The organism is Variovorax sp. P4_B10 (assembly GCF_056402375.1).
Genome location: NZ_JBFUHN010000003.1, coordinates 1 through 55,869, shown reverse-complemented (window position 1 = coordinate 55,869; position 55,869 = coordinate 1). Strand labels below are relative to the sequence as shown.

Here is a 55,869-nt window from a genome sequence, read left to right as displayed (position 1 = left end):
CGCACCTGCGCCTGCACCTCGACCAGGGCGATGCCTCCCAGCGCATCGACCTGCACGCGCTGCTGGCCGAGCGCGCGCCGAACACGCACCTCTACGTCTGCGGCCCCGGTGGCTTCATGAAGGCGGTGCGCGACGCCGCCGCGCATTGGCCCGAAGACACGCTGCACGCCGAATACTTTGCCGCGCCGACCGACGCCCGCACGACCACCGGCCTGCCCTTCACCCTGAAGCTCGCGCAGCGCGGCATCACGGTGCCGGTGGCGGCCGACCAGACCGCCGTCGATGCGCTGCATGAATTCGGCATCGACATTCCGGTGTCGTGCCAACAGGGCCTGTGCGGCACCTGCGTGGTCGAGGGCGACGGCGAAGGCGCGGAGCACCGTGACTTCTGCCTCACCGGAACCGAGCGGCGCACGAGGGTGGCCCTGTGCTGCTCGCGCGCCAAGGGCCTGGAACTGGTGCTTCAGCTGTGAGCGTCGAAGAAAGCGACAGCGAGGCGCCCGCCACGCGCGGCCGTTCGCGCAAGTACACACAGGTGCTGGGCGTCATCTACCAGGCGGCCATCGAGGTGTTCGCGAGCGAGGGGCTGGCCGGCGCATCGACCCAGGCCATCGCCGACAAGGCCGGGCTCTCGAAGGCGCAGCTGCATTACTACATCGACAGCAAGGAAGCGCTCTACCGGCAGGTGCTGCAGGACATCCTGAACGACTGGATCGTGGTGTTCGGCTTCAGCGACGAGGCCTTCGGTCCCCGCAAGGTGCTGAGCGACCTGATCCACCGCAAGATGGTGTTCTCGTTCCAGCATCCGCTGCGCTCGCGCATCTTCACCGCGGAAATGATGCGCGGCGCCCCGGTGCTCAACACCATGATGGACACGAGCAAGGCGCGCACCGACCAGGCCGCCGCGGTGATCCAGAACTGGATGAACCAGGGCCTGATGGACAAGGCCGACCCGATGCTGGTGCTGTTCCACATCTGGGCGGTGACGCAGTTCTATGCCGACCACGCCACGCGGGCCGCCTATTTCCGCAACGTGGCGCAGGACGGCGACGACAAGGACCGGCGCTACCTGATCGAGCAGGTGACCGAATTCCTGCTCAAGGGCGCGGGGGTCAAGTAGTGCGCTGAGGGAGGTACATGGTGGCTTCCACTTCCACCAACACCTCGTCCCCCGGCAGGAAGCGCGACACCTCCACCACCGTGCTGACCGGCGGCTCGCCCGGATAGAAGATGCCGCGCACACGGTTGTAGAAGGCGTAGTGCGGCAGGTGGCGGAAGTACTGCACCAGCTTCACCACATCGTCCATCGTGCCGCCATGCTCGGCGGCGATCTGGCGGATGCGTTCGAGCACGAACCAGCTCTGCGCGACGATGGCGGCTTCGAACACATCGACCGACATCTGGCCGGTGGCATAGCCCACGCCCTGCAGGGCCGTACGGGCTTCCTCGGGAATGTCGTCGTAGCCGGCCACCGCGCGGCGCTTGGCCGGATCGACCGCCACCACGCCGCTCATGAAGACGAAATCGCCCACGCGCCTGGCGGCGGCGTAGTTGGCCATTGGCTTGCCCATGCTCGTCGTGCTTTTCATTGTGTTTTCTCCAGAATTCGGCCGGCACGGATCACGGTGCGTTGACGCCCGCGCGGGCCGACGAGCTCATGCTCGCCGGTGGCAGCGAGCAGCACCAGGTCCGCGGGGCAGCCCGGCGCGATGCGGCCGTCCCACGCGAGCCCCAGCGCCCTCGCGGGACTGACGGTGATCGCATCGAACCACCCGCCCGCGGGCGCCAGGTGCGCCATCTGCACGCCGAGGCCGAAGGTCTCCAGAAGGTCGTAGCTGCCGTAGGGATAGAAGGCGTCCTGCACATTGTCCGTTGCCAGGCTCACACGCAAGCCCCGTGCCGCCGCTTCGTGGATGCGCGTGATGCCGCGCGGCACCGGCGTGCGGTCCCAGGCGCCCTGCAGGTAGAGGTTGGTGGTCGGCAACGCGACGATATGGATGCCGGCCCCGGCGCAGAGCGCCAGCGTTTCGTTGGCGACGGCATCCTCCTGCACCGCGAGCGAACAGCAATGGCCGCAGACCACGCCATTCCGGAAGTCGCGCGCACGCGCCAGCTGGGCGATGCTGCGAAGGCCGCTGGCTTCGGCATCGAGCCCCTCGTCGACGTGGAAGTCGAGGCCAAGACCGTGCTGCTGCGCGAGATCGAACACGCGGCCCAACTTGTGGACGATGCCTTCGTTGCGATAAACGAACGCACCGAGCACGCCGCCCGCCCGCCGCACATCTCGCGCGATGCGCTCGCCGGCCGCGAGGTCGGCGAACACGTCGAGCGGCGTGAGCGAGACGAACTGCAGCTCGACGCGGCCACGCCACGCGTCGCGCAGCGCCTCGAACACGGCCAGCGCGGCCGGCGGCTCGGGCTGCCCCCAATCGAGGTGCGTGCGCAACGCGCGCGTGCCCGACTGCCAGGCGTCGTGCAACGCGCGTTCCATGCGCAGGCGCAGCGTCTCGCCGGTCCAACCGGCGCGGTGCTTCTCCATGCGCTCGATGGCCGCGAACAGGTTGCCCTGCACCGCGCCCACGTCCTGCACGGTGTAGTTCTTGTCGATGTGCGCATGCGCATCGACCAGCGTGCTCAACAGGGTGCCGCGCGCTTCTTGCGCCTGCGATGCGCTCGGCACGATGGCCTCGACCCTGTCGCCGGCCAGCGTGACGTCGAAGACCTGCGCATCGTCCGCCGCGAAGCCGCGCAGCGACAACGGAATGCGCAGCGCCTCGAGTTTCATGCGCGCTGCCGCAATGCGCGCAGCCAGCCCAGGCCGGCCGAGGTGCCGCCGGGTTCCGAACCGCGCTTCGGCCGGTACTCGCAGCCGACCCAGCCCTGCCAACCGCATTGCTTCGAGACCTCGTCGATCACGTCGAACAGGTAGGGGTAGTTCTGCTCGCCGATGTCGGGCTCGTGGCGCTCGGGCACGCCCGCGATCTGGAGGTGGCCGACGCGGCCGGTCGGCAGGTACTTGCGGATCTTCATCGCCACGTCGCCCTCGACGATCTGGCAGTGGTACAGGTCCATCTGCACCTTGAGGTTGGGCGCGCCGACGGTCTCGACGATCTCGTGCGCATGGTCCTGGCGGTTGAGGAAGAAGCCGGGGATGTCGCGCGTGTTGATCGGCTCGATCAGCACGTCGCGGCCCGCCTTGGCGGCCTCGGCCGCAGCCCAGCGCAGGTTGTCGATGTACACCGGCTGCACCGCGTCGCGCGCAAGGCCTTCGGGCACGAGGCCGGCCATGACGTGGATGCGCGGGCAGTCGAGCGCCACGGCGTAGTCGATGGCCTTGGCGAGGCCTTCGCGAAACTCGGCATCGCGGCCGGGCAGGCACGCGAGACCGCGCTCGCCGCCGTCCCAGTTGCCGGGCGGGCCGTTGAAGAGCACCTGCTGCAGGCCGTTGTGCTTCAGCCGCGCGACGATCTCGTCCTTCGCGAAGGCGTAGGGAAACAGGTATTCGACGGCTTTGAAGCCGTCTTTCGCGGCGGCGTCGAAGCGGTCGAGGAAATCGAGCTCCGGATAGAGCATCGAGAGGTTGGCGGCAAATTGGGGCATGGTCTGTTTTTACTACCAGCGCGCACCGAATGTGGTGCGCAGTTCATCGATCTGTTGGGCATCCAGGGGCGCGGGCCTTGCGGCGCCGGCGAGCATCTGGAGCCTGGCGGTTTCTTCGAGTTCCTCGAGCACGGCCATGGCGGCGGCCGGCGTTGCGTGCCAGACGTTGGGGCCGAGGCGTTCGAGCATCACGGCGCGGATGGGCGTGCCTGCGGCGCCGAAGCGCTCGATGGCCTGCGCAACCAGCTCTGCAGCTTCCGGCGCGCCGGGGCGGTGGTACGGAATGAGCGGCACATGGCCGACCTTCATCACGAAGTAGGGCGTGAGCGCGGGCAGCAGTTCATCACCGGATGCGTTCAGCGTGAGCGCGACGCAATGCGTGCTGTGCGTGTGGATCACGCAGGCCGTGTCTGCGTCGAAACGGCGTGCGGCCGCATAGATGCGCGTGTGCAGCGCGATGGTCTTGCTGGCGCGGTCGCCGCCGGTCTGCTTGCCATCCGCATCGAGCCGCGCGAGCCGCGCCGGATCGAGAAAGCCGAGGCAGGCATCGGTCGGCGTGATCAGGAAGCCGTCGTCCAGCCGCACGCTGATGTTGCCGGCGGTGGCGTGCACGTAGCCGCGCTCGAAGAGGCTGCGGCCTACTCGGCAGATTTCTTCGCGGGCTTCGGTTTCATTCATGTCAGTTTTTCACCGCTTGCGTTCGGGCGCTGATGTTCGGGCGCTGGTGTTCGGGGTGCGTGCACAGGACACCGGGTGCTCCCCTCCGCGAATGTCCCCCGCTTCGCTCCTCCTTTATTTCGCTGCGGGGAGCACCCGGTGCCCTGTGCACGAGGGCACGCTGCTGGTTTGCAGCCGATCGACCAGTGCTCTGAACGATCACACCGGCGGCGTGATCGCGCCCCGAAAGTGCGTGAACGCTGGGGGTGGATGTCATACGAGGACTGTAAAGGCCTTGGTGAAGAAATCGTCCCCACCGAAGTTGCCGGACTTGAGCGCGATGTGCACGCCAGCGCCCTGCGCGGCTTCGGCGCGCGCATGGCACCACGGCACGCCGGGGTCGATCTGCGGGCCGATCTGCATCTGTGCGATGCCGAGCGCCTGCACACAGGCGCCCGAGGTTTCGCCGCCTGCCACCACGAGCTGGCGCACGCCCCGGTCGACCAGCCCGCGCGCGATGGCGGCGATGGTGCGCTCGACCATCGCGCCGGCTTCCTCGACACCGAGCTTGCCCTGCACCGACTTGACGGCACCGGCTTCGGCAGTGGAATAGACCAGCACCGGTTGCTTGCCGATCAGCGGCGCGGCCCAGGCCAACGCCTCGGCTGCGACATCGACACCCGCCGCAATGCGCAGCGGGTCGACCGCCAGCGCCGCGCCGCCGCGCTGGATGAAATCCAGCACCTGCCGGTTGGTGGCGAGCGAGCAGCTGCCCGAGACCACGGCCCGCAGTCCGCCGGCCGCGGGCAACGCGCTGGCCTGCGACGAGGGCGAGAGCCCGAAGTTGGCCGGCAGCCCGATGGCCACTCCCGAGCCCGCGGTGACCAGCGGCATCTTCGCGAGCGCCGGCCCGAGGCGCAGCAGGTCGTCGTTCGACACCGCATCGACGATGGCGATCGAGACGCCCTCGCCCTTCAACTGCGCGATGCGCTCCGTGATGGCCGCATCCCCGCGCGCCACCACCGTGTGATCGATCAACCCCACCTTGCGCATGCACTGCGCCTGCAGCACCCGCACGAGGTTCGGATCGGTCATCGGCGTGAGCGGATGGTTCTGCATGCCGCTCTCGTTGAGCAGCACATCGCCCGCGAACAGGTAGCCCTTGAACACGGTGCGCTTGTTGTCGGGGAAGGCGGGCGTCGCGATGGTGAAGTCGCACTTCAGCGCGTCCATCAGCGCCTCGGTGACGGGGCCGATGTTGCCCTGCGGCGTGCTGTCGAAGGTGGAGCAGTACTTGAAGTAGATCTGCTGCGCGCCCTGCGCCTGCAGCCAGCGCAGCGCATCGAGCGATTGCGCGATGGCCTCGGCCGGCGCGACGGTGCGCGACTTGAGTGCGACCACTACGGCATCGACATCGGCATCGAGCGGCGTGGCCGGTACGCCAATGGCCTGCACCACGCGCATGCCGGCGCGTACGAGGTTGTTGGCGAGGTCCGTCGCGCCGGTGAAATCGTCTGCGATGCAGCCGAGCACTAACTTGGCCATGGCTCAGTCCTTCACGATGACAGGCAGCTTCACCGCCTGCGGGTTCTCGCGCACGTAGTCGCGCAGGATGGTGTCGAAGCTCGCGTCGGCCTTCAGGCCCAACGCCTCGGCACGCGCGGCGCGGATGCGGCTGGGCCAGCTGGTCACGATCTTCGCGACCTGCGCGTCGGGCGTCCAGTCGATCAGACCCGTGGCGTCCTTGCCCGCGATGCGTTCGAGCGCATCGGCCATCTCACGCACGGTGGTGGTCAGCGCGGGCAGGTTGATGGCGGTGCGCGCACCCCATTCGGCGGCGCTCGCAGTGGCTGCACGGACGATGCCCGCAACGGTGTTGCCGGGCGATGCCAGCGCAACCGGGGTGTCGGGCGCCACCGGGCAGCGCGCGCGCTCACCGGCCAGCGGCTCGCGCAGCATGCCGCTCAGGAAGCTGGAGGCCGCGCCGTTGGGCCGGCCCGGCCGCACCGAGACCGTCATGAGCCGCACGTTGCGGCCCTGCACGAAGCCCTTGCGCGTGAAGTCGGCCACCAGCTGCTCGCCGATGAACTTCTGGATGCCGTAGCTGTTCTGCGGCGTCGGCAGCGTGGTGTCCTCGATCACCGCGGGCAGGCGCTGCTCGGGCGAATCGCCGAAGACCGCGACCGAGCTGGAGAACACGAACACCGGCGCATGGCCGGCGCGGCGGCAGGCATCGAGCAGGGCGCGCGTGGTGTCGAGGTTGCTGCGCATGCCGAGGTCGAAGTCGGCCTCGCATTCGCCGCTCACGGCCGCGGCGAGGTGAAACACGGCATCGGTGTCGGCCAGCGGCAGCGCGCCGTTGCCGGCCTGTTCGTACAGGTCGCCCTGCACGAACTGCACGCGGGCATCGGCCTGCAGGTCGGCGGGCGGCGGCACGCGGTCGGCCAGCGTGATGCGCGAGACTTCCCTGGCCTGGCCGCCGGCCAGTGCCAGCGGGCCGCCTGCGAGCAGCGTGCGCGCGAGCCGCGCGCCGAGAAAGCCGCAGCCGCCGGTGATGAGGATGTTCATGGCGTTTTTTGTCTTCTTTCTTCAGGCTTCTTTGTTCGGGGCCGGCAGATCGATGCCGGGGAATATCTTGATGACCGCACTGTCGTCCTCCCGCGCAAAACCTGCCGTGGAGGCCTGCATGAACATCTGGTGCGCAGTGGACGACAGCGGCAGCGGAAACTTGCTCGCGCGCGCCACGTCGAGCACCAGCCCCAGGTCCTTCACGAAGATGTCGACGGCGGAGAGCGGCGTGTAGTCGCCGGCCAGCACATGGGCCATGCGGTTCTCGAACATCCAGCTGTTGCCAGCGCTGTGGGTGATGACCTCGTAGAGCGCGGCCGGGTCCACGCCTTCGCGCAGGCCCAGCGCCATCGCCTCGGCGGCCGCGGCGATGTGCACGCCGGCCAGCAACTGGTTGATGACCTTGACCTTGCTGCCCGCACCGGCCGAGTCGCCGAGGCGGTAGACCTTGGCGGCCATCGCGTCGAGCACCGCGCCGGCCTTGGCGTAGGCGGCGGGGGTGCCGGCGGTCATCATCGTCATCTGGCCGCTCGCGGCCTTCGCGGCGCCACCGGAGATCGGCGCATCGAGGTACAGGATGCCCTGCGCGGCCAGGCGCGCCTCGAGCGCGACCGACCAGTTCGGGTCGACGGTGGAGCACATCACGAACAGGCTGCCGGGCTTCATCGACGCCGCGCAGCCGGGCACGGTGCCGTCGCCGAACAGCACCGACTCGGTCTGCGCCGCATTGACGACGACGCTGACCACGATGTCGCACTGCGCGCCGAGCGCGGCCAGCGTGTCGCAGGCGGTGCCGCCGTCGCGCGCGAAGGCCTGGGCCACTTCGGGCCGCACGTCGAACACGTGCGGCGCGTGGCCTGCGCGGCGCAGCGATTGCGCCATGCCGCTGCCCATGGCGCCGAGGCCCACGAGGCCGACGATGGGGGTGTTGCTTGGGGTGTCTGTCATGGTGTCGTTTCTCCGGTCAGCGATTGACGAGTTTTTTGGGCGTGAGCCAGACGCCGATGGCCCCGAGCACCAGCGCCGCGGCCAGCACGTACATGCCGATCTGCGTGCTGCCCGTGAGGTCCTTGAGATAGCCGATGAGGTACGGGCTCACGAAGCCCGCGAGGTTGCCCACCGAATTGATGGCCGCAATGCCGGCGGCGGCGGCCGTGCCCGAAAGGAAGGCGGTGGGCAGCGACCAGAAGAGCGGCGCGCAGGTCAGCACGCCGGCCGCCGCGAGCGAAAGGAACGCCAGCGACACGGTCGTGTTCTGCGTGTACGAGGCGGCCACGGTGAAGCCCACCGCGCCCATCATCGCGGGCACGATCAGGTGCCAGCGGCGCTCCTGCCGGCGGTCGGCGCTGCGGCCGAAGAGGTTCATCGCGACGATGGCGCAGAGAAACGGAATGGCGCTCAGCAGGCCGATGTTCAGGTTGCCCCGCACGCCCGTGGCCTTCACCAGCGTGGGCAGCCAGAAGGTCAGCGCGTACTGGCCCATGACGAAGGCGAAGTAGATCAGTGCCATCCACCACACACGCGCATCGCGGAAAACCGCGGCCACCGAATGCGGGCCTTTCGCGCCGTGCGCCTGGTCGCGCTCGACCTCGCGCTGCAGCAGCCGCTTTTCATCGGGCGCGAGCCAGCGTGCCTGCTGGATGCCGTTGTCCAGGTAGAACAGCACCATCACGCCCACGAGCACGGCAGGAATGGCTTCGATGATGAACATCCACTGCCAACCCTGCAGCGACGACACGCCGTGGAAGCCGTCCATGATCCAGCCCGAGAGCGGATTGCCGAAGATGCCCGCCACCGGGATCGCCGACATGAAGACCGCGATGATCCGCGCGCGCCGGTGCGCCGGGTACCAGTGGGTCAGGTAGAGGATCACGCCGGGATAGAAGCCCGCCTCGGCCACGCCGAGCAGGAAACGCAGGATGTAGAAGCTGGTGGGCGTCTGCACGAACACGAAGCACGCCGAGAGCAGGCCCCAGGTGATCATGATGCGCGCGATCCAGATGCGCGCGCCCACGCGGTTGAGCAGCAGGTTGCTCGGCACCTCGAACAGGAAGTAGCCGAGGAAGAAGATGCCGGCGCCGAGGCCGAACACGGTTTCGCTGAAGCCCAGGTCCTGCCCCATCTGCAGCTTGGCGAAGCCGACGTTCACGCGGTCGAGATAAGCGACCACGTAGCAGAGCATCAGGAAGGGAACGAGGCGCCAGAACACCTTGGCGTAGGTGCGCTTCTCGAGCGCGGCGTCGGCCGGCAAATCGGCAAGACCGGTCAAAGGCGCGCCAGCCGGGAGGGTTGGAGTCATGAGGGAAAGTCCGCTTGGATGATGAAAGAACGAGGTCATCCCGTCGCCATGCAGCGCGGCCGCCTCTTGATTTGTCAGGTCATCATACAAATTTGAGGCAACTTGCCCGACCCGGGTAAACCCGCAAACTCACACCTCGTTTCCTTTATTTGCCCACGGGCCAGCCTTCGACCAGCGGGCGCGCAAGCTGCGCGCCTTCCTGGTGCCAGAAGGCCGGATCGGCCTGCTCGATGCGGCGGATGGCGTTGTCCATGTGGGACTTGGCGGCCTCGCGGGCGCGCAGCGGATCGCCGGCCTCGATGGCTTCGACGATCTGCGCATGCTCCTGCGCCACCTCGCGCGCGAAGTCCGCGCGGCGTGCCTCGTTGGCGCGGGTGACACGCGTGGCGCCATGCAGGAACTGCCGCAGGTACTGCAGCGTGCCGATCAGGAAGGGGTTGCGCGCGGCCTCGGCAATGGCGCGGTGAAAGCGCACGTCCTCGTCTGCGCCGTTGCCGCCGGCCACCACCGCGGCATGCAGCGCCTCGATCGCGTCGCGGATGCGCTGCACGTCCTCGGGGGTGCGGCGCTCGGCCGCGAGCGCGGCCACCTCGGCTTCGAGCGCGCGGCGCAGCTCGACCATCTGGATCACCGCTTCGCGCGAGGCCACATGCGGCATCTCGAAGCGCAGCGGCTCGACACCGGCGGCGCGCACATACACGCCGCTGCCCTGGCGCGAATCCACCAACCCCAACGACTTGAGCCGCGAGACGGCTTCGCGCACCACGGTGCGGCTCACGCCGAACTGCTCGGCGAGCACCGCCTCGGTCGGCAGGCGGTCGCCTTCGGACAAGCGCCCGCTGCGCACCTCGGCCGCGAGTGCATCGGCCACCTGGTCGGCCAGGCGGACGGCGGGGGCGAGCGATTGGAAACGGGCGGTCATGGACGCGGGGCGGGTTGGGGCCTGCGACTCTAACGCAGGCCTGCGCGCCCGGCACCCCGCCCCCCCGGGGTTCAGCCCAGGGCGTGCCGCGCCGCCCGCGCGATGCTGGCCGCATCCACGCCGAAGAACGCACGCAGCGCCGCGCGCGTGTCGCTGCGGCCGAAGCCGTCGGTGCCGAGCGTGAGGTAGCGGCGGCCTTCGGGCAGGAAGGCGCGCACGCTCTCGGGCACGGCGCGCACGTAGTCGGTGGCGGCGACGATCGGGCCCTTGCCTGCGCCGAGCTGCTGCGCAATGAAAGGCAAGCCAGCTTCCTCGCCTGCGATCGCCCGCGTCTCGCAGGCCAGGCCGTCGCGCGCGAGTTCGCTCCAGCTCGTGACGCTGAACACCTCGGCCTCGATGCCTTCGTCGGCCAGCAACTGCGCAGCCTTGACGACCTCGGTGAGGATGGCGCCCGAGCCCATGAGCGTGACCTTTTTCCTGGCCTTGCCTGAAGCCGGCGCATAGTTGCCGAAGCGATAGCAGCCACGCAGGATGCCCGCCTCCGCGCCTTGCGGCACATCGGGCTGCGCGTAGTTCTCGTTCATGAGCGTGACGTAGTAAAAAACGTCCTTCTGCTCGACCATCATTTCGCGGATGCCTGCATCGACGATCACCGCCATCTCGCCCGCGAAGGCCGGGTCGTAGGCCTTGCAGTTCGGAATGGTCGCGGCCACGAGGTGGCTGCTGCCGTCCTGGTGCTGCAGGCCTTCGCCGCCGAGCGTGGTGCGCCCCGACGTGGCGCCGAGCAGGAAGCCGCGCGCCCGCTGGTCGGCTGCGGCCCAGATGGCATCGCCCACGCGCTGGAAGCCGAACATCGAGTAGTAGATGTAGAAGGGCAGCATCGCGAGGCCGTGCACGCTGTAGCTGGTGGCCGCAGCCGTCCAGCTCGCGACGGCGCCGGCTTCGCTGATGCCCTCTTCGAGGATCTGCCCGTCGGTGGCTTCGCGGTAGCTCAGCACCGAGCCGATGTCTTCCGGCGCATAGCGCTGGCCCACGCTCGAATAGATGCCCACCTGCTTGAACAGGTTGGCCATGCCGAAGGTGCGCGCCTCGTCGGCCACGATGGGCACGATGCGTGGGCCCAGGGCCTTGTCCTTCATGAGGTTGCCCAGCATGCGCACGAAGGCCATGGTGGTGCTCATTTCCTTGCCGGCTGCCGCGGTGGCGAACTGCGCGTAGCCCGCGATGTCGGGCTTCGGCACGACCTCGCAGGCGGTCTCGCGGCGCGGCATGGCGCCGCCGAGTGCTTCGCGGTGCCGGCGCAGGTACTGCATCTCGGGGCTGTCCTCGGCCGGGCGGTAGAAGTCCATCGCGGTGGCCTGCGCATCGGTCAGCGGCAGGCTGAAGCGGTCGCGGAATTCGAGGAGGTCCACGTCGCCCATCTTCTTGTGCGAGTGCGTGGTCATCTTGCCCTGCGCAGCACTGCCCATGCCATAGCCCTTCTTGGTGTGGGCGAGGATCACGGTGGGCTGGCCGCCGTGCGCAGCCGCGGCAGCGTAGGCCGCGTGAATCTTCACGAGGTCGTGGCCGCCGCGCTTGAGGCGGTCGATCTGCTCGTCGGTCATGCCTTCGGCGAGGCGCGCGAGTTCGGGGTTCTGGCCGAAGAAGTTGTCGCGGTTGAAGCGGCCGTCCTTGGCCGCGAAGGTCTGCATCTGGCCGTCGACGGTGTGGGCGAACACGCGTGCGAGCGCGCCGCTCGCGTCCTGCGCGAACAGGCCGTCCCAGTCGCTGCCCCACACGAGCTTGATGACGTTCCAGCCCGCGCCGGCAAACAGCTTCTCGAGCTCGTCGATGATGCGGCCGTTGCCGCGCACCGGGCCGTCGAGCCGCTGCAGGTTGCAGTTGACGACCCACACGAGGTTGTCGAGCTTCTCGCGCGCGGCCAGCGTCAGCGCGCTCATCGATTCGGGCTCGTCCATCTCGCCGTCGCCGAAAACGCCCCACACTTTCCTGCCCTCGCAGTCGAGCAGGTTGCGGTGCGTGAGGTAACGCATGAAGCGCGCGTGGTAGATCGAGCTGATCGGGCCGATGCCCATCGAGCCGGTGGGAAACTGCCAGAAGTCCGGCATCAGGTAGGGATGCGGATAGCTGCTGAGGCCGCGCGCGCCGCTGCCTTGGGTGAAGGCCGGCGCGGTGAGTTCCTGGCGGTAGTGCTTGAGGTCTTCTTCGCCGAGGCGGCCTTCCAAGTAGGCGCGTGCATAGACGCCGGGCGCGCTGTGCGGCTGGAAGAACACGAGGTCGCCGCGGTGGGTGTCGCTGCGCGCATGGAAGAAATGATTGAAGCCGGTCTCGAACAGATCGGCCGCGCTGGCGTAACTGGCGATGTGGCCACCGAGTTCGCCATACGCCTGGTTGGCCTTGGCCACCATCGCGAGCGCATTCCAGCGCATCAGCGAGGCGAGGCGCTCCTCGACCGCGAGATCGCCCGGGAACGGCGGCTGGTCTTCCACCGCGATGGTGTTGACGTAAGGCGTGGCGAGTTCGGGCTGCCAGCCGATGCGTTGCTGCCGCGCGAGGCGGGCCAGCTCCACCAGCATCTGGCGCGCGCGCTGCGGGCCGTGCGTCTGCGCCAGCGCCAGGAAGGCGTCGCGCCATTCGGCAGTCTCTGCGGGGTCGGGGTCGTGCGACAGCGGCGTGTCGAGCTGCAGGGCGCGCATCTGGTCGGCGGAAATCGGGGCGTTCATACCGGCACTTTAAGCCGCGATGCGGAAAATTAGCTACCGGCGCTGGCAAGCCCATGCAGACGGCGCAGCATAAAATTCCGCCACCTCTTAAATCTGCGGCATTTCATGCAACTGGACGCCATCGACCTGCGCATTCTCGACGAGCTGCAACGCGACGGCGCGCTGTCGAACGTGGAGCTGGCGCGCCGCGTGCACCTCTCGCCCTCGCCGTGCCTCGCCCGGGTGAAGGTGCTCGAAGCGAATGGCGTGATCGACCGTTACGTGGCGCTCGCGAGTGCGAAGGCGCTGGGCCTCGGGCTCAATGTGTTCATCTCGATCAGCCTCACGACGCAGAGCAAGCAGTCGCTCGCCGACTTCGAGCAGCGCATCGCCGAGCACGACGAGGTGATGGAGTGCTACCTGATGACGGGCGACAGCGACTACCTGATCCGCATCGCGGTGGCCGACATGGCGGCGCTGGAGAAATTCATCCTCGAGCAACTCACGCCGATTCCGGGGATCGAGAAGATCCGCTCGAGCTTTGCACTGAAGCAGGTCAGATACAAGACGGCGCTGCCGTTGCCAGCAGCGCCGTCCTGAATCCGAAGCGCCGATGGCTTACTTGGCGAGCTTCGGCTGGATCGGGTCGGCGGTGAGGTAGCCCACAGCGGCGCTGAAGCGATCGTTGTAGTTCTTGCGCACCAGCGGGTCGAGCGTGGCCTGCACCTTGGAATGGATGCCGCCCCAGTCACCCGGGTGCTGGAAGTTGCTCATGATGTAGGTCCAGCCGTTGATCTCGTCGACCGCATGCAGGCCCGTCGATTCGCCGCCCGCGGGAATCGACATGAGGCGCGAGAGCTTCTTCGTGTCGATGTTGTAGGCCCACAGGAAGTTGTTGACGTGGCTGCTGCTGTCCTCGCCGATGAACAGCGTGCGCATCTTTTCAGAGAACTTGACGTTGTCGGGATTGCCGATCTTGTCGGGGTTGGAGGTGTTGCCCAGTGCGTCGGGCGTGGCGAGGTCTTCGCCCACGATCAGCGCGCGGGTCTGCGTCGGCACCCAGTCGCTGTTGATCGAGTTGCCCTCGGTGTCCTTCTGGCCGCCCGCGAGGTTGTGCGCCATCACGCCGCCGGCGCCGAGCTTCTTGGGCAACGCAATGTTGGTGGCGGCCGTCCAGCCCTTGCCGCCGCTGACCATCGAGTCCTGGATGTTCTGCAGCGCGGAATAGGCCACCTTGTCCTTGATGTTGACGGTGGTGCCTTCCATCTTGGTGAAGGCCATGCTGGCGCCCTTGAGGTTGGCGTAGCGGTGGGTTTCGAGGAAGGCGGCGGCCTTCTCCATGCCGGGCTTGAGCTTGACCCAGTTGGCGGTACCGTCGGCGAACAGCTTGGTGTAGCTGGCGTCGGACGGATCGGCAAAGACCACATCCAGGATGTCGCTGGCCTTGAGCGTGTTGGCAAGGTTCTCGATCTCGGCGCTGGTGGCGTGGCCGAGGTTGATCCACGACATCTTGGTGGCGGCCGCGGCCGGGTCGACGGAATAGCCCGCGTCGTACTTTGCAACGTAGAGCGAGCCGGCCGAGAGGTCCTTCTCCTTGTCCGCGACGAACATGAAGAAGCCGCCGTTGGTGTAGTCGTCGCCCATGATGGCGGTGCGGTTGTCGGGCATGACCTGGATCAGCTCATGCGAGATGCGGCCCATGCAGTAGTGCTTCTTGACGCTGCCGGTGCCGTCGGGGTTCACCGTGATTTCGGGCAGGTGGCCGTAGTGGTACGGGTTGGCCTTGGTCGGGTCGCCGAACACGTTCTGGCTGTAGGCCTTGAACATGGTGTTGGTGGCGATAGCCGCTGCATCGGGCTCGTACTCTTCGCTCGAGAGATGGGTGTTCCACGGCGAGAGGCTGGCGCCGCAGGTGATCCACAGGCCGTGCGCCGACGACATGTCGACGTTGTGGTACTTCACCAGGCTCAGTTTGCCGGTGGCCTGGTCCTGGTCGAGCGTGAGCACCGCGATGGGCGAGGGCAGCGTGCCATAGGTGCTGTCGCCCTTCTGGTTGCGGGTGGTGTATTCGAACTGCACCACGGCGAACACCGGCTTGCCCTTGACGCCGGCCACATTGGCGTTCGACAGCGCGAGCAGCGAGGTGCCGTCGGGGCTGTCGGAGAAGAACTGGCGTTCCTTGCCGGCCACCGAGGCATCGATGATCGGCTGGTTGTTGATGTCGACATAGCCGCCCGCCAGGATCTTGCCGCCCTTGCCGTCGGACACCATGTCGCCGGTCAGGAAGAAGGGCTTGTAGTCCAGCTTGTATTCGGTGGAGCTGCCGTTGTCGAACGACACCTTGAGCGTGGAGCCGACCGTGGTGGTCGCCATCAAGTCGGGCGTTGCGAGCGTCGGTGCGGCCATGCCGGTGAATTCGGCAGAAACGAAATTGGCGGGAGCTGGTGCAGGGGCCGGAGGCGCCGGTGCGGGCGCGATGGGCAGGAACCCCTGGGCGCCGTTGCCGCCACCGCCACAAGCGGTCAGGAAGGCAACGCCGCCGAGGGGGAGCATGGGAGCCGCGCCCATCAATCGCAGGGCATGGCGGCGGGAAGCGCTGGGGGCCTTGGTGGAATCAGTCATTTTGTTTTCCAGGAATCGTGGAGGGGGCGTCGTGAGGCAAAAAGTCAGCCTCTCGTCAGAGGCAGGACCTTAGGGGGCCACCATGACGAAACCGTGCATCGCTCATGACAGAACAATGACGCCACATGCCCGGCACGCGGCGTGCCGGTCCTGGAAAAAAAGAAACGAGGCGGGCTACTTCGGCCAGAGCGCCCACAGGCGCAGTGGCTGATTCATGCTCGCGGCCAGCCGCCCGGCATCGGAGCCGGTGCCTGCGAAATAGTCGGCGCGCACCGCGCCGAGGATGGCACTGCCGGTGTCCTGCGCCACCACCAGTTTCTGCAGTTGCGCCGCCGGCCCGCTCGATGCGAGCCAGACCGGCGTGCCATAGGGAATGCTTTCGCGGTCGACCGCGATCGAGCGCCCCGCCGTGAGCGGCACGCCCTGTGCGCCGCGCGGGCCGAAGGCGGCGTCGACCTCGCTCATGACCTCCTCGCGGAAGAACACATAGCGCGGATTGCTCCACAGCAGCTGCGTCACGCGCTGCGGATTCTGCACGGCCCAGGCCTTGGTGTCGTCGGGCCACTTGCCGACCTTGGTCACGCCCTGGCTGATCAGCCATTGCTGCACGCTGCGGTACGGCTGTTCGTTGGTGGCCGAGAAGGCCACGCGCACGGTGTGCTGCAGGCCGTTGGCCTCGGTGATGCGCAGGCGCCCGGAGCCCTGGATGTGCAGCATCAGTGCATCGATCGGGTCGGCCATCCACGCGATCTCGCGGCCGCGCAGCGCGGCCTGGGCTTCGGGCAGGGTCTCGATTTCCTGGCGCGTGTACCAGGGGCGGCGCGGCACCAGCCCGTCCGGCGCCTGGTAGAGCGGCACGTTGAAGGTGGCGGTGGGCACGCGCGAGGCTTCGTACACCGGCTCGTAGTAGCTCGTGAGCTTGCCTTCGCTCTGGCCGCTCAGCGACTCGATGCGGTAGGGCTGCAGCCGGTCGGTCATCCACTGGCGCTGCTCCTCGGGGGTGGCGATGGCCAGCTGGCGCACCTCGCGGCACAGCGGTGCGAAGGCGGCATTGGGGCGCGCGCAGTTGGCCAGCAGCGCGATCCAGGCTTCATGCAGCGGGTCTTCGCCGAAGCCCGGCAGTTCGGCCCAGCCGACGGGCACCCAGCGGCTCTTGGGGTGCGCGAGCGAGCCTGTCAGCGGTCCGAGGTCGCGCGGCGGGGTGACGGAAGGGCGGGTGGGGGCGTCGGGCACGCGCGGGCCGACGGAACAGCCGGCGAGCGTTGCTACGATCACAAGCCCGACCAGCCACTGGAGTCCATTTCTCATGGGTTTGATTCTGCTTGAAGCCCTCGCCGCAGGACTCGTGTTCATCTTGATCATCTGGTGGACCATGTTTTCCGGCCGCGATAAGGGTGAATTGCACGGCGAAGCCGAACCCGAGGCTGGCCACGAAGCCGAAGACCGGGACCCGCCGCCGAAAACGTGAATTGTTTGCGTAGCCCCAGGCCGCCGGCCTGTGTCGGAGAAGCACCTGCTCGCTATTACTTTAGTAGCAATCATCGCAGCATTCACGCCCAACGGCGAAGGTTTTCTTATTTTCCGTAGTGCCTTGAGCCCGTACCATCGCGTACGCTCGGGAGCTAAGCTGTGGCCCGCCTGATTCAACACCGAAAGGGATTGCCATGAAAAAGTTCGTACTCGCAACCACCGCCGCCGCCCTCGTCCTCTCCGGCTGTGCCGGCGGGATGACCGACACCCAGCGCAACACCGGCATCGGTGCCGGCATCGGCGCGCTCGGCGGCGCCGCCATCGGTTCGGCCACCGGCGGCAACCGGGGCGCCATCGGCACCGGCGCAGTGGTCGGCGCGGCCGCCGGCGCGCTGGGCGGCTACCTGTGGTCGCAGCGCATGGAAAACCAGAAGCGCCAGATGGAAGCCGCCACCCAGGGCACCGGCGTGGCCGTGACCCAGACGCAGAACAACGAGCTGAAGCTCGCGATCCCGAGCGACGTGTCGTTCGACGTGGGCCGCGCCAACATCAAGCCGAACTTCGCACCGGTGCTCGACCAGTTCGCGAGCGGCCTGCGCAACAATCCGAACGCCGAGGTCCGCATCATCGGCCACACCGACAGCACCGGCTCCGACGCCATCAACAACCCGCTGTCGGTCGAGCGCGCCACCAGCACGCGCGACTACCTGGTCGCACGCGGCGTGAACGCGGCGGCCTTCCGCGTCGAAGGCCGCGGTTCGCACGAGCCGGTGGCCGACAACAATTCCGACGCCGGCCGCGCGCAGAACCGCCGCGTCGAAATCTATGTGGGTGAGCGCGGCCCGCGCGGCTGATCAGGCACACCCACCGGGGAAACCGGCCGCGTCGAACGGCCGGTTCCCGTCGTTTTTTTCAATGGTCCATCAGAGGGAAAATTCATGAGGAAGCTTCTTGTTTCGGGTGCAGCAGCGGCTGCATTGACGTTCATCGCGGGTTGCGCTTCGCAGTCGCCGCCGCCGGCCCAGCCCGCGCCGGCTGCCCAGCCTGCCGCGCCAGCCAACAGCTGGACCGCACGCCTGGCCGCGCTGAAGACCGACCTCGAGGCCTCCACCAAGGGCACGGGCGTGGTGATCGAGCAGACCGCCGACAACCAGCTGCACGTGATCATTCCCAATGAGCTGTCGTTCGACACGGGCCGCTCCAACGTCAAGCGCAACCTCGCGCAGGTGCTCGACAAGGTCGCCGAAGGCCTGAAGAGCGCCACCGCCGCCAGCGTGCGCGCGGTCGGCCACACCGACAACAGGGGCAGCGAAGAAGGCAACGAGCGCCTCTCGGTGAGCCGCGCCGACAGCGTGCGCAACCACTTGGTGGGACGCGGCGTGTCGACCACCGCGATCACGACCGATGGCCGTGGTTCGCGCGAACCTCTGGCCGACAACGGCACGGCCTCCGGCCGCGCCCAGAACCGCCGCGTCGAAATCTTCGTGGCGGAAAAGGCCTGATCTTCTAGAGACCCCGAAGTCGGTTGGCCAACTCCACGGCCGACTTCACTTCCATCTTCTCGAACACGCGCGCGCGGTGGACCTCCACCGTGCGCACGCTGATCGCCAGTTGGTCGGCGATCAGCTTGTTCGGCAGCCCCTCGACCACGAGCCGCATCACGTCGCGCTCGCGGTCCGTCAGCTCGGCGACGCGCACAGCGAGGCTGCGGCGCACGCGCTGCACTTCAAGCGCGCGCAGCGACGCGCCCAGCGCCTGCTCGATGCGGTCGACCAGCGCGTTGTCCGAGAACGGCTTCTCGCAGAAATCGAAAGCCCCCCGCTTGACCGCATCGACGGCCGTCGGCACGTCGGCATGGCCGGTCAGGAAGATCACCGGCATCGCCTCCAGCAGGCCGCGCTCCGCGAGCCGGTCGAACAGCACCAGCCCGCTGGTGCCGGGCATCCGCACGTCGAGCAGCAGGCACAGCGGCTGCTCGGGCAGGGGGCCTTGCGCCAGATGCTGCTCGAAGGCCTCGGCGCTCCCGAAATGCTCGCTGGCCAGGCGGCGCGAACGCAGCAGCCAGGCCAGCGCCTCGCGCACGCTGGCGTCGTCGTCCACGATAAAGATCAATCCATCGATCAGCGGTTGCATGCCATGAGATCCAGCAGAGAAAAAGAAAACGCGTTCATCCCGCGGCCGGGAGAGTGAACCGGAATACCGTCCCGCGAGGACGGTTGGGCTCGAACATCAGCGCGCCCCCGTGTTGCTCCACCACCGTGCGGCAAAGGCTCAGGCCCAGCCCCATGCCGTCGGCGCGCGTGGTGAAGAAGGGCGTGAAGAGGCGCTGCGCAACCTCTTCGCTGATGCCGCAGCCCAGGTCGGCCACCGAAAACTCCAGCCAGCGGCGCCCGTCTTCGACGCCCGCGCCGCCCACCGCCACGGCGCGCGCCACGCGCAGCCGCAGCACGCGGCTGCCGACGTTGTCGGGGCTGTCCATTGCCTGCATCGCGTTGCGCGCCAGGTTGAGCAGCACCTGCTCGACCAGCGTGCGGTCGCACATGGCCGCGGGCAGCCGGTCTTCGAGCACCACCTCGATGATCACGCCGAGCTTGCGCGCCTGCAGCCGCACCAGCGGCAGCACCGCATCGATCAGCGCCTGCGGCGCGACGGCCTCGCGCGTGCGGTCGCGCCGGCGCACGAAGTCGTGCACGCTGCGGATCACCTGGCCGGCGCGGTCGGCCTGCTCGGCGATGCGGCGCACCGCCATCGCGACTTCGCCCTGGTCGCCCTTCGCGTCGGTGCCGAGCAGGTTGAGCGAGCCGCTCGCGTAGCTGGCAATGGCGGCCAGCGGCTGCGTGAGTTCGTGACTCAGCAGCGAGGCCATCTCGCCGACGGTGGCGAGCCGCGCGCTGGCCTGCAGGCGCTCCTGGCTGGCGCGCGAGAGTTCCTCGATGCGGCGCTGCTCGCTCACGTCGATGAAGGCGCTCATCCAGCCGGTCTGCACGCGGTGCGCGTTGATCAGCGGCGCTTCGAAGATGAGCACCGGAAAGCGCGTGCCGTCCTTGCGCATGAAGACCGATTCGAAACCCTCGCGCGGCGGCATGCCGCCGGCCAGCCGCCGCGCCTGGCGCTGCTGGTATTCGTGCGCCAGCTCGGTGGGCCAGTAGGGCGCATCGGCGTTGTCCGCCATGAGTTCTTCGGGGCTGAAGCCGACCATCTCGCAGAAGGCCGGGTTCACGTAGGTGATGCGCCCCTGCAGGTCGCGCGCGCGCAGGCCGGTGATGACCGAGTCTTCCATCGCCTTGCGAAAGGCCAGCGCATCGGCCAGGTCGCGCTCGGCGCGCAGCCGCCGCCGCGTGTCGCGCGCGAGCAGGACCAGCACCGACACCAGCGCGATCGAGATCGCGGTGACCAGTGCGGTGAGCATGTTCGGGAACAGGTCGGGCGCGGCGCGCCAGCCATCGACGCGCAGCATCAGCGCGGCGCCCGGCAGGTCGATCAGCTGCTGCGAGGTGAACACGCGCGTGCCGGTGCGGCGCGAGCTGCCGAGCGCCACCAGCCGCGTGCCGTCGGCTTCGGTGAACGCCACCTCCTGCCCGCGCGTGAGCGTGGGGCCGACCAGCTCGATGAGCGCGTCGCGCAGCGAATAGCTGGCGACGAGGAAGCCGCCCGCATCGATCGGCACGCAAAGCTCCATCACCTCGACACCGCCGCCGCCGGAAGTCGGTACGTAGTGGCTCGGCGAATAGGCCGGCGCGCCGAGCTTGCGGGCCGCCGCGCAGGCCAGCGTCACATCGGACTGCTCGGGCCCACGGCTCGCCTCGTCGAGGATGCGCATGCGGTAGGGTGTGTTGACCGCTTCGAGCGGACGCAGCGCGGCATCGCGCCATTCGAGCCGCAGCCATTCGCGGTGCTCGCGCAGCAGGGCAGCGGCCGCGTCGGGCCATTGCGATCGGTCGGTGCCGGACGCCTGCGTGGCGCGCAGGCTCTGCGCGTTGCGCTGGAAGCCGCTGCGCAGGTCGGAGACGGCATCGGCGGTGTCGCGGTCCAGCGCAGCCTGCACCTGTTCGACTTCGTGCCGCCCCGCGAGCCAGACCACGGTGACCAGCAGTACCGACACCAGCACCGCGAGCAGCAGCCACAGGAACCAGCGCTGCCACAGCGAGCGCAGGCGCGCGAACGCCGAAAGCGCCCACCGCTGCGGTGCGACGGTCAACGCATCGGACATTTCTAGAGAACGCAGTGGGAAAGGACGGGGAGTTGCGTGCGCGTGCGCTCGACCTGCCGGGCATCGATGTCGAACAGCACCACGCCTTCTTCGCTGGCCTGCTGCGCCACCACCGTGCCCCAGGGATCGATCACCAGCGACTGGCCCCAGGTCTGGCGGCCGTTCTCGTGCGTGCCGCCCTGCGCGGGCGCAACCACCCAGGCCAGGTTCTCGATGGCGCGGGCGCGCAGCAGCACCTCCCAATGCGCCGCGCCCGTGGTGCGGGTGAAGGCGCTGGGCACCAGCAGCAGGTCGGCGCCCTGCCTGGCGAGCGCGCGGTACAGCTCGGGAAAGCGCAGGTCGTAGCAGACGCTCATGCCGACGCGCCAGGTGTGGCCGTCGCGCGAGGGCAGGTCGAACACGACCGGCTGCGCGCCCGGCGCGATCACGCGGCGCTCGTCATAGCGCTCGGTGCCGTTGTCGAAGAAGAAAAGGTGGATCTTGTCGTAGCGCGCCACGCATGTCCCCTCGGGCGAATAGCACAGCGAGCTGTTGAATACGTGCTCGGCATCGGTGCTCTCTATCGGCAGCGTGCCGCCGACGATCCAGAGGCCGAATTCGCGCGCCGCGTCGGCCAGGAAGCCCTGCACCATGCCCGCGCCGGCCGTCTCGCGCAGGCCCAGCTTGTCGGTGTCGCGCGCACCCATCATGCAGAAATACTCGGGCAGCACCGCCAGCTCGGCACCGGCCGCGGCCGCCTGCGCGAGCAGGTCGTGGGCGCGCGCGAGGTTGGCTTCGCGGGCGATGGCCGACACCATCTGGACGGCTGCGACTTTCATTGCGTGGTCTCCGTTTTCTTGCCTTCGTTCGCGGGCGAGGGGGCTGTCTGGCCCGTCTGCCCTGGAAGGGTGGGCAGCAGCTGCAGCGTACGAGGCACCTTGGCTATCTTGGGGTCGGCCCAGGTGCCTTCGATGTGGAACTCCTGCGTGGCGGCGGCCGAGAGCGGCTTGCTCAGTACCCACTGCGCGAGGAAGGTGCCCAGGCCGATGGCCGGGTTGATGGCGGTGGCCACCAGCGCGGCGGTGCCGGCATTGATCTCGGGCACCACGACCACGCGCAGGTTCTGCGTCTCGCGCACGATGTCGGCCGAGCCGTCCATCAGCGCGGCGGCGTTGACGCCCTTCATCTGCAGGTTGTTGGTGCTCGCGATGCCCTTGGCGATCTTCGCATCGCCGCGGATGAAGTCGAAGGCAAAGCCCTGGCTGAACACGTCGCGGAAATCGAGCGTGAGCCGGCGCGGCAGCGCCTGCAGGCTCAGCACACCGAGCAGCTTGGCCAGGCCCGGATCGGCCTTGAGGAACTGGCCCGACTCCACGTCGACCTGCAGCTGCCCGCCCAGGCTGGGGTAGTCGAGCGAGAACGGCGAGCCGCGCCAGTTCACGTCGCCCTCGAGGCGGCCGCGGCCGCGCCGCAGCACGCCCGGCATGCCGAAGCGCGTGAGCAGGTCGCCGGCATCGGCGATGTCGAGCCTGAAGGTCATGGCCGTGCGGCGCTGGCCAGGGGCGGCCCCGGGAACGGCGGCCCAGGTGCCCTTGGCCGCGAAGTTCGCCTCGGGCATGGTGAAGGTCAGCTTGTTGAGCAGCCATTCGCGGCCCGCGCCGCCGCGGTTGACCGCATCGATCTCGGCGCGGCCGAGCCGCTTGCCGAGCAGCTCGAAGTCGTCGATCACGATGTCGAGGGCCGGCAGGGTGCCCGGCTGCTCGTCGAGCAGGGCCTCGACCTGGGTCGCCTCGGCCGGCGCGATCTTGAGCCGCGCGAGCCGCGCATAGAGCCGGCCGGCCTGCGTGTGGCGGTACTCGGCATAGCCGCTGAGCTCGCTGGCGTCGATGTTGGCGCGCCAGAGCGAACCGTCGCGCGTGCCGCCCAGCACCACGTTGTGCAGGGTGCGCCCGGCAACGCCGAGCTGCTGCGCGCGCACGGCAACGCGGGTGGGCAGGTAGGCCTGCGCCGGGTCTTCGGCGGCGCCTGCCGCTTCGGGCGCGCTGCTGCTCGCGGCGGCGCCCAGCAGGGCGTCCCATGCGGCAATGTCGAGCTTGGCCACGTTGACGTTCGCGAACACGCCCTTGTCGGGCAGGCTCGCGGTCTCGCCCGCGGTGAGGCCAACGCCGATGCTGCCTCGCAGCACACGGGCCTCGGCGCCCGAGATATCGCGCACGTACTCGACCGCGCCGATGCGGCCCAGTTCGAGCGAGAGCTGGTCCTGCGTGGCGACGGTGGCGCCGCCCTGACGGGTTTCACGCGCCAGCACCTTCTTCTCGATGCGCAGCGGCATCTGCTCCTCGGCAGTCTTCACGAGCGGCGCCGGCAATTGCAGGGCGAGTCCCTGCAGGCTGCTCGTCAGGGAGAGTTCGGACGCGCCGTCGCGCACCGAGAAGGTGGCTGCATAGGGCGTGCTGCCGCTGGCCTTCTTGGCGAGCCGCGCCAGCCATTCGGCCTCGCGCGCATTGCGCAGGCCGTCGGCGGTGGCCGTGCCCTGCGCTTTCAGCGCGACGTCTCGGTTGGGGCCGGTGAAGCGGCCGCGCCCTTCGATGCGGATGTCGCCGCCGAGCAGCCTGGCCTGCACGCCGGCCAGCGAGAAGCCGGTTTCGGTGAAGTTCAGCGTGCCCCTGGCCTGGCTGAGCGACGGCGCCTCGGGCACCACCTGCAGCTCGTTGTCGGCGAGCACCACGCTGGCCTGCACCTTGGCGTTGTTCATGGCTGCGAGCGGCAGTTCGAGGTGCAGCTTGTAGTCGGCGGAGCCGGTGGCGCGTGCGCGCAGCATGATCTCGCCGGCTTCGCCGGCCAGCGGTGCGCCCACGCGCAGCACCTCGCCGAGCAGCCCCTTGGCCTGGGCATCGACGCGCAGCAGCGCCGCGTGGTGCGACATGTCGGCGATCTGCGCCTCGGCCTTGGTCACCTCGACGCCGGCGGCGCCGGCCAGGCGGCCGCGCGCATTGCGCACCAGCATGCCGGCGCGCTCGAACACCAGCTCGCCCGAAAGGCCGGTGAGCGCCGGCCACACGGGGGCGGGCACGCCGGTGCGCGCGGGAATGGCGATGGCGGTGGCGGGCACATAGGCGTAGTTGACATCGGCCACCTTGGCCGCGATGCGGAACTCGCCCTGCTTCGGGTCCATGAACGGCATGTCGTGCAGGTCGCCGCGCACGCGGAAATCGACGCTGCTGGCGGTGCCCTTGGTGACTGCGTCGCGCACGTAGTTGCGCGTGTGCTGGGGAATGTCGAGCGGCAGGTAGCGGAACACGCGCGTGCCGTCGGCGCGGGTCAGCTTGCCCTTCAGGTCGAGCACGCCGGGAAAGCGGGCCTTGCCGCTCGAGACGGCCGGGTCGCTGGTGCGCCAGCTGGCTTCGGCATCGCCTTCGGCATCCGCGTTGGCGAAGCGCAGCTTGGAGACCTGCATCTGCATGTGGCCGCTGTCGAGCTTCCACTGGAGCTGGGTGGAGAGCCGGTCGATCGGAATGACGGGCTCCTCGAACACGCCGGGGAATTCGAGCGTCCCCTGCGCGATGGCGAGCGTGGCGGTGCCGCCGGTGTGGGTGGCGTCGAAGTCGAGCGTGGCGCCGCTCAGGCCGGGGGTGCCGGGACGGATCCGGGGAGGCGCGGCCGCGGCGGTCGCGGCGGTCGCGGCCGTCGTGGTGGCCGTGCCCGTCGCGGCGGGTGTCGCAGGCGGCGCCGGCTGCGAGGCGATGCGCAGGCCGCTGACGCGTCCGCGCGCCTGGTACTTGTCGGGCGCGCCCAGGGAGCCTTGCCAGCTCAGGTCGACATGCTCGACCAGGCCGCGCGGCGCATAGCTGTCGAGCACGCGGTGCGTGGCATCGCCCAGCGGCAGCCGGTCCCCGATGAGTACCAGTGCGGCCAGGTCGAGCCGGTCGGCACGCAGCGCCCCCTGCTCGGGCGTGCGCCCCTTGGCCGGCGTGTGCTGCAGCCAGAGGTTGCCGCCGGGCCAGCGCAGGCCGTCGACGGTGTCGAACTGCAAGGCGGTGGTCGAGAACTCGAGGGTCTGGTCGTTCAACTGGCCCGCGAGGCGGCCGGTGACGGTGCGCAGCACCAGCGGCTGCAGCCCCTTGCCCAGCGAGACATCGACCCGATCGAGTCCCAGGTCGGCCGCGCCGCCCGCGAACTGGCCGTCTTCCACGTCGGCCCACAGCCGCACTGCGCCGTTGCCCTCGCGGATGCGGGCGTCGAGCGAGACATAGCGCCCGAGGCGGGTGACGTCGATGTAGGGCAGGTCGGCATAGATCTGTCCGTCCCAGGTCTGCCAGCGGCCGGTGCGCACCGACAGCAGCGGCTGGCGGAACAGGCCGCGCAGCGTGAAGCGTTCGCCCCAGCCGGCCGGCGGCGTGGCGTCGAGCCGCAGGCCATGGCGCCGCCCACCGTTGCGCGCCACGAAGCGCACGTCGGTCAGGAGCAGCGGCTCGGCCTGGCGCTGCTCGTCGGTCCAGCGCACGGTGCCGCCTTCGATGACGAACTCGCGCTGGGCAAAAAACCAGTCGGCGGCGCGGATCTCTCCGGTCGTATCGGTGTCCATGTGCAATCCAGCCACATGGAGTTTTCCCTGAGCATCGCGGCGCACGTCGAGTTGCGGACCTTCGATGTAGAGCTGCTCGAAATTGAGGCGCCAGAGCGAGCGCGGCGACACGCTCGCCACCACGCGCACGAGGCGAAGCGCCTCCCGCTTCTGCGCATCCAGCAGCACCACGTCGCGCAGTTCGAAGGCCGGGAAAAGCCCCTCGGGCCGGGCGGTGATCGACCCGATGCGCACCGGCACGCCGATGGCCTTGCTAGCCTGTGCCTCCAGTGCGCCGCGGTATTCGCCGATTCGCGGCACAATCCACGCGTGTAGGACAACGACTGACAGAGCCAGCAGAAGCCATGCAGCGATCAGCAGACCCAACAGCCAGCGCGCCGTCACAGCGGTGATTTTGAGCAGACGTGAAGGGGTAGACGYCGTGTCGTTCATTGAGGATCGCGCTGTGTCGGGAATTATGACCGCCAGCATTCAGAGGGGTTCCACGGAAACCAGCATCAGTGTGAACCAGTTGCCAGCCACTTCGACGCAGACCGCGTTTTCTTCCTGTTCCCGTTTCGTCCAGCGCCTGCGGCGCAGGTATGCGGCCGAGCTTGCATTGCTTCCCCCGGGCGAGCCGCGGCGCGAATCGATGGCCGTGGCCTTCGAGGCATTGCGCCAGCGCGGTGACGCGGTGGGCGATGCACTGCGTATTGTCAGGCAGCTGGTGATGGAGCGGCTCGTCACGCTCGATTGCGATGCGCAGGCGCCGCTCGCCGTGGTAACCACGGCGGTCACCGAACTCGCGGAGCTGGCGCTCGACATCGCCTGCCGCGACGCCTGCCACGAACTCGATGCGGTGCATGGCGCGCCCCTCGGCCCCGACGGCCAGCGCGCGCAGCTCTGGGTGATCGGCATGGGCAAGCTCGGCGCACGCGAGCTCAACGTGTCGAGCGACATCGACCTGATCTACCTGTACGACCTCGACGGCGAGACGAAGGGCGATGCCGACGGCCGCGGCCGCCTCGCGAACCAGGAGTACTTCTCGCGCGCCGTGAAGCGCATCTATGCGCTGGTGGGCGATACCACCGAGCACGGCTTCGTGTTCCGCGTCGACCTGGCGCTGCGGCCCAACGGCAACTCGGGGCCGAGCGTGGTCTCGCTCGATGCGCTCGAAGAGTATTTCCAGGTGCAGGGCCGCGAATGGGAGCGCTTCGCCTGGATGAAGAGCCGGGTGGTGGCGCCGCGCGACATCGTGCTCGGCGGGCACGCGCAGGGGTTGCGCGGCGCGGTGCTGCCCTTCGTGTTCCGCCGCTACCTCGACTACAGCGTGTTCGATTCGCTGCGCACGCTGCACCGGCAGATCCGCGAGCAGTCGGCACGCCGCAGCGCCGGACGGCCCGAGCGCGCGAACGACGTCAAGCTCTCGCGCGGCGGCATCCGCGAGATCGAATTCACCGTGCAGCTGCTGCAGGTGGTGCGCGGTGGACAGTTCCCCGAACTGCGCACGCGGCCCACGCTCGACGCGCTGCAGCGCCTCGCACGGGCCAACCTCATGCCGCAGGAAACCGCCGATGCGCTGGCCTCGGCCTATGAATTCCTGCGCCGCGTCGAGCACCGCATCCAGTACCTCGACGACCAGCAGACCCATGTGCTGCCGGTGGCCGACGACGACCTGCGCTGGATCGCGCAGACGATGGGCTATGAAGACTCCTGCCCGTTCCTCGCGCAACTGGACACGCACCGCGAGTTCGTCGCGCAGGAATTCGACAAGCTGCTGGGCGGCGAGAAGCCCTGCAACGGCAAGTGCAACGGCAAGAAGGCCCCGGCCGCGCCGGCCGACCTGGCCGATCTGCTCGACGACCTGCCGCCCGCCTTTGCCGAACGCATCCGGAACTGGTGCGAAACGCCGCGTGTGCTCGCCCTGCGCGAGGAAACGCGGGCGCGGCTGCGCCAGCTGGTGCAGCGCACCGGGCAATGGCTGAAGGAACCCGATGGCGACGGTCCGGGGCAAACGCCGCGCCATGCGGATGCCGCCCTGCGCTGGGCCGACTGGATCGAACCCCTGCTGCGGCGCGAGAGCTACCTGGCGCTGCTGGTCGAACGGCCCGCGGTGCAGGAACGCCTGCTGCGGCTGCTGGGCGCCGCGAAGTGGCCCGCGCGCTACCTGATGCAGCACCCGGGCGTGATCGACGAACTCGCCAGCGACGAGATGCTGTCCGGCCGCTTCGTGGCGGCCGAGTTCGAGCGCGAGCTGGAAGCACGCCACGCATCGCTCACCCGCACCGGCGAAGCCGACGAAGAGCGCCTGCTGAACCTGCTGCGCCATGCCCACCATGCCGAGGTGTTCCGCACGCTGGCGCGCGACGTCGACGGCCGCATCACCGTCGAGCAGGTGGCCGACGACCTGAGCGCGCTGGCCGACACCACGCTGCGCGTGACGGCCCATTGGTGCTGGCCGCATGTGCGCAACCGCCACCGCGAGGTGCCGCAGTTCGCGATCATCGGCTACGGCAAGCTGGGCGGGAAGGAGCTGGGCTACGGCAGCGACCTCGACATCGTGTTCGTCTACGACGATGACGACGAGCGTGCCGGCGAGGTCTATGCGGCCTATGTGCGCAAGCTGATCAACTGGCTCACCGTGAAGACGCGCGAGGGCGACCTGTTCGAGATCGACACCGCCCTGCGCCCCAACGGCAACTCGGGCCTGCTCACCACCAGCTTCGAGGCCTACGAGAAGTACCAACTCGGCCGCGGCAGCAACACGGCGTGGACCTGGGAGCACCAAGCCATGACGCGCGCGCGCTTCGTGCTCGGCAGCGCGGACCATGGCGCCGAGCTGGGCGCGCGCTTCGACCAGGTGCGCGAAGCCGTGATCGTGGCGCCGCGCGACCGCGAAGCGCTCAAGGCCGAGATCATCGCGATGCGCGAGAAGGTGCGCGGCGCGCGGCCAGTGAAGGCCGACCGCTTCGACGTGAAGCACAGCCCCGGCGGCATGGTGGACGCGGAGTTCGCGGTGCAGTTCCTGGTGCTGTCTTCGTCGGGCGAGCATCCCGAGCTGATTCCCAATGTCGGCAACATTGCGCTGCTGCTGCGCGCCGAACTGGCGGGGTTGCTGCCCGAGGGCGTCGGCCGCAATGCGGCCAGGGCCTATCGCGAGCTGCGCCGCGTGCAGCATCGTGCGCGCCTGAACGAAGAACCGACCCAGGTCACCCCGCCCGCACTGGCCGCCGAACGCGAAGCCATGCTGGCGCTCTGGAAGGCGGTATTCGGAGGATGAGGCTCACCCCCAGTCTTCGCGCACTTCGTGTCGCTTCGCCAACCCCCTTGCAGGGCGCAGGGAAAGCGGCGGTGATGTGCGCGGTGGCTGTCGCCGTTCTTCTTGCGGGCTGCGCCAGCGGTCCGCGCAGCGGAGGCGGCGTGGCCAGCGGCCGTGACGGGCCCGGCACCAATATTCCGCCGGACCTCGCCAGCGTGCCCGATGCCGAGCCCCGCATCGAAGCCATCCGCGGCAGCGGCGGCACCAGCAAGCCCTACACGGTGCTGGGCCGCGCCTACCAGCCGATCACCGACGACCGGCCGTTCCAGGAATCCGGCATCGCCTCGTGGTACGGCCGCAAGTTCCACGCCGTATCGACCGCGAGCGGCGAGCCCTACGACATGTACGCCATGACGGCCGCGCACAAGACGCTGCCGCTGCCGAGCTATGTGCGGGTGCGCAACCCGGCCAATGGACGCGAGGTGATCGTGCGGGTGAACGACCGTGGCCCGTTCGTGGACGGCCGCATCATCGACCTGAGCTACACGGCCGCGCTCAAGCTGGACCTGCTGCGCGGCGTGGCGCCGGTGGAGATCGAACGGATCACGAATGAAGACATCCGCACGGGGGCGTGGCGAAGGGATTCGGGGACTGCATATGCCTCGGCTTCGCAGGCACCGCAACGCATGGCGGCAACTGCGTCGGTGCCCGTACCCTCGGCCTGGGTCGCGCCGGTGGCGATGAACGCCCCGGCGGCCTCGACGATGCCGGTCGTGCCGCAAACACCGATGGCGCCGGCTGCACAAGCAGCGCCTCCGGCCATCGAGCCGGAAGCCGCGGCACCGCGACAGGCCATCGTGGTCACCGACCTTGCGCCGCTGGCGCCGATCGCAGCGCCGGCTCCGGCACCCCTGGCGTCATCGGCTGCGCCGTCTTCTGCGGCGGTGGCGGGTTTCTGGGTCCAGCTCGGCGCCTTCCGCGAACGCGACGGCGCAGAGACCTTGCTGGGCCAGGCCGCACGCGGCCTGCCGTCATTGGCGCCGCAGCTGCGCGTTTTCAGCGAAACCGGCACGCACCGCCTGCAGGCCGGACCGTTCGCTTCGCGCAATGCGGCCGGCGAAGCCGTCACGCAGTTGCGCGAGAGCCTGCGCATCGCGCCGATGGTGGTCGAGCGACGCTAGTTCGCAGCCTCAGGGCATGGCCTTGGCGGCCACCGGCAGGCGCATGCCGACGCCCATGCGGTTCCATGCATTGATCTGCGCGATCGCAATCGAGAGCTCGACGATCTCGAGGTCGCTGAAATGCGCCTTGAGGCCTTCGAATTCGGCATCGCGCGCGCCATGGTGCTCGGGCAGGCGCGTCAGCGTTTCGGCCCAGTCGAGGGCCGCACGCTCGCGCTCGCTGAAGAAACTCACTTCGCGCCAGGTGGCCAGGCTGTTGATGCGCTGCCAGTCTTCGCCCTGCTGGCGCAGGTCGCGCACATGCATGTCGAGGCAGTAGGCGCAGCCGTTGATCTGCGAGACGCGGGCAAAGACGAGGTCGACCAGCGTCTTGCCGAGCGTGGTCGATTCGATGGCACCGTTGACGGCGATCATGGCCTGGAAGGCCTTGGGGGCGATCTTGAACCAGGCGAGGCGGGGGGTGTTGTTGCTCATGGCGTGTACTCCAGGGGGTTGAGATGAAATCTGCTTACCCACTGAAGACGGGCCAGCCTTCGGCCCTGTGACACACCGCGCGAACTATTTCGAAGAAAGGATTTGCGCGATGCGCGCCAGCTTGTCGGGATTGCGCTGCGCGCGGATGCGCACGATGCGCTCGCCCTCGATCTCGAAGGTCTGCGCCGACTCGAGCTCGCCATCGAGGAAGCGCAGCAGCCCCGGCTCGCCGTTGATGTCCACCAGTTCCATGCGCACCCCCGCGCCCATGCGGCGCCAGAGGGCAAAGTAGAGCTGCGCCAGCCGCTGGCTGCCGCGCAGGATCTTGCTGAAGGTCTGCACCTTGCCGCCGCCGTCGCCGATGAGTTCGACGTCTTCCGCCATCAGCGCCTTCAGGTCCTGCAAGCTGCCGCGCGCGGCCGCATCGGCGAAGGCACGCAGCAGACGCTGGTGGGTTTCGCGCGAGACCTGGAAACGCGGGCGCGCCTCCTGCACCTGCGCCTTGGCACGGTGTACCAGTTGGCGGCAGGCGGCTTCGCTCTTGCCGAGGGTGCGGGCCACGTCGTCGTAATCGGCATCGAACACCTCGCGCAGCAGGAAAGCGGCGCGGGCCTCGGGCGCCAGGCGCTCCAGCACGGCGAGGAAGGCGACCGAAATGTTGTCGGCGCGTTCGAGCATCTGCTCCGGCGTGTCGGGTGAGCCGGTCAGCGTCGGTTCCGGCATCCAGGGGCCGATGTAGTGCTCGCGCTGGACCTTGGCCGCGCGCAGCCGGTCGATCGACAGGCGCGTGACGACGGTCACCAGCCAGGCTTCGGCGCTGTCGAAACTGTCCTTGTCGGCCTCATGCCAGCGCAGCCAGGCGTCCTGCACGACTTCCTCGGCCTCCGCGACAGAGCCGAGCATGCGGTAGGCAATGCCCTGAAGGCGGCGGCGGTGACTGTCGAAGGTGAGGGTGAGGTCGTCCATGTCCGGCTAGACGGTTGGCGCCTGCAGATTGTGACAACAAGCCCCCTCAAAAAAATCGCCCCGGGGTGCGGGGCGAAGTTTTATGCGCCTTGGTACTCGGGCTTGGGCCCCAGGGAGGCTGAGATTTCCTTGCGGTAGCGGTTCAGCTCCTGCACGGTCTTGAAGCTGCGGTTCATCAACAGGCTCAGGTTGTGCAGGATGCGCTCGCCGACCTTGGTTTCCCAGACGGCGTCGAACTTGATCTGCTTGTCGAGCCAGTGCTCGAGCCAGTCCGGGTCGGGCATGCGGCTCTGGATGGTGTCGTTCGGGAACAGCGCCTTGTTGACGTGCAGGTTCGTCGGATGCAGCGCCTGCGCGGTGCGGCGCGCGCTGGCCATCAGCACGCCGACCTTGGTGAACGCGGCACGGGCCTCGTCGCCGAACTTTTCCATGGCCCGCTTCATGTAGCGCAGGTAGGCGCCGCCGTGGCGGGCTTCGTCCTGGCTCAGCGTGGTGTAGATGTGCTTGATGACCGGCTCGGTGTGCCACTGGGCCGCGCGGCGGTACCAGTGGTTGAGGCGGATTTCGCCGCAGAAGTGCAGCATCAGGGTTTCGAGCGGGGGCGCCGGGTCGAAATCGAAGCGCACTTCGTGCAGCTCCTGCTCGGTGGGCGCGTGCTGGGGGCTGAAGCGCTTGAGGTATTCCATCAGCACCAGCGAGTGCTTCTGTTCCTCGAAGAACCAGATCGACATGAAAGCGGAAAAATCGCTATCGTGGCGGTTGTCGCGCAGGAACATCTCGGTGGCCGGCAACGCCGCCCACTCGGTGATGGCATTCATCTTGATGGTCTGGGCCTGCTCTTCCGTCAGCAAAGAAGCGTCGAACGACTGCCAGGGAATGTCCTTGTCCATGTCCCAGCGGACGGATTCGAGTTGTCTGAAGAGTTCCGGATAGAGCATCAAAGTCTTTCTATGGCCACTGATTTTAGTCGGCCCGTTTGGCGCGCCCGTGACAGACGCGCGATGATGCGAATACGTGCGCCGTTGCGGCACGGATGCACCCCCTCTTTTTTGAACCAGGAGCCCGCCATGCGAACCCCCTCCCGATTGTCGATGCTCTTGCGCTGCGCCCCGGCGGCTTCACTCGTGGCGAGCCTGTTTTCCGCCCTCCCGGCAAGTGCCCAGACCCCACCCGCCGCGCCCGCTCCGGCGGAAGCGGCAGGATGCCCGGCCATCCTCCAGCACACCTTCCCCCGGCTGCAGGACGAAAAGCCCCAGGCTTTGTGCCAGTACTCGGGCAAGGTGGTCCTGGTGGTCAACACCGCGAGCTTCTGCGGCTTTACCCCGCAATACAAGGGCCTCGAGGCGCTGGACATGAAATATCGCGCGCGCGGGCTGGTGGTGCTGGGCTTCCCGTCGAACGATTTCTCCCAGGAATCGGGCTCCAACAAGGAGATTGCCGACTTCTGCGAGAGCACCTTCGGGGTGAAGTTTCCGATGTTCGCCAAGTCGTCGGTGCGCGGCACGGACGCCAATCCGCTGTTCAAGCAGCTGGCCCAGGCCTCCGGCACCACGCCCAAATGGAATTTCTACAAATACCTGATCGGCCGCGACGGCAAGGTCGTGCAGGCCTGGTCGAGCATGACGGCGCCTGACGAAAACGGCTTCGTGAACGTCATCGAGAAGCAGCTCGGCCCCAATTGATACCGACCAGCTCACAAAAATACGGACTGTAAATATATTTACCGATGCGTCCACATCATCGCGAACTGAGCGTCACAAACGTTTACCAATAGACCGGGAACCGTGCCACGGACGCTGCGCTCATAACTGGCGTGGGCGGCGAAAGCCCACCGGTTTTCATGTTGCGAGGTCTTCCGGGCGCTTGCCGTTCGGTCGAAATCCCGAGGCGATTCTTCTCCTCCTCCCTCCCTCCCTCCTTCGCGTCGGGGCGCCTCGCAGCATTTTTGTATTCCCGCCGGCCCAGGGGCTCGCGATGACGCAGCCCCTCCGGATCGCCGGCATCCAGGGACTGGCCGTGGCGCACTCGCTGCGCGACGCGGCCGCCATCACCCATCCTCGAAGCAAGTAACTACTTCGTTCGCGGGCGTTAAAGGGCGGAAAAGGCTTTTTCGTGAAATACCGCGGAACCGGCTCTGCCGGGCCGCAGGTGTTGCCCCCGGCGAGGGGGTGGGCGTTGCGACACGAAGTGCGCGAAGCCTGGGGGACGGATCAAGGCTGGGTGTCGATGAAGCTGGGGCGGAGCATCAGCTTGTCGTACAGCTTGGCGAGATTGCCGTGCTCGCCGCGCCAATCGATATCGGGAAAGCGGAAGCCCAGCCAGCTCAGCGTGCAGCCCACCGCGATGTCCGACAGGCTCAGGTGGATGCCGCTGCAAAAAGGCTTGTCGCCCAGGCCCTTGGCCATGGCGGCCACGCCGTCCTCGACCTTGGCGCGCTGGCGTGCGATCCAGGCCGCGCTGCGCTCGTGGTCGTTGCGCCCGGCCCAGGTGGCTTCGAGGCGCCAGAGCACGCCGGCGTCCATGACGCCATCGGCCAGCGCTTCCCAGGTCTTGACCTCGGCGCGCTCGCGGCCCTGCTGGGGAATCAGCTTGCCGACGGGCGACAGCGTGTCGAGGTATTCGACGATCACGCGCGAATCGAACATCGCATCGCCGCCTTCCATGATCAGGCAGGGCACCTTGCCGAGCGGATTGGAGTGGGAGATGGTCGTGTCTGCAGCCCAGACATCTTCGATCACGAACTGGTAGTCGAGCCGCTTTTCGGCCAGCACCACGCGCACCTTGCGCACATAAGGGCTGGCGGCGGATCCGATCAGTTTCATGAAAGCTCTCTCCCTTTGCTTGGTGACACTTGTTCATGGTCATTTTAGGTGAACGGGAAAGCCGGGCCCCCGAATCCACCCGAATCTGTCGGTACGGCCCCACGGACCGGCAGCCGCCTAAAATTCGGGCATGAGCTTTTCCACCGTCTCCGCCCTCTCCCCCCTTGACGGTCGCTATGCGGCCAAACTCGCGGCGCTTCGTCCGCTGATGAGCGAACAGGGCTATATGCACCGGCGCGTGCAGGTCGAGGTGGCGTGGTTCATTGCGCTGTCCGACTGCGGCTTCGCCGAATTCAAGCCCCTCACCGGCGGCGCCCGCAAGTACCTGCTGGGCCTGGTTTCCCATTTCTCCGAGGCCGACGCGCTGGCCATCAAGGAAATCGAGAAGACCACCAACCACGACGTGAAGGCGGTCGAATACTGGATCAAGTCCAAGTTCGAAGCCCGGCCCGAGCTGCTCGCCGCCGCCGAGTTCGTGCACTTCGCCTGCACCAGCGAAGACATCAACAACACCAGCCACGCCCTGCAGATCCAGGCCGCGCGCGAGAAGGTGCTGCTGCCCGCCATCGACGGCCTGATCGCCAAGCTGCGCGAAATGGCGCACCAGTTCGCCAACGTGTCGATGCTGTCGCGCACCCACGGCCAGACCGCCAGTCCCACCACGGTCGGCAAGGAAATCGCCAACGTGGTGGTGCGCCTGTCGAAGGCCCGCGCGCAGATCGCCTCGGTGCTGCTGCTCGGCAAGATGAACGGCGCGGTCGGCAACTACAACGCCCACCTCGCCGCCTGGCCCGCGTTCGACTGGGAAGCCTTCAGCCGCAAGGTGATCGAGACGCCGGCGCCGCTGGGCCTGGGCCTGAGCTTCCAGCCGTACAGCATCCAGATCGAGCCGCACGACTACATGGCCGAGCTGTTCGACGCGGTGGCGCGCACCAACACCATCCTGGTCGACTTCTCGCGCGACGTCTGGGGCTATGTGAGCCTGGGCTACTTCAAGCAGCGGCTCAAGAAGGGCGAGATCGGCTCCTCGACCATGCCGCACAAGGTCAACCCGATCGACTTCGAGAACGCCGAAGGCAACCTCGGCCTCGCCAACGCGGTGCTGCGCCACCTGAGCGAGAAGCTGCCGATCAGCCGCTGGCAGCGCGACCTGACCGACAGCACGGTGCTGCGCAACATCGGCGTGGCCTTCGGCTACGCCACGCTGGCCTACGCGAGCCTGGCCACCGGCCTCGGCAAGCTGGAGCTCAACGAGGAAGCGCTGGCCGAAGACCTCGACACCTCCTGGGAAGTGCTGGCCGAGCCGATCCAGACCGTGATGCGCCGCTTCGGCGTGCAGGGCGCCTACGAGCAGCTCAAGGAAGTGACGCGCGGCAAGACGGTGACGGCCGACGCACTGCACGGGCTGATCCGCTCGCTCGACATTCCGGAAGAAGAAAAAACCCGCCTTCTGGCCATGACGCCGGCAAGCTACGTCGGCAAGGCCGAAGAGCTGGCCAAGCGCGTCTGATGGCCCTCAAATCCACCATCTTCAAGGCCACCCTCGCGGTGGCCGACATCGATCACGGCTACTACGCCGACCATGCGCTGACCCTGGCGCGCCATCCGAGCGAGACCGACGAGCGGATGATGATCCGGCTCGTCGCGCTGGCGCTCAATGCGCACCAGCTGCAGGACGTGTGCAACGGCGACGGCACGCTGGCCTTCGGCGCCGGCCTGTCGAACGTCGAGGAGCCCGACGTGTGGCTGCGCGACTTCACGGGCGAGGTCAAGATCTGGGTCGAGGTCGGGCAACCCGAAGACAAGCCCATCATCAAGGCCTGCGGCAAGGCGGACGAGGTGATCGTGTATTGCTTCAACCACGCGGCCGAGATCTGGTGGCGCGGCATCGAGAACAAGCTCACGCGGCCGCAGAACCTGAAGGTCTATCGCGTGCCGACCGATGCGTCGCAAGCGCTGGCCGCGCTCGCGCAGCGCAGCATGCAGCTGCAGGCGACCATTCAGGAAAACACGCTGACGCTGGGCGACGGCACGAACAGCGTTGACGTAGAACTGTTGCGCTGGAAGTAAATCCGCGGGCCGGCTGCGCGGGCTAGACCACCGGCATCATCTGGCCGCACTGCCAGCACTGCTCGAAGCCGCCCTCGATCCGCTCGCCGCACACGCATTGCCAGTTGCGCTGCGGCCGGTGCTGGACCGCATGCAGCAGCTCTTTCGCGCGCTCGAACTGGGTGTCGTCGTCGATCCAGATCTCGGGCAGGCATTGGTCGGGCGGCAGCTGGCCCATGACGGCGCCCAGGAATTCGCGCTGCACCGTGGCTTCGACACCTTCCTCGCGCAGGGCGTGCACCCACAGGGTCGCGATCGCAAGGTTGGGGGCTTGGGCGAGGCGACGCATGCGGCGCGTTTTCAGGGCGTGTCGTCGGGGCCGAGGGGTTCGGCAGGATCGTCGGGCCACTGCGGCGGCTCGGCCTCGCGTGCCCGCTCGGCGTACCTGTTGAAGCGCCAGGCCGAGTCTTCCATGGTGATCCGGCGCCAGGTCACGCGTTTCTCGGCCGGCGTCATCGCGGGCCAGTGCTGCACCTCCTCGAAGCTGCGGCCGCAGCCCTTGCACTGGTCGTCGCCCTGGCTGGTGGAGCAGATCGCGATGCAGGGCGTGTCGGGCGTGCTGTGGTACCAGTCGAGCCAGGCCGCCCAGGCCTTGGGCGGAAAGCCGACCTCGTCGACCTCGTCTTCGTGGTGGAACACCATGAGCGCATAGACCTCGGCCAGTGCGCGCAATTCGGGCGCCAGCGTGACGCCGTCGGGCGACGGACTCTTCTCGCGCCAATGGTTGATGGCGGCCTCGATGTCGATGATGTGAATGGCGGCCATGGAGAGTGAAAAAACAGCGAGCGGCGATCATAGTCCGGCAATGTCCCGCAACCGCGAAGGGACATGAATGCTACAAAACAAATAGCAATACAAGCCCTGCTCATAGGCCTTTTGAAGCAGTTCTCTTTAAATGCCTGAAAACTTTCGATTGCCACGCCGCAGTCTTCGATGCTCTAATTCCGCTCACGAAGGGGAGTAGCTCCCGACCATCGTGCACAACGGTGGAAATCGCCAGGTCGTCAATACGAAGCACAACACTTCCGGCCTGTCGGACAACGCATGCGCCGTTTGGCGCGAGCGCTGTCGAGCAAGACCTTCGATTTGAACCTGCGCAGGTTTGGTCGAAGCGTTCGCAAGTCCCCGGTGTCACCCGGCGTCTTTGTTTCCTTGCTTTCGACCAGCCCTGTCCGGGATGAATCGAAACGGCATGCGCCTGCCCGTCGTCGTCTCATCAAGAAACGGCCGGTGGGACGCGAAGACAAAGAGGAATTTATGGAACTGTTCATGACCCCGGAGTTCTGGGTCGCTGTCGGTCAGATCATCATGATCGACATCCTGCTCGGCGGCGACAACGCCGTCGTCATCGCGCTGGCATGCCGCAAGCTGCCACCCGCACAGCGCACCAAGGGCATCCTGTGGGGTACCGCTGGCGCCATCGTGCTGCGCGTGATCCTGATCTTCTTCGCGTTGACGCTGCTGGCCATTCCGTTCCTGAAGCTCTTGGGCGCCGTGCTCCTGCTGTGGATCGGCATCAAGCTGCTGGCGCCCGAGCATGACGACGCGCACGGCAACATCACCGGCAGCGACAAGCTGTGGGGCGCGGTCAAGACCGTGATCGTGGCCGACCTGGTGATGAGCGTGGACAACGTGATCGCCATTGCCGGCGCCGCGCAAGGCGCAGGCGACGGCCACCAGATGCCGCTCGTGATCTTCGGCCTGCTGGTCAGCATTCCGATCATCGTCTGGGGCAGCCAGCTGGTCATCAAGCTGATGGACCGCTTCCCGCTGATCATCACGCTCGGCGGCATGCTGCTGGGCTGGATCGCCGGCACGATGGCCGTGTCGGACCCCGCGCTCTCGAACGCCGCCGCCTGGACCTGGGTGCCCAAGGTGCCGCAGACCGACGTGATCAAGTACGCAGCCGGCGTTGGCGGTGCATTGCTGGTGCTGGTGATCGGCAAGTGGGTCGCCGTGCGGCAGGCCCGCAACAGGCCGGAAACGGCCGTGACGGCCGGCTGATTGCCGGCCTGCCATCCGCCTCTCGCCCCGAAACTTACTGTCTCGATTCAGTCTCTATTACTCTAAATATTGAAGGAGAGCACGCGTGGAAAAGATCATTCTTTATGTCGACGACGCCGCCTACGCCTGCGCGCAGTTCGCCGAACTTGCGCCGGACGCGAACAGCGTCGTGGCGCGCCATTGGGTGCTCGTGGCCTGTGCGCCGCGCATGACACATCGCATCAGCAAGTGGGTGAGCCACAGCGCGCGCGAGAACTGGCGTGCCAAGTGGTTCAGCAAGGTGCAGGCACAGCTGCTGCCCCTGCTCGAGCGCAACGGCGGACAGGTGACGCCGGTGCTGGCCAAGGGGCCGCTGGCCGAACTGACGCTGCAACTGAAGCGCGAGCATTCGGCCACGCACGTGGTCGATGCGCGCCGCCCGAAGATCGGTGTCGACCTGGAACCGGTCACGCCCGAACAGACGCCGGCCCACCAGTCGGGCTGGGCCTTTCCCGGCGCAGTAATGGGCATGGGTGCGCTGCTGGTGCTCGCGAACGAACTCGCCGAATAGGCACACCCCCAGGCTGCGCGCACTTCGTGTCGCTTCGCCTACCCCCTTGCAGGGGGCAACACCAGCGGCCCGGCAAAGCCGGTTCCGCGGTGTTTCTGGCAATACACACCCACTGCGGCATGGCGGGGCTCGTCGCAGCAGGGGCTCTGGGGTATCCTGCGCCGCATGCGCATCATCATCAAATGGCTGCTCAGCGCCGTCGCGCTGCTGGCGGTGGCCTATCTCTACCGCGGTGTCCAGGTCAACAGCTTCGGCTCCGCGCTGATCGCGGCCGCGGTGATCGGCTTGCTCAACATGATCGTGCGACCGGTGCTGGTGGTGCTGACGCTGCCGGTGACCATCGTCACGCTCGGGCTGTTCCTGTTCGTGATCAACGCACTGCTGTTCTGGGCCGCGTCGGGCCTGCTGACCGGCTTTCACGTCAACGGCTTCGTGGCCGCGCTGATCGGCTCGCTGATCTATTCGCTGCTGGGCCTGCTCATCGAGACTGCACTGGGCGGGCTGCTCTCCAGGCGCTGAGCACCGCCGCGCTGCTGCCGGCTGCTACTGCCTCAACGGCGGCTCCTCGGCCTGCTGCTTCACCAGGACATCGACCGCGCGTGCGCGGGTGTCGATGATCGACGCCTCGTAGTGGTCGATGGACGCCCCCGACTTGCGCATCAGCTCCTGCGCGGCCTTGAAACGGTCGCGCGCCGCGGGGTAGTCGAGGATCGCCACGTTGGCTTCGGCGTCGGCGCGCACCGCGCGCAGCGTGTCGTTCTGGGCGCCATAGAGGTTGGCCAGCGTGTGCCACGCCGTGGCATCGCGCGGGTTGGCGGCCACCCAGTCGCGCAGGACGGAAATCATCGGCGCGGGCTGGCGCGTTGCCGTCGTCGCCTCGGCCGCGAGCATCATCTCGGGCCGCTCCTTCGACTTGGCATCGAGCAGCGCGGCCGCCTTGGCGGGCGCSCCCGCCGCCAACTCGATCTCTGCGTTGAGCCAGCGCGCCTGCTTGGCTGCGGATGCATCGTCCGCGGTGCGCGCCACCAGCCGCTCGACCAATGCGCGTGCCGCCTTGTAGTCGCGCAGTTCCTTGGCCGCCAGCGCCGCCGCATAAAGTGTTCCGGCCTGCTGGGCTGGCGTGCTCCTGGCGAACTCGCCGCTGGCCGCCGACGCGATCCAGAGCCGCAGCACGTCGACACCCGGCCGCGTCAGCACGCGGGCGCGCGAGGCGATCATGGCGTGGTCCATGGCGAGCGGCATCGCGGGCGCCGCGTCGATCCGGAACTGGAACCGGCCCTGCATGTCGGAAATGCGCTCGGTCGTCAGCGGGTGGCTGCGCAGGTAGGGGTACGAGCCGTTGTCATTCAGGCGCGCGGCGTACTGCAGCTTCTCGAACATCGCCGCCGCGCCTTGCGGCGCGAAGCCCGCCTGCGTCATCACGCCGAAGCCGATGCGATCGGCCTCGCGCKCCATGTCGCGCGAGAAGCTCAGCTGGTTCTGCACGAAGAGCGCCTGGCTGCCCATGATCACGGCCTGCCCGGCGTCCGCGTTGCGGCTCTTGCTGGCCGCGATCATCCCGAGGATCAGGCCGGCAAGCATCAACGGCATCTGCTTGCCCTGCTTGCTCATGATCCGGGAAATATGGCGTTGCGTGACGTGCGAGAGCTCATGCCCGAGCACGGTGGCCAGCTCGTCGCGGCTGCCGACCGCGGCGACAAGGCCGAGGTTCAGCCCCAGGTAGCCGCCCGGCAGCGCGAAGGCATTGATGTTGCGGTCGCGGCCCAGAAGAATGGTCCAGGCGAAGCGCTCGTCGAGTTCGGGCGTGAGTTCGCCGCGCGTGCGCGCTGCCGTCAGCAAACGCTGCCAGATCTCCTGCACATAGGCGGCGATCACCGGGTCGTCGATGTAGTCGGTGTCGCGGTACAACTCGCGCGCGATCTGGTCACCCAGGTGGCGCTCGGCGCTGGCGGTCATCTCGCCGCCGTCGCCCAGGCCGGGCAGGGCCTGCATCTGCGCGCTGGCGGGCACCGGCAGCAGAACCTGGGAAGCTATCAAAACAGTAGCGCAGATCGCCCGCAGGGCGAGCGTGAAAGCGGGGGAATTCTTGGCAGAAGGAGTCAAGCGCGGCATTCCTCGTCCATGGCTCGGGCTCGTATGATGCACCTCTCAGCCGAACGTTCACCATGAGCACTCTTACCCATTTTGACGCCCAGGGCCAGGCCCACATGGTCGACGTGGCCGCCAAGCCGGCCACCCACCGCGTGGCCGTGGCCACGGGATGCATCGAGATGCAGGCGGCGACGCTGGCCTTGATCGAGTCGGGAACGGCGAAGAAAGGGGATGTGCTGGGGGTTGCGCGGATCGCCGGCATTCAGGCGGCCAAGAAGACCAGCGACCTGATTCCGCTGTGCCATCCACTGGCGCTGACGCGGGTGGCGTTGGCGTTTGCGCTGGCTGAAGGGGGCACGGCACCGCAAGTGGTGTGCACGGCCACTGTCGAGACAGTGGGGCCGACCGGGGTGGAGATGGAAGCGCTGACCGCCGTGCAGGTGGCGCTGCTCACGATCTACGACATGTGCAAGGCGGTGGACCGGGGGATGCGGATCACCGATGTGCATGTGTTGGAGAAGCATGGGGGGAAGTCGGGGAGCTACGTGGCGGGGTAAGGGCAAAGTCCAACCGGGGGGCTAAGGCGTCCGGGCGTCGACAGGCTGGCCCTTCAGCCAGTGCTCATATTCCTCCGGAAAGGCGATGCGGAAACGCTCCGCCTGATCCCGGGCTTCCTGGTCCCGCCCCATCAGTTCGGCGCTCTCGATCAGCCTGACGATCACGCGGGGCTCGGGCGAAAAGTGCAGCGTGCGCTCGGCGAGTGAATGAATGGCTGCAGCATTGGCAGGGGTGACTGCCGTGAGCGTCAGTTCGGCGAAACCCACCTGCTTTGCGAAGAGCCAGGACCCTTTGATCTTGGCCAGCGTGTCGTCCTCATACGCTGGCGAACGCTCGTCGCGCGGCAGGTAGATCTGGCTGATGCGCATGTAGTCCCAAGTGGAATAGCCGACCACCACCATCAGCACCGCAGCCCCCACGGAAGACAAGACGGACGCCTCGAGCCACCCGGCCTTGAAGCGTTGCCGCAATGAAGCCAAACCGGCGCACCGGGCCGGCCACAGCATTCCCAGGCACAGCCCGAACGCCAACTGGAACGGCCCGTACCAGAGCGGATATTCGAGCAGGCTGTGCAATGCGATCGCGCCCAGCATGCCCCACGCCATGAGCCGCGCCGGATCGCGTTCGCGCCAGGGTCTTGCCGCCATCACCATCCAGATGAAACCGCCGCAGAGCAGCACGGACGCCGGTATGCCCAATTCCACGGCGATGTGCAGCGGCAGGTTGTGCGCGTTGTCCAGAATTTCGGGGAATCGGGGCCCGTCATACAGCGTGCTGTAGTGCGCAAAGCCCAGCTCGCCCCAGCCCCAGCCCGTCAAGGGATGCTCGGCGATCAGCGCGAGCACATTGCGCCAGAGAATCAGCCGGGTGTGATCGCCGGGCGCGCCTTCCTGCAGACGCCGCATCATGCCCTCGACCTCGCCTGCCGCGAGTTGCGGCAGCACCCACGCGATAGCGAAATAGATCGGAACCATGGCCAGCAGCACCAGCGGTGGCGGCAAGCTGAAGCGAATGCTGGCGCTTCTTCCTTCGGACCCGCCGCGGCGTTCCCGCCACGCAATCAAGGCCGCAACGCCCACGATCGACAGCAGCTGAAGCAAACCGGTGCGCGAGGTAGACGCCGCCGCGGCCACCAGCAACAGCAAGGCAGCCGCCAACAGCCAACGCCGCTTGTGCACAGACGTCTGCGTGGCATGGATCCAGAGCACGGCCACCAGCGCCATGCTGATCAGCGTGGCGAACTGGTTGCGCTGGCGCAGGTTCCCGTACGCCTGGCCCAAGGCGGGCGCAGTGGTCCAGGGAACCAGCGGCTCGGCCAGCCCGTAGTACTGAAGCAGGCCAAGCACGGCACTGCCGAGGCCGGCCGCCAGGACGCCCACCGCCAGCACCGCCGAGGTGGATGGCCCGCCGCGCGCCATGCCAGCCCCTATGCAAGCCGCAGCCGTCATGGCGCCCAGAACCACGACAGCAGGAAGCCACGAAGCGGCCGCGCCATGTGAAGCAAGCATGATCGCCACCATTCCGGCCGTCAGCCAAGCCCAGACGCCGTGCGCCGGCACGCCAGGAGGAATGGCCAGAAGCATCGCCGCGACGCAGGCCCAGGTTGCCAGCAACTGCCAAGCCTGAACCGAAGGGCCCGCCACGAGCGGGCAGAGAAAAGGGAATGCAACCAGGCCGGCGCGCACGGCGCCGATGGCTTTGGAGGGGAGGGCCGACGCCCCGAGGGGCGCTGCGCGGGAAGTCATTTCACCGATTGTGCCGACCGGCTGGGCCGACGAATGGCCGTGGACGGCGGACGAGCGGTTTTGCAAAAAAACACAATTGGAGACATTCTTTGACAACTGTCTGCAACTGTTGCTCGACTCCGTTTTTGGAGCGTACGAGCCCGAAAGGTGTCAATGAAACAACATTTGGTTCCGCGCCAAACCATGAGAGATCGACGCGGTTCACGTGGCTTCACGCTGATCGAGATGATGATCACCGTGGTGATCGTCGGCGTGCTGGCCGCGATTGCCATTCCCGTTTATCAGGATTACGTGCGGCGCGGCTACGTGGTGGACGGTACCAATGCCCTATCGACCATGCGCGCCGACATGGAGCGCTATTTCCAGGACAACCGTACCTATGCCACGTCGGGAACGCTGGTCCCGCCGTGCGATTCCACTGTTGCCGCCAGCAAGCGCACCTTCGGCAATTTCGTGGTGACCTGCCCGGCACCCGGCGCACCCACAGGAACGACCTACACGCTCAAGGCAGCGGGCAGTGGCCCAGCCAACGGCGCCGTCTACACGATCAATGAACTGAACGTGCGCGCTACGACCGGGATGCCTTCCGGGTGGTCGGGTTGGACCAGCACCTGCACCACTTCGTGGATCGTGAAAAAGGGGCAGGCGTGCTGAAACAGCGGGTCTCCTGTCGGCGTCGGAGCGGTTTCACCCTGGTCGAGATGATCGTGGTCGTCGCGATCATGGCGCTCCTTGCCGCGCTCGCCACGCCCTCCATGATCGGATGGGTCCGGAACAACAAGATCCGCACAGTCAGCGATTCGTTGCAAAACGGACTGCGCCTCGCCCAGTCCGAAGCCACACGCCGCAGCCGGCAGGTTGTTTTCTCGCTGACGGACGACAAACCCAGTGCCAGCGGCTACACGGCCAAGACCGATGGCAACAACTGGGCGATCAACACGGTGACGTCGATGACCAGCGGCGAAACCAGCGCGTTCGTCGAAGCCGGCATCTTGCGCGACGTCGGCTCGAACGTCGTGATCTCAGGGCCGGCGGCGATCTGCTTCAACTCCCTTGGCCGCATCGTTGCGAATGCCTCGCCAGGCGTAACCAGCGCTGCTTGCAGCCTCCCGGCAACAGCCGTGTATTCGTACACCGTCCAGATGAGCGATAGCGTCACAGGCGACCGCCCGTTGCGGGTCACCGTTGCACTGGGCGGACAGGTTCGCTTGTGCGACCCGGCCAGAACCCTTTCAGGCAGCCAGCCAGACGGCTGCCCCGCATCACCATGAACCGCCCCCCCGCCTCTTCTCGTCGTGGCCAAACCGGCGTCGCGCTGCTCGAAGTCCTGGTTTCGGTGCTGCTCTTTTCGCTCGGCCTGCTTGGCYTGATTGGTCTTCAGGCGCGCGCGATCAGCTTTTCGAGCGATGCGGAAGATCGCAACCGTGCTGCATTGCTCGCCAACGAAGTGGTCGCATTGATGTGGCTCAACAAATCGGTGACCGTTCCCGCGGCTGCCCTGGCCAACTGGAAAACACGTGTCGGCAGCCCGCAAACGGGCGGCCTGCCCGCCGGCAATGGAGATGTGGTGCCGGATGGCACGGCCGTCACCGTGACCATTACCTGGCGCGCCCCATCGCACGATGCAGACAGCCAACTCACGACACGCGTCGTCTTGCCCTGATGAACAAGTTGCACACTCCATGGGCCGCGCGAGAACGTGGCCTGACGTTGATCGAACTGCTGGTCGCCATGACCATAGGCCTGGTGGTGACGCTGGCCGTCACCAGCGCCGTGACCTTCGGTGAATCGACCAAGCGCACGACCACATCGGTCAACGACATGGGCCAATCGGGCTCCTACGCCGCCTATCTGCTCGACCGTGCAGTGCGCAGCGCCGGCTCCGGCTTCACTCAGTCGTGGGACCTTGGCGTATTCGGCTGCAAGCTGCAGGCCAAACGAGGCAATGCAGCGATCTTGCCGCGCGCGACCGCATTTCCCGTTCCATTCGAGAAATTCCTGGGGGGCGCCACCGGTAGCGCCAACCTGCGCGTCACCCCCTTGCTGATTGGCAAAGGGCAGTCTCCGGACGGAAACTCCGACGTGCTGATGGTGATGAGCGGCAATGGCGCCGCAGGCGACGTGCCGCGCCCGATCATCGCCGCGGGCGCGAGCGACAACATCGTGCGCCTGGATAACACGGTTCAGATGAAGAAGAACGATCTCGCATTGATCAGCCAGGTCGGAACCACGGACTGCCTGCTCGAGCAAGTCGACTCGAGTTTTCTCGACAGCGCAAGCAACGAGCTTTTGACCCTGAGCGGCACTTACTACACGGCGGGTGTCGGAACCACGCTCAAAACGCTGGCCGCCAGCGGGACGGCGAACCTGACTCTCCTGGGCAACGACGACGCCAAGAACGTGCAGTTCCAACTGTTCGGCGTGAGCTCCGATCGGGCCCTGTTCAGCTACGACATGCTGCGCAGCAATGGCACGGATGCCTCCCAGGCACTGGTCGATGGCGTGATGGAGATGCACGCGCTCTACGGCATCGACACGAACACGGACGGGATCCTCGACGCGTGGGTGGCTCCCGATGCAACGGGCTATGACATCACGACGATGATGACCACGCCGGCGACAGCGAGACAGGTCGTCGCCGTCCGCGTTGGCCTCGTGCTGCGAAGTGCCACCCTCGAAAGGGATGAGGTCTCGCTCGCAATTCCTGCCATGTTCAGCGACACGGCAAGCCCTCGGCCCGCAGTCGCGCTGACAGGCGACAACCGCCGCTACCGGTACCGGCTCGTCGAATTCACCATTCCGCTGCGCAACGTGCTGTTGCTGCCTACATCATGAACATTCCCCTCCACCGGCGACCCGCAGAACGCGGTGTCGTGCTCCTGCTTTGCCTCATCGTTCTGGTCGTCCTGTTGGCCGGCGGCGTGGCAGTCATGCGCTCCATGAACACCTCGCTGTCCAGCGCGGGCAACCTGGCGTTCAAGCGCGATCTGGTCAACCAGGGCGAACAAGCCGCGGACACCGCGTTGAAGCTCTTCAGTACCGGCGCGCTGTCTGCCGTCGGGGCCGATCTCGTGAGCGTGAAAGATGTCAACTACAGCGCGGAAAGACTGCCGTCGAACGATCGCGGCATTCCGCTCGCGTTGCTCAGCGACAGCGCATTCGATGCGGTGGCCAGCGCTGCGAAAGACATCGAAGACACCTCGCGCAAGGACCACGTCAAGGTTCGCTATGTCATCGACCGCCTCTGCAACGCGCCCGGCGCGTCAAGCAAGAGCAACTGCGTGTATGCCCCGGCAACCACCGACGTGCGAGGCGGAAGCGTGCAGGAATCGCAGCGGCCGCCACCGCCCAAGGCATTGGTCTACAGATTGAGCGTCCGCGTGGACGGCCCTCGCGATACGCAGGTGTTTCTGCAGTCCTCTTTCACGAAACCCGAATAACGAATCGCGGACACGCCATGAATACACCCTCAGTTTCTGTCGCACGCATTGCCTGCGCCGCTGCGCTTGCCGCCGCATTCCTGGGCATATCAGGCCCCACCCAGGCCGCCAGCCTGGCAAACCAGCCTGTATTTTCAACATCCAACGTACCGGGCAACCTGGCCTTGACGCTGTCAGTGGAATGGCCGACCGCTTCGCGCACGGCGCACACGGCCGATTACGCAAGCAGCAGCACCTTCTTAGGCTACTTCGACCCGGACAAGTGCTACACCTATGTCTCCGACGCTACCCGCAACGAGACCAACACAGGGGACAAGAGCTACTTCAATCCAACCGGCTTGGCCACGGCCCACAAGTGCAACGCAGTTGCGGGAACCTGGAGCGGCAATTTCCTGAATTGGGCCGCAACCGCAACCATCGATCCGTTCCGCTGGGCCATGACCGGCGGCAGACGCGTGGTGGATACCCAAACCGAGACCATCCTGGAAAAGGGATATCACTCAGGGCAAGGCCTGTTCGCCGATCGCAACCTGCCCGTGAGCGAAATTGCCGGGGCGACCCCGTTCCCCCAAGCGACCAGCCTCGGCATCTCGGTCAATGGACGGGGCTATGCCATGCGAATCACCACCACCGGCGGTACGCTCAAGGGTGAATACTTCAAGAAGGCCAACAAGTCGCTGACAGGCTCGGTCGATGCGACCGTTGCCCAAGACACTGCCGATCACGATTGGGGTGCGAATGAGCCCGTGTCGGGCATCGGGAAGGACAACTTCGCGGCGCGGTATACAGGCACGTTCGTTGCGCCAACGACCGGAACCTATACCTTCCGCGTGCGTGCCGACGATGGCGTGCGTCTGTGGATATCCAACGTTCTCAAGATCGACAAGTGGATCGACCAGGGCGCGACGGATTACGACGCAACCGTGACCCTGAACGCCGGGCAAAACTTCGATGTCAAGCTCGAGTACTACGAGAACAGCGGTAGCGCATCCCTGCAGTTCTCGTGGAAGAAGCCAGGCGACAACTCCTTCAGCATCTTCACGAGCGACGTCGGCGCAGCAACCTCCGGCGACTACACCATGCGCAACAAGGTGTGCGTGCCCACGGCACCCGGTGGCGTGGAGAGCAATTGCAAACAGTACGGCTCCAACTGGAAGCCCGAGGGACTGATTCAGCAGTATTCGCGAAGAATGCGTTTCAGCGCGTTCGGCTATTTGAACGAAAGCGGCAATGGACGTGACGGTGGCGTGCTGCGGGCGCGTCAGAAATTCGTCGGGCCGTTGCAGCCGGTGCCGGGCCTTCCGGACGTCGCCAACACCCAGAAGGAATGGGACGACAACGGGGTTTTCGTTCGCAACCCCAACCCGACGGATGCCGCGGCCACTTCCGCCAATGGCGTGACCATCAGCGACAGCGGGGTGATCAACTACCTCAACAAGTTCGGCCAATTGATCCCGGGCAACTACAAGTCCAACGACCCGGTCAGCGAACTCTATTACGCGGCATTGCGCTATTACCGGAATCTGGGCAATGTGCCCGAGTGGAGCAACCTGAACACCACGGACACCGCCACCACCGCGACGCGGCTCGACGGCTTCCCGGTGATCACCAACTGGGACGACCCGATCCAGTATTCGTGCCAGCGCAACTTCGTTCTGGGCATCGGCGACATCTACACCCACGGGGACAAGAATCTGCCGGGCAACACCAACACCGCCAACGAGCCGGCCATGCCCACGGCAGTCACCGCCGACACCACGGTCAATTCGGTGACGGCGACCAACAAGGTCGGCCAGCTGCAAGGCATGGGCGACGACCTCGGCACGCGGACGAACGTCTCGAACAACTGCTGCAGCAACAACTCCGCACGCATGGCGGGCCTCGCCTACGATGCCAACACGAAGGACATTCGTCCCGACGTGGCCGGCAGTCCCAACACCATCGGCAAGCAGACTGTGCAGACCTACTGGGTCGACGTGCTCGAGCAGGCCTTTCAGGCGAACAACCAGTTCTATCTGGCATCGAAATTCGGCGGCCTCAAGATTCCCACGAATCTGCAGAGCACCTTCGACCCCTACGCCTTCACCGGCCCGATCCCGCAGACCTGGTGGGCAACCAGCACCGACATGCTCACGGACACGCGCGGCTCCGGCACGACGCAGCCCCGGCCGGACAACTACTTCACGGCCGGCCGCCCCGACTCGATGGTGGATGGGCTGACGCGGGCTTTTGCCAGCATTGCCAACGCCATCAAGTCGTACACCACGTCGTTCTCGCTGTCGAGCCCGCAAGTTTCGTCGGCAGGTGCGGCTTCCTACTCGTCGCAATACGATTCCAACGGATGGACCGGCGTGCTCACCGGCAGCCTGCTCACCTTTCCGAGCGGCGTGCCGACGCTGAGCGAACGCTGGAACAGTTCCACGACGCTTGAAGCCCAGTTGACCGGCGCGGGCTGGGATACCGGCCGCCAGGTGGTCACCTGGAGCGGCACTGCGGGGGTGCCTTTCCGCAAGGCCAATCTCACGGCGGCCCAGTTGACCGCCCTCGACACGCCATGGGCAACCGGCGATGACAGCGAAGATTTCCTCAACTACCTGCGCGGAGACCGCAGCAAGGAAAGAACCGCCACCGACGACACCAAGCCCTACCGCCGGCGCACGCTGCTGCTTGGCGACATCGTGAATGCAAAGGTCACACCCGTAGGTCCGCCTTCGGCACAGCTCTCGAACACCGTGAACCCAGGGTATGCCGCATTCAAGACGGCGCGCGCCAGCCGGCCGACCATGGTCTATGCGGGCGCCAACGACGGCATGCTGCACGCCTTCAACGGCGCCTTGACCGGAACGAGCGCAGGCAAGGAGCAGTTCGCCTACGTGCCCAGCCCGTTGTTCTCCGGCCCCGGCAGCCCGGCCACGCCTTCGCTCGACGGCCTGCGCCAGCTTGGCAACCCGGACTACGACCACCACTACTACGTGGACGCTTCGCCCAAGGCCTTCGACATCGACTTCAACACTGCCGGCGGCACTTTCACGACCGGCGCAACCGGCACTGGCGCCGATTGGCGCACCGTTCTGATCGGCGGTCTCGGCAAAGGGGGCAAGGGCTTCTACGCCATCGACGTGACCGATCCCGCAAGCATGACGACCGAAGACGTCGTCAAGACCAAGATTCTTTGGGAGTTCACGGGCGCGACGACTGGCGTCAGCAACACGCTGGGATTCAGTTTCGGGGCCCCCATCGTGCTGAAGACCAAAAAGTATGGCTGGGTGGTGGTGTTCACCTCGGGCTACAACAATGGCGATGGCTTCGGCTACATCTACTTCGTGAACCCGAGAAACGGCGCGCTGCTCGAAAAGGTTCAGACCGGCAATTCTTCTGCGGGGCTGACCCAGGCGACCGCCTACATTGGCGACTTCACCGACGGAACGGCCGATGCGCTTTACGCCGGTGACCTGAACGGCCAACTCTGGCGCTTCGACGTGACGGCCGCCAAGGGCAGCACAGGCCTCTACCCTGCACCGTTGAAGCTTGCAACACTTGCGGATGCAAATGGCAATGCGCAGCCGATCACCACGCAGCCGCTGGTGGAAATCGATCCAAAAACGAAGAAGCGCTACGTCATGTTTGGCACAGGCCAGTTGCTGGATACGGTCGACATCAGCTCGGCCGCGGCGCAGAGCTTCTACGCCCTCGTCGATGGCAATGCGGCAAGCTTTGGCACCGGCGGCACCTATCCGATGACACGGAGCCTTTTGACGGAAATCACGGAGGCCAATCTGAAGGGCACCACGCCGGTGAACTTCGGCACCACCCAAGGCTGGTACCTCGACCTGGGCAAGGACACGACCATTGCCTGGCGCATGGTGCTGAACCCGACTTCGTTCAACGGCGTGGTGCTGTTCTCGAGCCTGCTGACAACGGGCAACGCCTGCAGCCCTTCCGGCCAAAGCCGCATCTATGCGGTGAACTACGGATCGGGCAACTCCGCGCTGCTTCCGGCGGGGACTGCCTATGTCAGCTACAGCAGCGCAATTACCGACATCCAGATCATCAACAACAACGGCAGGATGCAAGGCATTGCCGGTGACGTGGACGGTGGGCTCCACCCCCCGCCTATCGACTTCGGCAAGGGGACGTCGCTGCGGTTGTTGAACTGGCGGGAAGTGCCGGCGATCGATTGAGTGGACGGAGGTTCGGCAGCCCGTGCTTGAGCGGAAACGCGATGCTGAATCGCTCCGCTTCAGCACGGGCTTCTTCATGGAGGCCCAGCGGTTCAGCTCAGGCGAGAAATGCAGGATGCATCCGATCAGTACACGCACCTCTCAGCATTGGCGGGCGTGACTGGCGTCAGCGTGAGCTTGGCGAAGTTCACTTGGGTTGCAGCCAGGAACCCTGCAGTTCGACGAAACGGTTCGCGCTCACGCCAAGGTTTTGCGGTAATCACCAACCAGAGAAACCCGCCGCAAATCAATACGGCGGCGGGAATGCCGAGCTCCACCGCAAGGTGCAAGGGCAAGTTGTGCGCTTTGTCGAGAATTTCGACAAAGCGTGCCTCTGGATAAGGCGTGCTGTGCATGCAATGCGCGAAGCTCAGCTCGCCCCACCCTCAACCGGTCCACGGACGCTCGGCGATCAGGGTGAGCACGTTGCGCCAGAGAATGAGCCGGCTCTGCCCCATGGGCGCGCCTTCGCTCAGGCGCTGCATCATGCCGTCGACACCACACCACTGCCTGCGAGTTGACGCCGCAGCGGCGACCAGCAGAGGCGAAACCATGCCCACCCACAGCAGGCGTCGCTGCACCGACCCGCCGCGATAGCGCGCGTAGAGCCAAAGCGCCGCGATCAGCGCCATGCCGATCAGGCTTGCGAATTGATTGCGTTGCCGCAGGTTGCCGAAGGCCTGGCCGGCGCCGGGTTCGGTGGTCCACGGATGGAGAAGGCCGGCGAGGCCGTAGTACTGGAGCAATCCAAGCACTGCGCTGACGGTTCCTGCCCACAGCAGGCCGTGAGCCAGCGCGGCTTGCATCCGCGCGCGATCCTGCACGAGCGCAGCACCGGCGAAGGCGGCCATGCCGGTTGCGAACACGACTGCGACGGCAGACAGCCTGGGGCCGATTCCGAGACGAGGGCTCTGGAAGACCGCGATGAGCACCGCACCCGCAGCGAGCCACAAGGTTACCGATGGATGCGGCTTGAGATGCTTCGCTCCAGACAAGAGGAGCAAGGCCGCGATGCAGAGCCAAGACACCAGCTGTTGCCAGACGTTGACCGAGGGGCCAGCAACAATCGGAAAGAGAAAAGGCGACGCAATCAGTGCGCTGCAGATCAGGGGAGAAAAGTTTTGCTTGGCAGTGTCGTCAGCGCTGGCATACGTTGCGAAGAAACTCATCTGAGCGATTTTGCCTGCGCCTGTTGGCCCGAGGCGGATCACCCACTAGAGCGGGCATGCTGAAGAAACGTACTTCGCATCGATGTTGGCAGCCTTGCAGCTCCAGGATCCGTTCAGGTCGCGCGCCCATGTAATGGTTCCGGCCGTTGCGCCCTGTAGGGGCGCTCCTGCGAGATTTCCGAATGTCGCCACGATCGTTGAGGAAACGGTAGTGGACAGGGAGACTTGCGGAACACCAGTGCCTGCTGCGGACCAGACTACTGCAGTTGTCGGAGCCGCGTTGCCCGCAGTCACCAGGAGATTCGAACCAGTGGCCTGAGGATCACAATTTCCAACCGTCGCAGGATCTCCAACGTTGGTCTTACCTTCCGACAAGCAGACCTCTACCGCCGGCTTGATGGATCCAGACTCGCCGATCACGCGCTGAACCTGAGACCTGAAGACATAAGTTTGATATTGAGGAATTGCGATCGCCGCGAGTATGCCGATGATTGCAACTACGATCATCAATTCAATCAGCGTGAAACCTAGGGCCCGCTTTTTTGACGGCACACTGGTTGTCATGTTTGATTTACCATCTACTAAGTCAACGTTGGGGAAAAAAAAAGCCGCCCGTAGGCGGCTTCATCAGCAAACCGAATTACAGCGGGCAAGCCGAAGTAACGTACTTGGCGTCAACGCTCTTGGCTTGGCATGTCCAAGTACCGTCCAGAGCACGCGACCAAGTAATAGTGCCAGGGCCAGCCTTCAGCGTAGTCGCAGCGCTATTACCAAACGTAGCCACAATGGTGGATGCAGCTGTGGAGGACAGTACCACCTTCGGAACGTCCGTGCCAGTGGGGAGCGTGGCAATCGTGGGGGCTGCGTTACCACCGCCAGCCTGAAGATTCGAACCGGTTGCCTGGGGATCACAATTGCCGGCGGTGGCAGGGTCGCCAACAGCCGTCTTCCCGTCCAGCAGGCATGTTTCAATTGCCGTTTTCAGCGAACCCGATTCAGAAACGACACGTTGAACTTGCGACTTCGCCACATACGTCTGGTACTGCGGAATCGCGATAGCAGCCAAGATACCAATGATCGCCACAACGATCATCAACTCGATCAGGGTGAAACCCTTTTGCACATTGCGTGCGATGGAACGACGGTTCATTCACTAACTCCAGGTTGGTTTGTAAAGCCCGGGAACCAGCCCGGAGCGCAGTATCTTCTGCAGCATCTGTGCCACCCGGTTTCTCCCCCTGCACTGACTGAAAGCGTCACCTTTGTTCACCTTGGTGTTACACCAAGTGACACAACTTGCTTCAAGATGCTACAGGCGGTGACAAATTTGTCATGTCGCACCGGCGGCAAGCTCAGAAAGTCAGGACCCCATCCGCCTTCAGCCAGCGAATATCCCGCTGCGCCAACCCCGCCACCTGGCGCCCTGCCAGGGTCTCGATCTGGCTCATGATTTCCTCGGTTTCCGCCGGCTTGGTGTGGGTGATGTAGATCGGGTAACGCTTCCCCGGATCGATGTGCGCGAGTTCCTCGGCCAGCACCGCGGGAGAGAGGTGCAGGCTGCGTTCCGCCAGGGCCTGCTCGCGGCTGCTAAAGGCCGTTTCGATGACCAGCATGGCCACGTCGAGCGCGTTGACGCGGTCCCAGAAAGGCGCATTGCGCTCTGTGTCTCCGCTGAAGACCCAGTGAGCGCCCCCTTCGGCGCGGCGCACGGCAAAACCACAGGCCGGCACGGTGTGGACGGCCGGCAGCACTTCGATCAGCTTGGGCGCGCAGCTGCCCAGCTGCAGCGTCTGCCCGACCGCGATGTCGTGGAAGCTCACGAACGGCGCTTCGGGGCTCGGGATGCTCTCGAAATCGGGCCAGATGACGTTGTTGAACACATGGGCGCGCAGGGCCTCGATGGTGGCGCGCAGTGCATGCACGCGCAGCGGTTGCGTCCGGCGGCTGCCCACGGCATCGATCATCAGGGGGAGTGCGGCGATGTGGTCGAGGTGGCTGTGCGTGAGCACGACGTCGTCGATGCGGGCCATCTCGTCGAGCGTGAGGTCTCCGACGCCGGTACCGGCATCGACGAGCAGGTCCGTGTCGACCAGAAACGAGGTGGTGCGGCAGTCTTTGGCGATGGCGCCCGAGCAACCCAGCACACGAACCTGCATTGTGAGAGACCCCTTGTATGTGTCTGTCGTCATTTGGTTTCGAACCGGGTTGCGCCGTCCCAGCTTGGGTCTTGCGGACGCAACGCCATGGAGGCTAATCGCTGGGCATAGAGCTGGTAAAGGACTTTTTTGGCATCCGCGGCGAGCAGGGGCTCCAGCAAGCTCCGGCCCACGGCCCAGTCCTGGCGGCGGTAGGCCTCGAGCACCTGGGCCCACCGCTCGAGCTGCTCTTTTTGCTGCGCCGAAACGGCTGTGTCCGCGCCTGCGGCGAGCGGCGTGAAGACTGCAACGGCCTGCGCCTTGCCTTTGACGAGCACGCTGTCCAGCTCCTGCCAGGCGTAGCCGGGCGCCAGTTCGCGTGTCGTGGCGCTCGCCACGATCTCGACGCCGTAGTGGCCGCTCAGGCCTTCGAGCCGCGATGCCAGATTGACCGCATCGCCGACCACGGTGTAGCTGCGGCGTGCGGCGGAGCCCATGTCGCCGACGCTCATCACGCCGCTGTTGATGCCGATGCCCGCGCTGATCTCGGGGAGACCGCTCGCGCGGTGGGTCCGGTTGAGTTCGCGCACGGCATCGGCCATGTCGAGTGCCGCGCGCACGGCCAGCGCCGCGTGATCGGGCGTGTCGATCGGCGCGCCCCAGAAGGCCATGACGCAATCGCCCATGTACTTGTCGACCGTGCCGCGGTGCGCGCTGATCACGTGGGTGAGCCGGCTGAAAACGGTGTTCAGGAAGGCTTGCAATTCGGCCGGCGCCATCTGCTCGGACAGCCGGGTGAAGTTGCGCATGTCGCAGAACATCACGGTCATCTGCTTGCTCTCGGCGCGCATGCTGTAGCGGTCCGGATGCAGGAGCATCTCGTTGACCAGTTGCGGCGGCACGTAGGTGCCGAAGAGCCGCACCAGCCCGCGCCGCGCACGCGATTCGACGAAGTAGCCCCAGTTCATGTTGAGCACGAAAGCCAGCGCCGCCATGACGAGCGCCGATGCAAGCGGCAACACCAGGCCGTGGCTCACATAGAGCCAGGTGTTGAGGCCCACCAGCACGGCGATCGTCCCCGCGCCCAGCAGAACCGCGCGCGGCGCCGACAGCAACGACAACCCGAACGCCAGCGCGAGCCCCGCGACCAGGATGGTGAGCACCTCGTAGGCGGGCGCCTCGTCCGGCACGGCCAGCAGCCGATGGTCGAGCAGGGCCGAGACGACATTGGCATRCACCTCGACACCGGGAAACGCTGCACTCACTGGCGTGGCGCGCAGGTCCTGGAGGCCCGGCGCGGTGGCGCCCACGAGCACGATCCGGCCCTTCAACTCGCCCGGCGCCAGCCGGCCATCGAGCACGTCTGCGGCCGCCACATAGCGGAAAGACCCGCCGTTCGCGCCACCGTTTCCGCGAAAGGGCACCTGCATACCGGCCGCCTGGTCGACCGGTATGCGCAGGCGTCCGAGCATCAAGGATTCGAGCCGCAGCGACGCGCCACCGGCCGCAAAGGCGGGCAACACCGGCGGCGACCCGTTCGCGAGCTCGCGAGC

At 66.7% G+C, this 55,869-nt stretch carries 51 protein-coding genes (1 of these 51 only partly in view); 21 read left to right on the top strand and 30 right to left on the bottom strand.

Annotated elements, in window-relative coordinates; translation table 11 throughout:
* Positions 1-473, top strand: partial view of a PDR/VanB family oxidoreductase gene (locus tag AC1DXX_RS02565; RefSeq protein WP_478132601.1) — the final stretch only. The gene continues 487 nt to the left of window position 1, outside the view; only the last 473 of its 960 coding nucleotides appear in the window; the start codon falls outside the window, past its left edge; its stop codon occupies positions 471-473.
* Positions 470-1,120: a TetR family transcriptional regulator C-terminal domain-containing protein gene (locus tag AC1DXX_RS02560; RefSeq protein ID WP_478132600.1), complete on the top strand. Its 651-nt coding sequence runs from the start codon at positions 470-472 to the stop codon at positions 1,118-1,120. Before AC1DXX_RS02565 ends, AC1DXX_RS02560 begins: the two co-directional genes overlap by 4 nt.
* On the opposite strand, the gene AC1DXX_RS02555 is transcribed toward AC1DXX_RS02560, so the two are convergent.
* The 10 genes from AC1DXX_RS02555 to mdeB all read right to left on the bottom strand — a co-directional run bounded on the left by AC1DXX_RS02555 (position 1,113) and on the right by mdeB (position 12,769).
* Positions 1,113-1,589, bottom strand: coding sequence for a RidA family protein (locus AC1DXX_RS02555; protein ID WP_478132599.1), 477 nt, complete (start codon positions 1,587-1,589; stop codon positions 1,113-1,115). The two genes, AC1DXX_RS02560 and AC1DXX_RS02555, sit on opposite strands and share 8 nt — an antisense overlap.
* Positions 1,586-2,785, bottom strand: coding sequence for an amidohydrolase family protein (locus AC1DXX_RS02550; RefSeq protein ID WP_478132598.1), 1,200 nt, complete (start codon positions 2,783-2,785; stop codon positions 1,586-1,588). Before AC1DXX_RS02550 ends, AC1DXX_RS02555 begins: the two co-directional genes overlap by 4 nt.
* On the bottom strand, positions 2,782-3,600 hold the full coding sequence (otnI, locus tag AC1DXX_RS02545; RefSeq protein WP_478132597.1) for a 2-oxo-tetronate isomerase: 819 nt from the start codon (positions 3,598-3,600) through the stop codon (positions 2,782-2,784). The genes AC1DXX_RS02550 and otnI overlap by 4 nt, the downstream gene beginning before the upstream one ends.
* Before the next feature lie 12 nt (positions 3,601-3,612).
* A complete protein-coding gene (locus AC1DXX_RS02540) occupies positions 3,613-4,278 on the bottom strand; it encodes a class II aldolase/adducin family protein (RefSeq protein ID WP_478132596.1) in 666 nt (221 codons plus the stop codon).
* Between the two features lie 252 nt (positions 4,279-4,530).
* A complete protein-coding gene (otnK, locus tag AC1DXX_RS02535) occupies positions 4,531-5,802 on the bottom strand; it encodes a 3-oxo-tetronate kinase (RefSeq protein ID WP_478132595.1) in 1,272 nt (423 codons plus the stop codon).
* 3 nt (positions 5,803-5,805) lie between these two features.
* The gene (gene denD / locus AC1DXX_RS02530) at positions 5,806-6,825 is read right to left on the bottom strand and encodes a D-erythronate dehydrogenase (protein ID WP_478132594.1); all 1,020 of its coding nucleotides are present in this window, start codon (positions 6,823-6,825) and stop codon (positions 5,806-5,808) included.
* Positions 6,826-6,846: 21 nt separating this feature from the next.
* Positions 6,847-7,773: an L-threonate dehydrogenase gene (ltnD, locus tag AC1DXX_RS02525; RefSeq protein WP_478132593.1), complete on the bottom strand. Its 927-nt coding sequence runs from the start codon at positions 7,771-7,773 to the stop codon at positions 6,847-6,849.
* 16 nt (positions 7,774-7,789) lie between these two features.
* Positions 7,790-9,124, bottom strand: coding sequence for an MFS transporter (locus AC1DXX_RS02520; RefSeq protein WP_478132592.1), 1,335 nt, complete (start codon positions 9,122-9,124; stop codon positions 7,790-7,792).
* Positions 9,125-9,269: 145 nt separating this feature from the next.
* The gene (locus tag AC1DXX_RS02515; protein ID WP_478132591.1) at positions 9,270-10,046 is read right to left on the bottom strand and encodes a FadR/GntR family transcriptional regulator; all 777 of its coding nucleotides are present in this window, start codon (positions 10,044-10,046) and stop codon (positions 9,270-9,272) included.
* 71 nt (positions 10,047-10,117) lie between these two features.
* Entirely contained in the window at positions 10,118-12,769 is a 2,652-nt protein-coding gene (gene mdeB, locus AC1DXX_RS02510; RefSeq protein WP_478132590.1) for an alpha-ketoglutarate dehydrogenase, read from the bottom strand.
* Positions 12,770-12,874: 105 nt separating this feature from the next.
* On the opposite strand from mdeB, the gene AC1DXX_RS02505 reads away from it, so the two are divergent.
* Positions 12,875-13,348, top strand: a complete 474-nt coding sequence (locus AC1DXX_RS02505; protein WP_478132589.1) for an Lrp/AsnC family transcriptional regulator — start codon at positions 12,875-12,877, stop codon at positions 13,346-13,348.
* Between the two features lie 18 nt (positions 13,349-13,366).
* On the opposite strand, the gene AC1DXX_RS02500 is transcribed toward AC1DXX_RS02505, so the two are convergent.
* Positions 13,367-15,370 carry a PhoX family protein gene (locus tag AC1DXX_RS02500; RefSeq protein WP_478132588.1) on the bottom strand — a complete coding sequence of 668 codons (2,004 nt, stop codon included), beginning with the start codon at positions 15,368-15,370 and terminating at the stop codon, positions 13,367-13,369.
* A 174-nt stretch (positions 15,371-15,544) separates the two neighbouring features.
* On the bottom strand, positions 15,545-16,678 hold the full coding sequence (gene mltA / locus AC1DXX_RS02495) for a murein transglycosylase A (protein ID WP_478132587.1): 1,134 nt from the start codon (positions 16,676-16,678) through the stop codon (positions 15,545-15,547).
* On the opposite strand from mltA, the gene AC1DXX_RS02490 reads away from it, so the two are divergent.
* From AC1DXX_RS02490 to AC1DXX_RS02480, 3 genes are all read left to right on the top strand, one after another.
* The gene (locus AC1DXX_RS02490) at positions 16,677-16,838 is read left to right on the top strand and encodes a hypothetical protein (RefSeq protein ID WP_478132586.1); all 162 of its coding nucleotides are present in this window, start codon (positions 16,677-16,679) and stop codon (positions 16,836-16,838) included. The two genes, mltA and AC1DXX_RS02490, sit on opposite strands and share 2 nt — an antisense overlap.
* 196 nt (positions 16,839-17,034) lie before the next feature.
* Positions 17,035-17,694: a YiaD family glycine zipper/OmpA-like lipoprotein gene (locus AC1DXX_RS02485; protein WP_478132585.1), complete on the top strand. Its 660-nt coding sequence runs from the start codon at positions 17,035-17,037 to the stop codon at positions 17,692-17,694.
* A gap of 84 nt (positions 17,695-17,778) precedes the next feature.
* On the top strand, positions 17,779-18,342 hold the full coding sequence (locus AC1DXX_RS02480) for an OmpA family protein (RefSeq protein ID WP_478132584.1): 564 nt from the start codon (positions 17,779-17,781) through the stop codon (positions 18,340-18,342).
* A 4-nt stretch (positions 18,343-18,346) separates the two neighbouring features.
* Here AC1DXX_RS02480 and AC1DXX_RS02475 read toward each other — a convergent pair whose 3' ends face one another.
* From AC1DXX_RS02475 to AC1DXX_RS02460, 4 genes are read right to left on the bottom strand one after another with little or no spacing between them, the layout of a single operon-like run.
* Positions 18,347-18,973: a response regulator transcription factor gene (locus AC1DXX_RS02475; protein WP_478132583.1), complete on the bottom strand. Its 627-nt coding sequence runs from the start codon at positions 18,971-18,973 to the stop codon at positions 18,347-18,349.
* Positions 18,974-19,007: 34 nt separating this feature from the next.
* Positions 19,008-21,050 carry a two-component system sensor histidine kinase NtrB gene (locus AC1DXX_RS02470; RefSeq protein WP_478132582.1) on the bottom strand — a complete coding sequence of 681 codons (2,043 nt, stop codon included), beginning with the start codon at positions 21,048-21,050 and terminating at the stop codon, positions 19,008-19,010.
* Positions 21,051-21,052: 2 nt separating this feature from the next.
* Positions 21,053-21,868, bottom strand: a complete 816-nt coding sequence (locus AC1DXX_RS02465) for a carbon-nitrogen hydrolase family protein (RefSeq protein ID WP_478132581.1) — start codon at positions 21,866-21,868, stop codon at positions 21,053-21,055.
* Positions 21,865-26,046 carry a YhdP family protein gene (locus tag AC1DXX_RS02460; protein WP_478132580.1) on the bottom strand — a complete coding sequence of 1,394 codons (4,182 nt, stop codon included), beginning with the start codon at positions 26,044-26,046 and terminating at the stop codon, positions 21,865-21,867. Before AC1DXX_RS02460 ends, AC1DXX_RS02465 begins: the two co-directional genes overlap by 4 nt.
* A 25-nt stretch (positions 26,047-26,071) precedes the next feature.
* Here AC1DXX_RS02460 and glnE point away from each other — a divergent pair, with 25 nt between their 5' ends.
* Both glnE and AC1DXX_RS02450 read left to right on the top strand, forming a co-directional pair.
* A complete protein-coding gene (gene glnE, locus AC1DXX_RS02455) occupies positions 26,072-28,873 on the top strand; it encodes a bifunctional [glutamate--ammonia ligase]-adenylyl-L-tyrosine phosphorylase/[glutamate--ammonia-ligase] adenylyltransferase (protein WP_478132579.1) in 2,802 nt (933 codons plus the stop codon).
* Between the two features lie 74 nt (positions 28,874-28,947).
* A complete protein-coding gene (locus AC1DXX_RS02450; protein WP_478132578.1) occupies positions 28,948-30,033 on the top strand; it encodes a septal ring lytic transglycosylase RlpA family protein in 1,086 nt (361 codons plus the stop codon).
* A 9-nt stretch (positions 30,034-30,042) separates the two neighbouring features.
* On the opposite strand, the gene AC1DXX_RS02445 is transcribed toward AC1DXX_RS02450, so the two are convergent.
* The 3 genes from AC1DXX_RS02445 to AC1DXX_RS02435 form a co-directional block, all read right to left on the bottom strand.
* Positions 30,043-30,507 (bottom strand): carboxymuconolactone decarboxylase family protein, encoded by a 465-nt coding sequence (locus tag AC1DXX_RS02445; protein ID WP_478132577.1) that lies wholly within the window; start codon positions 30,505-30,507, stop codon positions 30,043-30,045.
* Positions 30,508-30,591: 84 nt separating this feature from the next.
* Positions 30,592-31,473 (bottom strand): RNA polymerase sigma-70 factor, encoded by an 882-nt coding sequence (locus AC1DXX_RS02440; RefSeq protein WP_478132576.1) that lies wholly within the window; start codon positions 31,471-31,473, stop codon positions 30,592-30,594.
* An 80-nt stretch (positions 31,474-31,553) separates the two neighbouring features.
* Positions 31,554-32,411 carry a ferritin family protein gene (locus AC1DXX_RS02435; protein WP_478132575.1) on the bottom strand — a complete coding sequence of 286 codons (858 nt, stop codon included), beginning with the start codon at positions 32,409-32,411 and terminating at the stop codon, positions 31,554-31,556.
* 129 nt (positions 32,412-32,540) lie between these two features.
* On the opposite strand from AC1DXX_RS02435, the gene AC1DXX_RS02430 reads away from it, so the two are divergent.
* Positions 32,541-33,155, top strand: a complete 615-nt coding sequence (locus AC1DXX_RS02430; RefSeq protein WP_478132574.1) for a glutathione peroxidase — start codon at positions 32,541-32,543, stop codon at positions 33,153-33,155.
* Positions 33,156-33,683: 528 nt separating this feature from the next.
* Here the strand turns inward: AC1DXX_RS02430 and AC1DXX_RS02425 are convergent.
* Entirely contained in the window at positions 33,684-34,295 is a 612-nt protein-coding gene (locus AC1DXX_RS02425) for a glutathione S-transferase N-terminal domain-containing protein (RefSeq protein WP_478132573.1), read from the bottom strand.
* A gap of 130 nt (positions 34,296-34,425) precedes the next feature.
* On the opposite strand from AC1DXX_RS02425, the gene purB reads away from it, so the two are divergent.
* Together purB and AC1DXX_RS02415 are read left to right on the top strand one after the other, a co-directional pair.
* Entirely contained in the window at positions 34,426-35,805 is a 1,380-nt protein-coding gene (purB, locus tag AC1DXX_RS02420) for an adenylosuccinate lyase (RefSeq protein ID WP_478132572.1), read from the top strand.
* Complete coding sequence (locus AC1DXX_RS02415) at positions 35,805-36,365, top strand: YaeQ family protein (RefSeq protein ID WP_478132571.1); 561 nt, start codon at positions 35,805-35,807, stop codon at positions 36,363-36,365. The genes purB and AC1DXX_RS02415 overlap by 1 nt, the downstream gene beginning before the upstream one ends.
* 22 nt (positions 36,366-36,387) lie before the next feature.
* On the opposite strand, the gene AC1DXX_RS02410 is transcribed toward AC1DXX_RS02415, so the two are convergent.
* Together AC1DXX_RS02410 and AC1DXX_RS02405 are read right to left on the bottom strand one after the other, a co-directional pair.
* Positions 36,388-36,693: a putative signal transducing protein gene (locus tag AC1DXX_RS02410; RefSeq protein WP_478132570.1), complete on the bottom strand. Its 306-nt coding sequence runs from the start codon at positions 36,691-36,693 to the stop codon at positions 36,388-36,390.
* An 11-nt stretch (positions 36,694-36,704) separates the two neighbouring features.
* Positions 36,705-37,169, bottom strand: a complete 465-nt coding sequence (locus AC1DXX_RS02405) for a DUF3717 domain-containing protein (protein WP_478132569.1) — start codon at positions 37,167-37,169, stop codon at positions 36,705-36,707.
* Between the two features lie 492 nt (positions 37,170-37,661).
* Here AC1DXX_RS02405 and AC1DXX_RS02400 point away from each other — a divergent pair, with 492 nt between their 5' ends.
* The 3 genes from AC1DXX_RS02400 (at position 37,662) to AC1DXX_RS02390 (ending at position 39,477) form a co-directional block, all read left to right on the top strand.
* Positions 37,662-38,408, top strand: a complete 747-nt coding sequence (locus AC1DXX_RS02400; RefSeq protein ID WP_478132568.1) for a TerC family protein — start codon at positions 37,662-37,664, stop codon at positions 38,406-38,408.
* A gap of 85 nt (positions 38,409-38,493) precedes the next feature.
* Complete coding sequence (locus AC1DXX_RS02395; protein ID WP_478132567.1) at positions 38,494-38,958, top strand: hypothetical protein; 465 nt, start codon at positions 38,494-38,496, stop codon at positions 38,956-38,958.
* A gap of 165 nt (positions 38,959-39,123) precedes the next feature.
* Positions 39,124-39,477, top strand: a complete 354-nt coding sequence (locus tag AC1DXX_RS02390; RefSeq protein ID WP_478132566.1) for a phage holin family protein — start codon at positions 39,124-39,126, stop codon at positions 39,475-39,477.
* A gap of 24 nt (positions 39,478-39,501) precedes the next feature.
* On the opposite strand, the gene AC1DXX_RS02385 is transcribed toward AC1DXX_RS02390, so the two are convergent.
* Positions 39,502-41,070 (bottom strand): M48 family metalloprotease, encoded by a 1,569-nt coding sequence (locus AC1DXX_RS02385; protein ID WP_478132565.1) that lies wholly within the window; start codon positions 41,068-41,070, stop codon positions 39,502-39,504.
* 53 nt (positions 41,071-41,123) lie between these two features.
* Here AC1DXX_RS02385 and moaC point away from each other — a divergent pair, with 53 nt between their 5' ends.
* Positions 41,124-41,606: a cyclic pyranopterin monophosphate synthase MoaC gene (gene moaC, locus AC1DXX_RS02380; protein WP_478132564.1), complete on the top strand. Its 483-nt coding sequence runs from the start codon at positions 41,124-41,126 to the stop codon at positions 41,604-41,606.
* Positions 41,607-41,627: 21 nt separating this feature from the next.
* On the opposite strand, the gene AC1DXX_RS02375 is transcribed toward moaC, so the two are convergent.
* Positions 41,628-43,352: a PglL family O-oligosaccharyltransferase gene (locus AC1DXX_RS02375; protein ID WP_478132724.1), complete on the bottom strand. Its 1,725-nt coding sequence runs from the start codon at positions 43,350-43,352 to the stop codon at positions 41,628-41,630.
* A 153-nt stretch (positions 43,353-43,505) separates the two neighbouring features.
* Here AC1DXX_RS02375 and AC1DXX_RS02370 point away from each other — a divergent pair, with 153 nt between their 5' ends.
* From AC1DXX_RS02370 to AC1DXX_RS02345, 6 genes are read left to right on the top strand one after another with little or no spacing between them, the layout of a single operon-like run.
* Positions 43,506-44,006, top strand: coding sequence for a type IV pilin protein (locus AC1DXX_RS02370; RefSeq protein WP_478132563.1), 501 nt, complete (start codon positions 43,506-43,508; stop codon positions 44,004-44,006).
* Positions 43,976-44,623, top strand: a complete 648-nt coding sequence (locus tag AC1DXX_RS02365; RefSeq protein ID WP_478132562.1) for a GspH/FimT family pseudopilin — start codon at positions 43,976-43,978, stop codon at positions 44,621-44,623. Before AC1DXX_RS02370 ends, AC1DXX_RS02365 begins: the two co-directional genes overlap by 31 nt.
* On the top strand, positions 44,620-45,015 hold the full coding sequence (gene pilV, locus AC1DXX_RS02360; protein WP_478132561.1) for a type IV pilus modification protein PilV: 396 nt from the start codon (positions 44,620-44,622) through the stop codon (positions 45,013-45,015). The genes AC1DXX_RS02365 and pilV overlap by 4 nt, the downstream gene beginning before the upstream one ends.
* Positions 45,015-46,187 carry a PilW family protein gene (locus AC1DXX_RS02355; protein ID WP_478132560.1) on the top strand — a complete coding sequence of 391 codons (1,173 nt, stop codon included), beginning with the start codon at positions 45,015-45,017 and terminating at the stop codon, positions 46,185-46,187. Before pilV ends, AC1DXX_RS02355 begins: the two co-directional genes overlap by 1 nt.
* Positions 46,184-46,792, top strand: a complete 609-nt coding sequence (locus AC1DXX_RS02350; protein WP_478132559.1) for a hypothetical protein — start codon at positions 46,184-46,186, stop codon at positions 46,790-46,792. Before AC1DXX_RS02355 ends, AC1DXX_RS02350 begins: the two co-directional genes overlap by 4 nt.
* Positions 46,793-46,809: 17 nt before the next feature.
* On the top strand, positions 46,810-50,973 hold the full coding sequence (locus AC1DXX_RS02345; RefSeq protein ID WP_478132558.1) for a PilC/PilY family type IV pilus protein: 4,164 nt from the start codon (positions 46,810-46,812) through the stop codon (positions 50,971-50,973).
* A gap of 125 nt (positions 50,974-51,098) precedes the next feature.
* Here the strand turns inward: AC1DXX_RS02345 and AC1DXX_RS02340 are convergent, their stop codons facing one another.
* The 6 genes from AC1DXX_RS02340 to AC1DXX_RS02315 all read right to left on the bottom strand — a co-directional run.
* Entirely contained in the window at positions 51,099-51,368 is a 270-nt protein-coding gene (locus AC1DXX_RS02340) for a hypothetical protein (protein ID WP_478132557.1), read from the bottom strand.
* Between the two features lie 30 nt (positions 51,369-51,398).
* On the bottom strand, positions 51,399-52,181 hold the full coding sequence (locus AC1DXX_RS02335) for a pilin glycosylation ligase domain-containing protein (protein ID WP_478132556.1): 783 nt from the start codon (positions 52,179-52,181) through the stop codon (positions 51,399-51,401).
* A 45-nt stretch (positions 52,182-52,226) separates the two neighbouring features.
* Positions 52,227-52,745: a pilin gene (locus AC1DXX_RS02330; protein WP_478132555.1), complete on the bottom strand. Its 519-nt coding sequence runs from the start codon at positions 52,743-52,745 to the stop codon at positions 52,227-52,229.
* Between the two features lie 76 nt (positions 52,746-52,821).
* Positions 52,822-53,331, bottom strand: coding sequence for a pilin (locus tag AC1DXX_RS02325; RefSeq protein ID WP_478132554.1), 510 nt, complete (start codon positions 53,329-53,331; stop codon positions 52,822-52,824).
* Between the two features lie 202 nt (positions 53,332-53,533).
* Positions 53,534-54,337: a 3',5'-cyclic-nucleotide phosphodiesterase gene (locus tag AC1DXX_RS02320; RefSeq protein ID WP_478132553.1), complete on the bottom strand. Its 804-nt coding sequence runs from the start codon at positions 54,335-54,337 to the stop codon at positions 53,534-53,536.
* Positions 54,338-54,366: 29 nt separating this feature from the next.
* Positions 54,367-55,869, bottom strand: a 1,503-nt coding sequence (locus tag AC1DXX_RS02315; RefSeq protein WP_478132552.1) for an adenylate/guanylate cyclase domain-containing protein, incomplete at its 5' end; no start/stop codon positions are given.

What these genes read in the sequence shown, in the direction of transcription:
- AC1DXX_RS02555 (WP_478132599.1), bottom strand. Translation starts at nt 1,589, where the DNA reads ATGAAAAGCACGACGAGCATGGGCAAGCCAATGGCCAACTACGCCGCC.
- AC1DXX_RS02550 (WP_478132598.1), bottom strand. Translation starts at nt 2,785, where the DNA reads ATGAAACTCGAGGCGCTGCGCATTCCGTTGTCGCTGCGCGGCTTCGCG.
- otnI (WP_478132597.1), bottom strand. Translation starts at nt 3,600, where the DNA reads ATGCCCCAATTTGCCGCCAACCTCTCGATGCTCTATCCGGAGCTCGAT.
- AC1DXX_RS02540 (WP_478132596.1), bottom strand. Translation starts at nt 4,278, where the DNA reads ATGAATGAAACCGAAGCCCGCGAAGAAATCTGCCGAGTAGGCCGCAGC.
- otnK (WP_478132595.1), bottom strand. Translation starts at nt 5,802, where the DNA reads ATGGCCAAGTTAGTGCTCGGCTGCATCGCAGACGATTTCACCGGCGCG.
- denD (WP_478132594.1), bottom strand. Translation starts at nt 6,825, where the DNA reads ATGAACATCCTCATCACCGGCGGCTGCGGCTTTCTCGGCGCGCGGCTC.
- ltnD (WP_478132593.1), bottom strand. Translation starts at nt 7,773, where the DNA reads ATGACAGACACCCCAAGCAACACCCCCATCGTCGGCCTCGTGGGCCTC.
- AC1DXX_RS02520 (WP_478132592.1), bottom strand. Translation starts at nt 9,124, where the DNA reads ATGACTCCAACCCTCCCGGCTGGCGCGCCTTTGACCGGTCTTGCCGAT.
- AC1DXX_RS02515 (WP_478132591.1), bottom strand. Translation starts at nt 10,046, where the DNA reads ATGACCGCCCGTTTCCAATCGCTCGCCCCCGCCGTCCGCCTGGCCGAC.
- mdeB (WP_478132590.1), bottom strand. Translation starts at nt 12,769, where the DNA reads ATGAACGCCCCGATTTCCGCCGACCAGATGCGCGCCCTGCAGCTCGAC.
- AC1DXX_RS02505 (WP_478132589.1), top strand. Translation starts at nt 12,875, where the DNA reads ATGCAACTGGACGCCATCGACCTGCGCATTCTCGACGAGCTGCAACGC.
- AC1DXX_RS02500 (WP_478132588.1), bottom strand. Translation starts at nt 15,370, where the DNA reads ATGACTGATTCCACCAAGGCCCCCAGCGCTTCCCGCCGCCATGCCCTG.
- AC1DXX_RS02490 (WP_478132586.1), top strand. Translation starts at nt 16,677, where the DNA reads ATGGGTTTGATTCTGCTTGAAGCCCTCGCCGCAGGACTCGTGTTCATC.
- mltA (WP_478132587.1), bottom strand. Translation starts at nt 16,678, where the DNA reads ATGAGAAATGGACTCCAGTGGCTGGTCGGGCTTGTGATCGTAGCAACG.
- AC1DXX_RS02485 (WP_478132585.1), top strand. Translation starts at nt 17,035, where the DNA reads ATGAAAAAGTTCGTACTCGCAACCACCGCCGCCGCCCTCGTCCTCTCC.
- AC1DXX_RS02480 (WP_478132584.1), top strand. Translation starts at nt 17,779, where the DNA reads ATGAGGAAGCTTCTTGTTTCGGGTGCAGCAGCGGCTGCATTGACGTTC.
- AC1DXX_RS02475 (WP_478132583.1), bottom strand. Translation starts at nt 18,973, where the DNA reads ATGCAACCGCTGATCGATGGATTGATCTTTATCGTGGACGACGACGCC.
- AC1DXX_RS02470 (WP_478132582.1), bottom strand. Translation starts at nt 21,050, where the DNA reads ATGTCCGATGCGTTGACCGTCGCACCGCAGCGGTGGGCGCTTTCGGCG.
- AC1DXX_RS02465 (WP_478132581.1), bottom strand. Translation starts at nt 21,868, where the DNA reads ATGAAAGTCGCAGCCGTCCAGATGGTGTCGGCCATCGCCCGCGAAGCC.
- glnE (WP_478132579.1), top strand. Translation starts at nt 26,072, where the DNA reads ATGACCGCCAGCATTCAGAGGGGTTCCACGGAAACCAGCATCAGTGTG.
- AC1DXX_RS02450 (WP_478132578.1), top strand. Translation starts at nt 28,948, where the DNA reads ATGTGCGCGGTGGCTGTCGCCGTTCTTCTTGCGGGCTGCGCCAGCGGT.
- AC1DXX_RS02445 (WP_478132577.1), bottom strand. Translation starts at nt 30,507, where the DNA reads ATGAGCAACAACACCCCCCGCCTCGCCTGGTTCAAGATCGCCCCCAAG.
- AC1DXX_RS02440 (WP_478132576.1), bottom strand. Translation starts at nt 31,473, where the DNA reads ATGGACGACCTCACCCTCACCTTCGACAGTCACCGCCGCCGCCTTCAG.
- AC1DXX_RS02435 (WP_478132575.1), bottom strand. Translation starts at nt 32,411, where the DNA reads ATGCTCTATCCGGAACTCTTCAGACAACTCGAATCCGTCCGCTGGGAC.
- AC1DXX_RS02430 (WP_478132574.1), top strand. Translation starts at nt 32,541, where the DNA reads ATGCGAACCCCCTCCCGATTGTCGATGCTCTTGCGCTGCGCCCCGGCG.
- AC1DXX_RS02425 (WP_478132573.1), bottom strand. Translation starts at nt 34,295, where the DNA reads ATGAAACTGATCGGATCCGCCGCCAGCCCTTATGTGCGCAAGGTGCGC.
- purB (WP_478132572.1), top strand. Translation starts at nt 34,426, where the DNA reads ATGAGCTTTTCCACCGTCTCCGCCCTCTCCCCCCTTGACGGTCGCTAT.
- AC1DXX_RS02415 (WP_478132571.1), top strand. Translation starts at nt 35,805, where the DNA reads ATGGCCCTCAAATCCACCATCTTCAAGGCCACCCTCGCGGTGGCCGAC.
- AC1DXX_RS02410 (WP_478132570.1), bottom strand. Translation starts at nt 36,693, where the DNA reads ATGCGTCGCCTCGCCCAAGCCCCCAACCTTGCGATCGCGACCCTGTGG.
- AC1DXX_RS02405 (WP_478132569.1), bottom strand. Translation starts at nt 37,169, where the DNA reads ATGGCCGCCATTCACATCATCGACATCGAGGCCGCCATCAACCATTGG.
- AC1DXX_RS02400 (WP_478132568.1), top strand. Translation starts at nt 37,662, where the DNA reads ATGGAACTGTTCATGACCCCGGAGTTCTGGGTCGCTGTCGGTCAGATC.
- AC1DXX_RS02390 (WP_478132566.1), top strand. Translation starts at nt 39,124, where the DNA reads ATGCGCATCATCATCAAATGGCTGCTCAGCGCCGTCGCGCTGCTGGCG.
- moaC (WP_478132564.1), top strand. Translation starts at nt 41,124, where the DNA reads ATGAGCACTCTTACCCATTTTGACGCCCAGGGCCAGGCCCACATGGTC.
- AC1DXX_RS02375 (WP_478132724.1), bottom strand. Translation starts at nt 43,352, where the DNA reads ATGACTTCCCGCGCAGCGCCCCTCGGGGCGTCGGCCCTCCCCTCCAAA.
- AC1DXX_RS02370 (WP_478132563.1), top strand. Translation starts at nt 43,506, where the DNA reads ATGAAACAACATTTGGTTCCGCGCCAAACCATGAGAGATCGACGCGGT.
- AC1DXX_RS02355 (WP_478132560.1), top strand. Translation starts at nt 45,015, where the DNA reads ATGAACAAGTTGCACACTCCATGGGCCGCGCGAGAACGTGGCCTGACG.
- AC1DXX_RS02350 (WP_478132559.1), top strand. Translation starts at nt 46,184, where the DNA reads ATGAACATTCCCCTCCACCGGCGACCCGCAGAACGCGGTGTCGTGCTC.
- AC1DXX_RS02345 (WP_478132558.1), top strand. Translation starts at nt 46,810, where the DNA reads ATGAATACACCCTCAGTTTCTGTCGCACGCATTGCCTGCGCCGCTGCG.
- AC1DXX_RS02340 (WP_478132557.1), bottom strand. Translation starts at nt 51,368, where the DNA reads ATGCACAGCACGCCTTATCCAGAGGCACGCTTTGTCGAAATTCTCGAC.
- AC1DXX_RS02335 (WP_478132556.1), bottom strand. Translation starts at nt 52,181, where the DNA reads ATGAGTTTCTTCGCAACGTATGCCAGCGCTGACGACACTGCCAAGCAA.
- AC1DXX_RS02330 (WP_478132555.1), bottom strand. Translation starts at nt 52,745, where the DNA reads ATGACAACCAGTGTGCCGTCAAAAAAGCGGGCCCTAGGTTTCACGCTG.
- AC1DXX_RS02325 (WP_478132554.1), bottom strand. Translation starts at nt 53,331, where the DNA reads ATGAACCGTCGTTCCATCGCACGCAATGTGCAAAAGGGTTTCACCCTG.
- AC1DXX_RS02320 (WP_478132553.1), bottom strand. Translation starts at nt 54,337, where the DNA reads ATGCAGGTTCGTGTGCTGGGTTGCTCGGGCGCCATCGCCAAAGACTGC.